Origin of the sequence: Exiguobacterium sp. s157 (assembly GCF_018618205.1) — a bacterium.
Lineage (GTDB): Bacteria > Bacillota > Bacilli > Exiguobacteriales > Exiguobacteriaceae > Exiguobacterium > Exiguobacterium chiriqhucha.
The window spans coordinates 337513-394947 of record NZ_JACSLQ010000002.1 but is presented as its reverse complement, the minus strand read 5'-3'; the positions used below and the strand labels follow the sequence as shown (position 1 = coordinate 394947).

The 57435-nt window shown below is 47.5% G+C and carries 58 protein-coding genes (2 of these 58 cut by a window edge); 20 read left to right on the top strand and 38 right to left on the bottom strand.

All coding sequences use genetic code 11. The features are described from left to right. The 16 genes from murJ to KNP67_RS05795 form a co-directional block, all read right to left on the bottom strand. Positions 1 to 1132: the 5' portion of a murein biosynthesis integral membrane protein MurJ gene (gene murJ / locus KNP67_RS05870; protein ID WP_214756200.1), read on the bottom strand. Its footprint begins 392 nt before the window's first position; the window shows 1132 of its 1524 coding nt (coding positions 1–1132); the start codon lies at positions 1130 to 1132; its stop codon lies beyond the left edge, outside the window. An 85-nt stretch (positions 1133 to 1217) separates the two neighbouring features. Beyond that, positions 1218 to 2426, bottom strand: coding sequence for a glycosyltransferase family 4 protein (locus tag KNP67_RS05865; protein ID WP_214756199.1), 1209 nt, complete (start codon positions 2424 to 2426; stop codon positions 1218 to 1220). Between the two features lie 56 nt (positions 2427 to 2482). Beyond that, positions 2483 to 3385 (bottom strand): beta-1,6-N-acetylglucosaminyltransferase, encoded by a 903-nt coding sequence (locus KNP67_RS05860; protein WP_251130820.1) that lies wholly within the window; start codon positions 3383 to 3385, stop codon positions 2483 to 2485. 3 nt (positions 3386 to 3388) lie between these two features. Next, positions 3389 to 4570 carry a hypothetical protein gene (locus KNP67_RS05855; RefSeq protein WP_214756196.1) on the bottom strand — a complete coding sequence of 394 codons (1182 nt, stop codon included), beginning with the start codon at positions 4568 to 4570 and terminating at the stop codon, positions 3389 to 3391. Between the two features lie 32 nt (positions 4571 to 4602). Next, positions 4603 to 5817: a glycosyltransferase family 4 protein gene (locus KNP67_RS05850; protein WP_214756194.1), complete on the bottom strand. Its 1215-nt coding sequence runs from the start codon at positions 5815 to 5817 to the stop codon at positions 4603 to 4605. A gap of 21 nt (positions 5818 to 5838) precedes the next feature. Further along, complete coding sequence (locus KNP67_RS05845) at positions 5839 to 7056, bottom strand: glycosyltransferase (protein WP_214756193.1); 1218 nt, start codon at positions 7054 to 7056, stop codon at positions 5839 to 5841. After that, positions 7053 to 8183: a non-hydrolyzing UDP-N-acetylglucosamine 2-epimerase gene (gene wecB / locus KNP67_RS05840; protein WP_214756192.1), complete on the bottom strand. Its 1131-nt coding sequence runs from the start codon at positions 8181 to 8183 to the stop codon at positions 7053 to 7055. Before wecB ends, KNP67_RS05845 begins: the two co-directional genes overlap by 4 nt. Before the next feature lie 4 nt (positions 8184 to 8187). Next, the gene (locus KNP67_RS05835; protein WP_214756191.1) at positions 8188 to 9300 is read right to left on the bottom strand and encodes a capsular polysaccharide biosynthesis protein CapF; all 1113 of its coding nucleotides are present in this window, start codon (positions 9298 to 9300) and stop codon (positions 8188 to 8190) included. Further along, entirely contained in the window at positions 9297 to 10316 is a 1020-nt protein-coding gene (locus tag KNP67_RS05830) for a nucleoside-diphosphate sugar epimerase/dehydratase (RefSeq protein WP_214756190.1), read from the bottom strand. The genes KNP67_RS05835 and KNP67_RS05830 overlap by 4 nt, the downstream gene beginning before the upstream one ends. After that, positions 10317 to 11507: a glycosyltransferase family 4 protein gene (locus tag KNP67_RS05825; protein WP_214756189.1), complete on the bottom strand. Its 1191-nt coding sequence runs from the start codon at positions 11505 to 11507 to the stop codon at positions 10317 to 10319. 42 nt (positions 11508 to 11549) lie between these two features. Continuing rightward, entirely contained in the window at positions 11550 to 12185 is a 636-nt protein-coding gene (locus KNP67_RS05820) for a sugar transferase (RefSeq protein WP_214756188.1), read from the bottom strand. A gap of 196 nt (positions 12186 to 12381) precedes the next feature. After that, entirely contained in the window at positions 12382 to 14274 is a 1893-nt protein-coding gene (locus tag KNP67_RS05815; protein WP_251130795.1) for a polysaccharide biosynthesis protein, read from the bottom strand. Positions 14275 to 14289: 15 nt separating this feature from the next. Then, the gene (galU, locus tag KNP67_RS05810; protein ID WP_214756187.1) at positions 14290 to 15189 is read right to left on the bottom strand and encodes a UTP--glucose-1-phosphate uridylyltransferase GalU; all 900 of its coding nucleotides are present in this window, start codon (positions 15187 to 15189) and stop codon (positions 14290 to 14292) included. A gap of 221 nt (positions 15190 to 15410) precedes the next feature. After that, entirely contained in the window at positions 15411 to 16178 is a 768-nt protein-coding gene (locus KNP67_RS05805) for a tyrosine-protein phosphatase (RefSeq protein ID WP_214756186.1), read from the bottom strand. A gap of 14 nt (positions 16179 to 16192) precedes the next feature. After that, positions 16193 to 16909: a CpsD/CapB family tyrosine-protein kinase gene (locus KNP67_RS05800; RefSeq protein ID WP_214756185.1), complete on the bottom strand. Its 717-nt coding sequence runs from the start codon at positions 16907 to 16909 to the stop codon at positions 16193 to 16195. After that, entirely contained in the window at positions 16902 to 17624 is a 723-nt protein-coding gene (locus KNP67_RS05795; protein WP_214756184.1) for a YveK family protein, read from the bottom strand. The genes KNP67_RS05800 and KNP67_RS05795 overlap by 8 nt, the downstream gene beginning before the upstream one ends. Positions 17625 to 17819: 195 nt before the next feature. Here KNP67_RS05795 and KNP67_RS05790 point away from each other — a divergent pair, with 195 nt between their 5' ends. Beyond that, positions 17820 to 19052 carry a hypothetical protein gene (locus KNP67_RS05790; RefSeq protein WP_214756183.1) on the top strand — a complete coding sequence of 411 codons (1233 nt, stop codon included), beginning with the start codon at positions 17820 to 17822 and terminating at the stop codon, positions 19050 to 19052. 32 nt (positions 19053 to 19084) lie between these two features. Continuing rightward, complete coding sequence (gene galE / locus KNP67_RS05785) at positions 19085 to 20101, top strand: UDP-glucose 4-epimerase GalE (RefSeq protein ID WP_214756181.1); 1017 nt, start codon at positions 19085 to 19087, stop codon at positions 20099 to 20101. A 24-nt stretch (positions 20102 to 20125) separates the two neighbouring features. Here the strand turns inward: galE and KNP67_RS05780 are convergent, their stop codons facing one another. The 5 genes from KNP67_RS05780 to KNP67_RS05760 form a co-directional block, all read right to left on the bottom strand. After that, complete coding sequence (locus KNP67_RS05780) at positions 20126 to 20476, bottom strand: hypothetical protein (protein ID WP_214756180.1); 351 nt, start codon at positions 20474 to 20476, stop codon at positions 20126 to 20128. Positions 20477 to 20601: 125 nt separating this feature from the next. Next, on the bottom strand, positions 20602 to 21801 hold the full coding sequence (locus KNP67_RS05775) for an alpha-amylase family glycosyl hydrolase (protein WP_214756179.1): 1200 nt from the start codon (positions 21799 to 21801) through the stop codon (positions 20602 to 20604). An 81-nt stretch (positions 21802 to 21882) separates the two neighbouring features. Next, positions 21883 to 22806, bottom strand: coding sequence for an LCP family glycopolymer transferase (locus tag KNP67_RS05770; RefSeq protein ID WP_214756178.1), 924 nt, complete (start codon positions 22804 to 22806; stop codon positions 21883 to 21885). A 103-nt stretch (positions 22807 to 22909) separates the two neighbouring features. Beyond that, positions 22910 to 23764 carry a YihY/virulence factor BrkB family protein gene (locus KNP67_RS05765; protein ID WP_353048248.1) on the bottom strand — a complete coding sequence of 285 codons (855 nt, stop codon included), beginning with the start codon at positions 23762 to 23764 and terminating at the stop codon, positions 22910 to 22912. Between the two features lie 63 nt (positions 23765 to 23827). Beyond that, the gene (locus KNP67_RS05760) at positions 23828 to 24781 is read right to left on the bottom strand and encodes an LCP family glycopolymer transferase (protein ID WP_214756177.1); all 954 of its coding nucleotides are present in this window, start codon (positions 24779 to 24781) and stop codon (positions 23828 to 23830) included. Between the two features lie 437 nt (positions 24782 to 25218). On the opposite strand from KNP67_RS05760, the gene KNP67_RS05755 reads away from it, so the two are divergent. The 3 genes from KNP67_RS05755 to KNP67_RS05745 all read left to right on the top strand — a co-directional run bounded on the left by KNP67_RS05755 (position 25219) and on the right by KNP67_RS05745 (position 27070). Then, entirely contained in the window at positions 25219 to 25431 is a 213-nt protein-coding gene (locus tag KNP67_RS05755) for a hypothetical protein (RefSeq protein ID WP_214756176.1), read from the top strand. A 61-nt stretch (positions 25432 to 25492) separates the two neighbouring features. Continuing rightward, positions 25493 to 26374 carry a phosphogluconate dehydrogenase (NAD(+)-dependent, decarboxylating) gene (gnd, locus tag KNP67_RS05750; protein WP_214756175.1) on the top strand — a complete coding sequence of 294 codons (882 nt, stop codon included), beginning with the start codon at positions 25493 to 25495 and terminating at the stop codon, positions 26372 to 26374. Positions 26375 to 26584: 210 nt separating this feature from the next. Beyond that, positions 26585 to 27070: a hypothetical protein gene (locus KNP67_RS05745; RefSeq protein WP_214756173.1), complete on the top strand. Its 486-nt coding sequence runs from the start codon at positions 26585 to 26587 to the stop codon at positions 27068 to 27070. Between the two features lie 42 nt (positions 27071 to 27112). Here KNP67_RS05745 and KNP67_RS05740 read toward each other — a convergent pair whose 3' ends face one another. Then, complete coding sequence (locus KNP67_RS05740; RefSeq protein WP_029594790.1) at positions 27113 to 27727, bottom strand: flavodoxin family protein; 615 nt, start codon at positions 27725 to 27727, stop codon at positions 27113 to 27115. Positions 27728 to 27998: 271 nt separating this feature from the next. Between KNP67_RS05740 and KNP67_RS05735 the strand changes: the two genes are divergently transcribed. Then, positions 27999 to 29198, top strand: a complete 1200-nt coding sequence (locus tag KNP67_RS05735; protein ID WP_214756170.1) for an MDR family MFS transporter — start codon at positions 27999 to 28001, stop codon at positions 29196 to 29198. A gap of 6 nt (positions 29199 to 29204) precedes the next feature. Here the strand turns inward: KNP67_RS05735 and KNP67_RS05730 are convergent, their stop codons facing one another. From KNP67_RS05730 to KNP67_RS05720, 3 genes are all read right to left on the bottom strand, one after another. Next, a complete protein-coding gene (locus KNP67_RS05730) occupies positions 29205 to 30797 on the bottom strand; it encodes an FMN-binding glutamate synthase family protein (protein WP_214756168.1) in 1593 nt (530 codons plus the stop codon). A 59-nt stretch (positions 30798 to 30856) separates the two neighbouring features. Further along, positions 30857 to 31240 (bottom strand): hypothetical protein, encoded by a 384-nt coding sequence (locus KNP67_RS05725; protein ID WP_021066256.1) that lies wholly within the window; start codon positions 31238 to 31240, stop codon positions 30857 to 30859. 110 nt (positions 31241 to 31350) lie between these two features. Next, positions 31351 to 32199, bottom strand: coding sequence for a MurR/RpiR family transcriptional regulator (locus KNP67_RS05720; RefSeq protein ID WP_021066255.1), 849 nt, complete (start codon positions 32197 to 32199; stop codon positions 31351 to 31353). Between the two features lie 175 nt (positions 32200 to 32374). On the opposite strand from KNP67_RS05720, the gene KNP67_RS05715 reads away from it, so the two are divergent. The 6 genes from KNP67_RS05715 to gntK all read left to right on the top strand — a co-directional run bounded on the left by KNP67_RS05715 (position 32375) and on the right by gntK (position 40357). After that, a complete protein-coding gene (locus KNP67_RS05715) occupies positions 32375 to 33148 on the top strand; it encodes a hypothetical protein (RefSeq protein WP_051627678.1) in 774 nt (257 codons plus the stop codon). Beyond that, positions 33135 to 33728, top strand: coding sequence for a hypothetical protein (locus KNP67_RS05710; RefSeq protein WP_029594778.1), 594 nt, complete (start codon positions 33135 to 33137; stop codon positions 33726 to 33728). The genes KNP67_RS05715 and KNP67_RS05710 overlap by 14 nt, the downstream gene beginning before the upstream one ends. Before the next feature lie 235 nt (positions 33729 to 33963). Then, positions 33964 to 36390, top strand: coding sequence for a bifunctional diguanylate cyclase/phosphodiesterase (locus KNP67_RS05705; protein WP_285800918.1), 2427 nt, complete (start codon positions 33964 to 33966; stop codon positions 36388 to 36390). Positions 36391 to 36529: 139 nt separating this feature from the next. Continuing rightward, positions 36530 to 37414, top strand: a complete 885-nt coding sequence (gnd, locus tag KNP67_RS05700; RefSeq protein ID WP_214756167.1) for a phosphogluconate dehydrogenase (NAD(+)-dependent, decarboxylating) — start codon at positions 36530 to 36532, stop codon at positions 37412 to 37414. 82 nt (positions 37415 to 37496) lie between these two features. Further along, positions 37497 to 38840, top strand: coding sequence for a GntT/GntP/DsdX family permease (locus tag KNP67_RS05695; protein WP_214720306.1), 1344 nt, complete (start codon positions 37497 to 37499; stop codon positions 38838 to 38840). Positions 38841 to 38857: 17 nt separating this feature from the next. Next, positions 38858 to 40357, top strand: a complete 1500-nt coding sequence (gntK, locus tag KNP67_RS05690) for a gluconokinase (protein WP_483298426.1) — start codon at positions 38858 to 38860, stop codon at positions 40355 to 40357. A gap of 36 nt (positions 40358 to 40393) precedes the next feature. Here the strand turns inward: gntK and KNP67_RS05685 are convergent, their stop codons facing one another. Further along, a complete protein-coding gene (locus KNP67_RS05685; RefSeq protein WP_214756165.1) occupies positions 40394 to 40912 on the bottom strand; it encodes a dihydrofolate reductase family protein in 519 nt (172 codons plus the stop codon). A 75-nt stretch (positions 40913 to 40987) separates the two neighbouring features. On the opposite strand from KNP67_RS05685, the gene KNP67_RS05680 reads away from it, so the two are divergent. Together KNP67_RS05680 and KNP67_RS05675 are read left to right on the top strand one after the other, a co-directional pair. Further along, the gene (locus KNP67_RS05680) at positions 40988 to 41878 is read left to right on the top strand and encodes a helix-turn-helix transcriptional regulator (protein ID WP_251130794.1); all 891 of its coding nucleotides are present in this window, start codon (positions 40988 to 40990) and stop codon (positions 41876 to 41878) included. Between the two features lie 84 nt (positions 41879 to 41962). Continuing rightward, a complete protein-coding gene (locus KNP67_RS05675) occupies positions 41963 to 42232 on the top strand; it encodes a hypothetical protein (RefSeq protein WP_214756163.1) in 270 nt (89 codons plus the stop codon). Between the two features lie 51 nt (positions 42233 to 42283). Here KNP67_RS05675 and KNP67_RS05670 read toward each other — a convergent pair whose 3' ends face one another. Together KNP67_RS05670 and KNP67_RS05665 are read right to left on the bottom strand one after the other, a co-directional pair. Beyond that, entirely contained in the window at positions 42284 to 43846 is a 1563-nt protein-coding gene (locus tag KNP67_RS05670; protein ID WP_214756161.1) for a PTS transporter subunit EIIC, read from the bottom strand. Between the two features lie 62 nt (positions 43847 to 43908). After that, complete coding sequence (locus tag KNP67_RS05665; protein WP_029594766.1) at positions 43909 to 45258, bottom strand: 6-phospho-alpha-glucosidase; 1350 nt, start codon at positions 45256 to 45258, stop codon at positions 43909 to 43911. Between the two features lie 146 nt (positions 45259 to 45404). Between KNP67_RS05665 and KNP67_RS05660 the strand changes: the two genes are divergently transcribed. Continuing rightward, positions 45405 to 46124, top strand: coding sequence for a GntR family transcriptional regulator (locus KNP67_RS05660; RefSeq protein WP_029594765.1), 720 nt, complete (start codon positions 45405 to 45407; stop codon positions 46122 to 46124). A 37-nt stretch (positions 46125 to 46161) separates the two neighbouring features. On the opposite strand, the gene KNP67_RS05655 is transcribed toward KNP67_RS05660, so the two are convergent. After that, positions 46162 to 46569 (bottom strand): Lrp/AsnC family transcriptional regulator, encoded by a 408-nt coding sequence (locus tag KNP67_RS05655; protein WP_029594764.1) that lies wholly within the window; start codon positions 46567 to 46569, stop codon positions 46162 to 46164. A 118-nt stretch (positions 46570 to 46687) separates the two neighbouring features. Between KNP67_RS05655 and KNP67_RS05650 the strand changes: the two genes are divergently transcribed. From KNP67_RS05650 to KNP67_RS05640, 3 genes are all read left to right on the top strand, one after another. Continuing rightward, positions 46688 to 47446, top strand: a complete 759-nt coding sequence (locus KNP67_RS05650) for an MBL fold metallo-hydrolase (protein WP_021066240.1) — start codon at positions 46688 to 46690, stop codon at positions 47444 to 47446. A 129-nt stretch (positions 47447 to 47575) separates the two neighbouring features. Next, positions 47576 to 48292 (top strand): polysaccharide deacetylase family protein, encoded by a 717-nt coding sequence (locus tag KNP67_RS05645; protein WP_214756160.1) that lies wholly within the window; start codon positions 47576 to 47578, stop codon positions 48290 to 48292. Between the two features lie 99 nt (positions 48293 to 48391). Beyond that, positions 48392 to 49330 carry a M23 family metallopeptidase gene (locus KNP67_RS05640; protein WP_214756159.1) on the top strand — a complete coding sequence of 313 codons (939 nt, stop codon included), beginning with the start codon at positions 48392 to 48394 and terminating at the stop codon, positions 49328 to 49330. 51 nt (positions 49331 to 49381) lie between these two features. Here KNP67_RS05640 and KNP67_RS05635 read toward each other — a convergent pair whose 3' ends face one another. The 4 genes from KNP67_RS05635 to KNP67_RS05620 all read right to left on the bottom strand — a co-directional run bounded on the left by KNP67_RS05635 (position 49382) and on the right by KNP67_RS05620 (position 51633). Further along, a complete protein-coding gene (locus KNP67_RS05635) occupies positions 49382 to 49780 on the bottom strand; it encodes a cytidine deaminase (RefSeq protein WP_021066236.1) in 399 nt (132 codons plus the stop codon). A gap of 133 nt (positions 49781 to 49913) precedes the next feature. Continuing rightward, the gene (locus tag KNP67_RS05630; protein ID WP_029594760.1) at positions 49914 to 50345 is read right to left on the bottom strand and encodes a cyclophilin-like fold protein; all 432 of its coding nucleotides are present in this window, start codon (positions 50343 to 50345) and stop codon (positions 49914 to 49916) included. Then, complete coding sequence (locus tag KNP67_RS05625) at positions 50342 to 50902, bottom strand: sugar O-acetyltransferase (RefSeq protein ID WP_207391689.1); 561 nt, start codon at positions 50900 to 50902, stop codon at positions 50342 to 50344. The genes KNP67_RS05630 and KNP67_RS05625 overlap by 4 nt, the downstream gene beginning before the upstream one ends. Continuing rightward, positions 50902 to 51633 (bottom strand): SDR family oxidoreductase, encoded by a 732-nt coding sequence (locus KNP67_RS05620; protein WP_131471375.1) that lies wholly within the window; start codon positions 51631 to 51633, stop codon positions 50902 to 50904. Before KNP67_RS05620 ends, KNP67_RS05625 begins: the two co-directional genes overlap by 1 nt. Positions 51634 to 51737: 104 nt before the next feature. Between KNP67_RS05620 and KNP67_RS05615 the strand changes: the two genes are divergently transcribed. Beyond that, positions 51738 to 52616, top strand: a complete 879-nt coding sequence (locus KNP67_RS05615) for a LysR family transcriptional regulator (RefSeq protein ID WP_214714381.1) — start codon at positions 51738 to 51740, stop codon at positions 52614 to 52616. Here KNP67_RS05615 and KNP67_RS05610 read toward each other — a convergent pair. Further along, positions 52613 to 53182: a TetR/AcrR family transcriptional regulator gene (locus KNP67_RS05610; RefSeq protein WP_021066231.1), complete on the bottom strand. Its 570-nt coding sequence runs from the start codon at positions 53180 to 53182 to the stop codon at positions 52613 to 52615. The two genes, KNP67_RS05615 and KNP67_RS05610, sit on opposite strands and share 4 nt — an antisense overlap. Positions 53183 to 53323: 141 nt before the next feature. Between KNP67_RS05610 and KNP67_RS05605 the strand changes: the two genes are divergently transcribed. Then, positions 53324 to 54073, top strand: a complete 750-nt coding sequence (locus tag KNP67_RS05605; protein WP_214756158.1) for an SDR family oxidoreductase — start codon at positions 53324 to 53326, stop codon at positions 54071 to 54073. A gap of 46 nt (positions 54074 to 54119) precedes the next feature. On the opposite strand, the gene KNP67_RS05600 is transcribed toward KNP67_RS05605, so the two are convergent. From KNP67_RS05600 to KNP67_RS05585, 4 genes are all read right to left on the bottom strand, one after another. After that, positions 54120 to 55151: a FecCD family ABC transporter permease gene (locus tag KNP67_RS05600; protein WP_029594756.1), complete on the bottom strand. Its 1032-nt coding sequence runs from the start codon at positions 55149 to 55151 to the stop codon at positions 54120 to 54122. Beyond that, positions 55148 to 56161 (bottom strand): FecCD family ABC transporter permease, encoded by a 1014-nt coding sequence (locus KNP67_RS05595; RefSeq protein ID WP_034797063.1) that lies wholly within the window; start codon positions 56159 to 56161, stop codon positions 55148 to 55150. Before KNP67_RS05595 ends, KNP67_RS05600 begins: the two co-directional genes overlap by 4 nt. Before the next feature lie 10 nt (positions 56162 to 56171). Further along, positions 56172 to 57209, bottom strand: coding sequence for an iron-siderophore ABC transporter substrate-binding protein (locus KNP67_RS05590; protein ID WP_058764683.1), 1038 nt, complete (start codon positions 57207 to 57209; stop codon positions 56172 to 56174). Positions 57210 to 57376: 167 nt separating this feature from the next. After that, a protein-coding gene (locus tag KNP67_RS05585; protein ID WP_214756157.1) for a hypothetical protein crosses the window boundary here: on the bottom strand, positions 57377 to 57435 show its 3' end. It continues 421 nt past the right edge of the window; 59 of the gene's 480 nt are visible here — the last part of the coding sequence; the start codon falls outside the window, past its right edge; the stop codon is at positions 57377 to 57379.

Here is a 57435-nt window from a genome sequence, read left to right as displayed (position 1 = left end):
ACATAGGAGTTTTACTATCTTGAATTGCATAAAATACTTCTGAAAGTATTTGCTTTAATCCAAATCCAATCATTCCTATTGAATAATAAAATAATGCATCCGATGTTATTTCTAGAGCTGAATTGTCAAATTCTCCTCTTCCAAACATAAATTTTACAATAGATTGAGAAAAGAAAATAACCCCAACACTTGCGGGGATTACTAATAGAGCAATTGTATTAACAGCTTTTAAAGTATAAATTTTCAAAGAATTATATTTTTTTTCAGCAGCTAGCTTTGATATTTGTGGGAAAAGTACAGTTGAGATAGAAGTTACAACAAGCATTTGAATAAAAACATCTATTTTATGTGCATAATTCAGTGCTGAAATTCCACCTTCTACAATCTGAGAGGCCAAAGTTTTATCAATCAATTTATTAATTTGATCTACAGATATTCCAATTATCAAAGGAACAGTAATAATAGCTAATCTTTTTGTATACTTTTCATTTATATTAAAAAAGAAACTATACCTATATCCCTTTTTATACATAAGAGGTATTAAAAAAATAAGTTGTAATGCCGCTGCAATTACCCCTCCCAACGCTAAAATTATAATAGAATCCATTTTCGCGCTCAAAAAAGTTGATATCATTGTTACAACACTAAGGGGTAAGGCAATAAGTGCAGGAGCCGTATAACTTCCATGAAGCTGTAAATAAGGTTTTGCAATATACAATAGTGCCACAAAATATAAACTAAACAAATTGATTTTTGTAAAATCTACCGCTAATGCTAAGGTTTTTCCGCTGAATCCAGAAGCGAATACCTTTACAATTTGATCAGTAAATACTAATCCAAAGACGATAATAATACTGCATATAATTAGTGTTATATTTATTAAATTATTCGTAAATAATAAAGCTCTTTTACTATCATATTCACTGATTACTCTGTTGTACATCGGTATATATCCTGTTGAAATTCCCGCTCCCACAATAATAAATAATACTCCGGGTATAGTCATCGAAATTAAATACGCATCAGTGATACTTGAAGCTCCATAGTAATAAGCAAGGACAACATCTCTCAAAAAACCAAATATTTGAGATAGAAAAGTTAGTACCATTATTAATATTGCTGTTCTTTTCATATAATACTCCATTTAAGTCTCAAATCATTTTTTTATAAAAATTAAGTTATTAAATCATTTTATTAAAAACATCAAAATAAAATTCTTAGTTATTTTTCTCCAAAGAGGATAATGCATTTAAAAATTGAGAGTAGTAAAAATTAGAATCAAATTCCTTAATAGAATTCACCCTGTTATACCCATTAAGGCCCATTTCATTTCTTAATTCTTTATTTTTAACAAAAGTAATCATTGATTTTTTTAGAGCTTCAATTAAATTTTTCTCTTTTTCAACTATAATTGCACAGTTTGTATCAACTACTTCCATTAAACCGCCAGAGTTTGTTGTAATTAGCGGAATTTGCATAGCCATGCTTTCTAGTGCCACTACACAAAATGCTTCTTCACACAAAGAAGGTATCACTACAACATCTGCTAAACCGTATATTTCGGGCATTCTACCTGCATCTATATATCCGGTAAAAAAAACTTTGTCATTAAGTGGAGCACATAGACTTATTAGCTCTTCAAAGTATGGATCTCTTTTTTTAACACTTGACCAAGGAGTTCCAACTATCATTAATTTTACGTTTTTATGATTTTGAATTTCTTTAAAAGCTATTATCAGTTCTTTAATGCCTTTTTCTTTGACAATTCTTCCGGAGTACATAAATATAATGTCATTATCGTTAATACTATATTTTTTTTTCAATTGACTAGTATTCTTTAGACCTTTTCGATTAAACTTTTGAATATTCACGCAGTTATAAAAAGTAGAAACATTATCACTTTTCGAAGTTTCTTTAAAACGTTTTTTTAAATATTCACTGACTGTTAGAGTATGAAAAGCTGTATCTCCAATAAATTCTGCTAAATACTCTGGCTTCGAATTACTTCCAATATCATTATGCAAATGAAAAATCAAATTATCTTTATAATTAGTTTTTTGAAATATATCTTTATATAACGTCATATTATTTTCTATCAATAAATAATCATAATCATCTTTTAAGTAATCTTTAATTAGGATATCTCCAAACACAATATGATATTCTTGCGTTTTTTTTACAACTTTAAGATAGTGGTGTTTTATTCTTCTAACCATTTTATGAAACCTTGATACAGGTATTTGAATAATTGAAGTATGTTTAAAATTGCAATTATTTAATTCTGGGCTGGAAATAGTATAAACGTCAATTTTATTAATTCCACTTTTTTCATTTTGTTCAATCATATTTGTAATCAGCATCTCTATTGCTCCACCCTTTACGGCTGGAACCGGTAAAAATCCTGGCGTGATAATACCTATCTTCATATTATACCTACCCTCCATTATAAAATGATGCATTACATTAAAATCATAAAAGTTTTTTAACATTTATTAATATGCTCTTTATCTATTAAGTTTAACAAGTCTAAAGAATATTTTGTGTTCACTTTTCTACAAAACAATTCTGTTCTATCTTTCAGAAAATTATAATCGTTGAGTGTAAATACCTTTATATCATCAGGGTATTCAAAATAATGCAAGTTTCTCCAATTAACTAATCCTTTTTTCTCTTCCTCTGGTCCTTCCATACTCGTTTTACTAAAATATTCAGAGTTAAATACAATTGTCTGAAAATATAATTCATCAACAGGGAACATGGATTTAAAGTAATTGTTAAACTTTTCTTGATTACTATAAACATCAAAAATATAATTTATACAATTTCCCGTCAAAGCCCATTGAGCACTACCCCAATAAACTTCATATTTCTTTTGATCATACAAATAACCACTTTTCATTTTTAAATCTAACCAAAACGAGGCTTTGTTAAATATTTTTTTGAAAGTATTAATTTGGTCGTAATATAAATAATATTTTGCTCTGCTATAGAAATACCTATCTTTTGAGTTAGTAACATTGCATCCTCTAATAAATTCAACGTCACTATTCTTTTTAAAAAAATCATAAATATAATCATTACTTTTTAGAGGATAATCTAATCCTTGCAATAAAACATATCTATCGTAATTTTCATTTTTAATCGCCTCTTTAATTAATGACATAGTGGCTTTAATAGCTGAGAATCCTCCCCAACTTACGTCGTATCGCTCATCTACAAAATAAACAGATTTATGATTAAGTAGTTGACACCTAAATTTTTCAATATCTACTTTAGCGTCGAGATGAATATAAATATCAAAATTTTCGTGTTCTGACAATTTTTTTGCTAGTCTCGCAATATGATTTTCGTCTGTATGGCATAAAATTAAGAAAGATACTCGCATCACTTAAGATTCCCTTCTAATATACTGTCCTATTAAAAACCACAGCATAATTTGACTTACACCCGGACCAAATGGATAGGTGAATTCAAAGATACTTACAATTAAAGAAAAAAGTAAAATCCAAATAGCTAGAGAGTTAGTCTTTATTCTTTTAATTTTTAAAATACCGTCTACAACAAAATACCATAAATATAAATATAAAATAACAAAAGGAATTGATCCTATAATCCCGTAAGAAACCCATTTAAACAGTATAAAATTATGCGGTGTGTAATAACCAAATTCAATTCCAGCCAATTTTCCTAATATGGGATTCTGTAAAGCAAAATCAAGAGCATAAAAGTATACATCTGTCCTTTGGGCACTTAATGAATTAAGGTCTGTAACATCATAATTTAGAGTTAAAGACTTCCATATAACATCTATAAAATAGTCAAGGTGGCCCAAGAAATACATGACAAGGATTGATATTGACAAAATTTGTATTATAAATAGGTTTTTATACGTTTTTTTGATTTTCAAATCAAATATAAAATACATAAAAAATACTATTAAAATAGCAACTATGCTTGCTCTGTTTCTAATTACTAGCAATGAAGAAATTAGCATCAATAGCATAGTGATTTTAAGGAACAAAGGAGAATATAAATTAAATTTCTTTTTATCAAATATCCATACACCTACTATTATTATTGAGATTCCAATTATAGGACCAATTTGATTTTTACTCGGAATAGAATAAATTTCAGAAATTTCAAAACCTCCACTATAATAAAGTACTGAACTAAACCCTAATATAGCTGCTAGAATTACATACATTCTAATTATTTTACTTAGCTCAATCTGTGTAAAATTTGTATTTAATGAACAGATCAAAATACCAAACGGAATCAATAATTCCATTATATTCACAGAGAATCCAAAAGAACCAAAAACTAAGAACAGAATAACATTGTAGAGAATAACAAATAAAAATATTCTAACCGTTTTATATTTGAAACTCTTGCTTAAATTTAATAAAGGGATGATACACAATAAAGCAAAAACAATATACAAAACCACTCGGATCTCAAAGTAAAAACTCTCATTTATGATTGGCATTTGTTGAACCACAGTAATTGCAATAAGAAAAGCTAATGTTCTTTTATATAAAAGTTCAATTTTGTTAATGTCTTTTATTTTCATTTTAAACCTTTCCCGTTTTTATATACTAAATGTTAATCCCGATTAAAAACTCTAAAATACTTATATAATTTGTCAGAAAATTTATCTGTCATAAATTTTCTGTGGGTATGCTTAAATTTTAAATCTTGACTATACGCTATACTTTCTTTAGCAATCATATCGTAAGAGAGTTCTTCTTTAAGATATACTGCATTCTTTTTAAACTCTTTCAATATATTTCTATTATTTATGAGGAATAATAATTTATCATATATTTCTCGAACCGAACCCTCATACAAGAAAATACCTGTTCTATCTATTAAATGGCAAGTACTTCCGTAATATCTAAGGATTAAAGGCAATTCCACTGCAATACAATCTTCTAGCAGAGTTGTATGTTGAGTGTTCCAAATTCCAATATCACTATATTTTAAAACTGATAAAGTATCCGTCCTATCTAACCAACCAAGATAAATAATTCTATTATCACTTTTGATTAATTCTTCAACTTTCACATCAAGAATATCGCCAAAAAGTACCAGTCGAACATCAGGATTAGTAAGTTGTTTAAATGCAATAATAAGTCTATCTACTTGCTTCTCTGGTGTAATTTTACCACCATGGGTTATAATTAAATTACCATCTCCAATTTTATATTTTAAAAGAAAACTTTCTTTTGATATGTTAACCTTTGAATTATCAACATCTGCCCCTATAGGAAGTAAACGGATTTTACTGTTATCAATTCCTAACTCTTCATTCAAAAATAAACACCTAGAAGGAGTCACTCCAAAATATACATCGATAAAGGGATCACATATCTTTAAAAAATTGTTCCAATAAATATTGTAGTAAACTTTCTTCCAAATTTTATTTTTACCTGATATATTCAAATCCGCGTGATTGTCTGTTGCAATAAAAACATGTGGATTATTTTTTTTATATTTCACTATAGTCCATAAGGACGGAGAGGTCACAGAATGATGAAAAATGTAGTCTGGTTTCTCTTTCTCAATATAACTGTATAAGTCATTAAAAATTACAAACCTACCTTTAAATTCACCTTTTATTCCAATTCTATTAACTTTGAATTCGTTTTCTATAAACTCCTTTTCTTCTTGTATGCGGCTTTGTCCTGCAAATCCATTAGATCTATTTGATGTCACTAAAACTACATCATGACCTAGCTTTTGCTGATAATAAGGTAATATATTTTCTTGATATCCCATACCTTCATTAAAATATTGCTGTATATGAAGTACTCTCATTATTTTCATTTCTCCTAAATATTAAGAAATATCATGCGATAATCTGTTAAAATACAAATTAATATAATCTAAATAGCGCTTATCCTTGTTGTAAAGAAGTTCTGCCCTTCGTCTACAAGAGTCACTGTCAAATTCAATTTCTTTATTCTTTATCTTATTCAGCGTTCTAATTAATTCATGAATGTCCCCTTTTCTCACAACGCGACCCGTAGAATCATCAACACTCTCAATACTGCCTCCAGTGTCAAAAGTTACAACAGGAGTACCGCATGCCAAAGCCTCTAAGTTAGTTGTTGGAAAATTATCTTCAAGAGTTGGATTTACAAAAACATTAGCAATTGAATAAATCTCACTTAGTTCTTTAGCATCATTAGTTTTGTTAATCCCAATAATATTTTTAGGTAATTTTTTAATTTGCTCATTCGTAAGTCCAACTAAAATTATTACTTCATCCTCATTTAGATGCTTGGACATTTCTAAAAAATATTTGTAACCTTTTCTTCTATCCCAAGTGCTGGCTACGCCTAATAAAATAAATTTATCTTTTAAATTGTGCTCTTCTATAAATTCACTTTTTCTCGGCATAAAAGTAATTAAATCTATTCCATTATTAATCACTTTTACTGGATAGTTTCGCAAAAAAGACTCTTTTAATAAATCAGCTAACCAAATAGAAGGTGTTACTATAGTAAGATTCTTCACACCGTTAAAGATTTGATTTTTTTTATGGAAATTTAATGTTGAATTGTCAAAAAACAAACTTGCAGGATAAGATTTTGTTTCAGGACACTGTGAACATTCAGTTTTCCATTTATCACAATTTGCAAAATCAAAATAAGCACAATGTCCAGTAAAAGCCCAACAATCATGTAATGTCCAGATAACAGGCTTATCTATTTCTTTAAGGAAATTAAATAGGGACTCTACATTTAAATAGTACCCATGGATGTTATGTAAATGTATAACGTCTGGATCAATCTTTTTCACTTTTTGAATAAAATTATTGGTAGCTCTCTCCGATCCAAAACCATGTAAATCGAACACTCTTGTTTTTATTAAATGTCTTAAGTTATTCGATTTATCTCCAATTTTGACTGTAAAATCGCTTTTTTTAGCTTCGCCTCTTCCAAAAGCTATATAACTTTCATGACCTTTTACATTTAAAGTCTCATGAATGTCCGTTGCTATTCTCCCTGTACTCCCTGTTCCACAAACTGAGTTAATCTGTAATACTTTCATTGATAGTCACTCCACACTACTCGTTTAACATAGTCTGTATAAGACAATATGATTCTTAACATTTTGTCAGAAACGTTAGGCATAGAGTAATCACTAACTTTTTTAATTGTACTTTCATTTTGAGATTCTAAAATCTGTAATCCTTGGAGAATTCTATCTTTCTTCAAACCTACCATCATTACTGCAGCTTCTTCCATTGCCTCCGGTCTTTCATGAGCTTGCCTTATATTTAAGGCTTTAAAACCTAAGATTGATGCCTCTTCACTAATTGTCCCACTATCACTTAAAACAGCCTTAGATTCAATTTGTAATTTTATATAATCATTGAACCCTAAAGGTTTTAAAACTTTAATTAAAGCATTAAATTTGATGTTTTTAGAATCAATCATATTTTTTGTTCGTGGATGAGTACTCAAAATTACAGGTAATTTATACTTTTCAGCAATTTCATTTATACTATGAATTAAATCCACAAAATTAGTTTCAGAATTAATGTTCTCATCTCTATGGGCTGAAACCACAAAATAATTCCCTTTACTTAAGTTTAATCTTTCTAATATTTCTGAATTTCTAAAGTCATCTCTTTTTGAATGGAGAACTTCAAACATCGGGCTCCCCGTTTTAATAATTCTATCTGCAGGAAAACCTTCTTTTAATAGATATTCTCGGGCAATATCACTGTACGTTAAATTTATGTCTGCAGTGTGATCTACAATTTTTCTATTAGTTTCTTCTGGAACTCGTTGATCAAAACATCTGTTTCCTGCCTCCATATGAAATATAGGAATTTGCTTTCTCTTAGCTGCAATAGCACATAAACAACTATTTGTATCACCTAATACTAAGAAGGCATCTGGTTTTACCTTTTCCAAAATCGGATCTATTTTTATTAAAATATTTCCGATTGTTTCAATTGAAGTACCCATGGCAGCATCCAAAAAATAATCGGGTCTTTTTAAATTAAAATCCTTAAAAAAAACTTCATTTAATTCATAATCATAATTTTGTCCAGTATGAACGAGGACATGATCAATAGCTGGCGAGTCTTCTAACTTATTTATTACTGAGGACAGTCTAATAATTTCTGGTCTCGTACCTACAACAGTCATAACCTTAATTTTTTTCATATAATTAAACCTCCAGATAATATGTATCAGGTTTTTCAGCATCTAATAATTCATTTGCCCACATTACTGTAACTAATTCTGATGTACCTACATTTTCTATACTATGAGTATAACCAACTGGTATATCAATAACTTCCATTTTATCCCCGCTTACAAAATATTCAATGACTTCATCAGAATATAATCTTCTAAATCGCACAACACCCTGTCCGCTGACTACTAAAAATTTTTCGTTTTTTGTATGATGCCAGTGATTCCCTTTTGTAATACCAGGATTTGATATATTAATTGATACTTGCCCTCGATCTGGAGTTTTAATGAACTCTGTAAATGATCCTCTAACATCTTCATGCATTTTTAAATCGTAGCTAAATTTATCGTTTGGTAAATAACTCAAATAAGTACTGTATAGTTTTTTGGAGAAAGCGTTAGACATATCTGGTATCATTCGATTCTCTCTACTATCTTTGAAAGAATAAAGTAATTCCACGATTTCACCTAATGTAACTGTATAACTCATTGGAACTTCACAAAAGTCACCTATTCGATTCTCTTTCCCATCTATTGATCTAATAAGCTCCTCAATCAAGTCATCTATATAAACTAAATTCATTTCGACATTATGATCGTTAATACTAATTGGGAAATCTCGCGCGATGTTATGACAAAAAGTAGCAATAGCGCTATTGTAGTTTGGTTTACACCATTTACCAAACACATTAGGGAATCGATACACCAAAACTTTAGCACCTGTATGGATATTATGTTCAAAAAACAAATTTTCTCCTGCTTTTTTACTCACACCATAAGGATTGTCTAGTGTAGCTTGAATTGAAGAAGAAATCATTACAGGACAATTATTCTTATGTTTTTTTAAAGTATCCAATAAAACAGATGTAAGTTCATAATTACCTTTTAAGAATTCGGAATTTTCTTTTGGCCTATTAACACCAGCAAGATGGAAAACAAAATCTGCATCTTTACAATATTGATTAAGCATTACTAAATCAGTTTCTCTTGTAAACTCATAAATATTTGTATAATTGCGATTCTTAAGCTCTGCTACAAGGTTTTTTCCAATAAAACCTTCTGAACCTGTTATTAATATTTTTTTCATTTAACCCAGTCCTTTAGTTGCTCTTTAACATAATCTAAAGTTAGTAATTTCCTTTTTATAGCTTCTACATTCAGCCGCTCAGTGTTGTGAGAATTGTATTCATCTTCTGAAGACAATTCTTGATCTCCTTCTTCAAAATACTTCTCATAGTTTAAATCTCTATTATCTACTGGAACTTTATAAAAATCGCCCAAGTCTTGCGCAACTATGTTTTCCTCTCTAGTCAGCAATGTTTCATAGATCTTTTCCCCATGACGAGTCCCAATTATTTTAATTTCATTTTTCACTTCAAACAACTCTACCAGGGCTTGTGCTAGGTCTTTAATTGTAGAAGCGGGGGATTTTTGAACCATGATGTCACCTGCATTTGCGTTTTCAAAAGCAAATATGACGAGTTCTACTGCTTCTTCTAAACTCATAAGAAATCTAGTCATATTAGGATCAGTAACTGTTAGAGGCTGCCCACTCTTTATTTGATCTATAAATAATGGAATAACAGATCCACGAGATGCCATTACATTCCCATAGCGCGTTCCACATATTAGTGTTTTTTCTGAGTCTACTGCCTTGGCTTTAGCAACAAAAACTTTTTCCATCATCGCTTTAGAAATTCCCATCGCATTTATTGGATAAGCAGCTTTATCTGTAGATAGACATATAACTTTTTTCACATTATTCTCAATAGCTACATTTAGGACATTTTCTGTGCCAATAACGTTTGTTTTTACTGCTTCCAAAGGGAAAAACTCACAAGAAGGAACTTGCTTTAAAGCAGCAGCATGGAAAATATAATCTACACCATACATTGCGTTTTTTAAACTATCTCTATCTCTTACATCCCCAATGTAAAATTTTAGTTTGTCATTTTTATATATTTTCCTCATGTCATCTTGCTTTTTCTCATCACGAGAAAATATCCTGATTTCTTTTATATCTGTGTCCAAAAACCTTTTCATAACTGCATTACCAAATGAGCCTGTACCACCTGTTATTAATAGCGTCTTATTTTTAAACATTTATTTATCCCCCAAATTAAGTAATATATCTTCTAATCTTTTTATAAACTGATCTTTGCTGTAGTTATCAGTATAATATCGATATGAATTTATTGCTAATTGTTCTCGATCGGCTTTATCACAAAAATCAGCAATTAAATCAGCCAATGATTTATAATCTTCAGCCTGACACACTAGCCCACACTCTGCATCAGTAATCACTTTTTTGGCTTCGCCATTAATGGCACATAAAATGGGTTTACCAGCGGCCATATAAGACTGAACTTTTCCTGGTAACGTGTATGATAAATTTTGATTATCCTTAAGTGTTAACAACATTGCATCAGCTAATGCATACAGTTTTGGCATTTCACTTACAGGACGTCTACCATAGAATTTAATATTATTTAGCTTTAAATCAGAAGTTATTCTTTTACACTCTTCAAGCCTCGAACCATCACCTACTATATGAAAAAATATATCTTTTCTGTTTTTTAAGTGGTTTGCAGCTTTAATAATAGTTTCAACGCTTTGTATTTCACCAATATTACCTGCAAAAACAAAATTATTGTTACCGTTATTCTCGTGTTTAAGCTTCTGAGAAAATAGTTCCTCAGCGTATTGAGGTAAATGATGTATATGTTTTGTTCTAATATTCAATGTATGCTCAAAGTAATCTTTAAACATATTAGAAGTTACTGTAATATAATCTGATGATTCATAAATCCATTTAGAGATTTTTTTGAAAATAGCATAAATTGTAGAACCTTCTTTTACGCCTCCTGCAACCAAACTGGCGGGCCACAAATCAAGACAATACAAAAGTATTTTCTTTTTATATCTTTTTTTATAAACTAGAGCCGGTATCGCCATAGTTACTGGTGATAATTGATTGACAAATACGACATCAAATTCATCTTTCATTAGTAAGGCTTTTAATGAAGCAGATATTGAAAAACTTAAATAATTTAGAAATAAATTTATTTTGTGTTTTCCACGTCCTATTTCAAAAGATCTAATTACATTTACCCCTCTAATTATTTCCTTTCTATTTCGGCCAAAACGATAGTCATTGAGGACTTTTCCTTCTGGGTAGTTAGGAAGCCCTGTCAGTACTGTAACCTTATGCCCTTTAGATACGAGCGCTTCACATATATCTGATATTCTAAATGGTTCAGGGTAATAATATTGACAAACAACTAATATTTTCATATAAAAACCCCTATTTTCTAAAAAATAATTATACTTTTCATATTAAATTTCATTATGTTTATTTTCTTTTGTGCTTGCAATTTCATTTTTGGTTACTATAGAACCCTCAACAATTCCTTCACTTTTGATAACACTAACAACAGTCCGTAATAAGCACTGAATATCCATCTTCGCATTAGCTTTTTCTACGTATTCTGCGTCTAGCCTTACTTTTAAGTATATTGGTAACTCATCTCTTCCATTAACTTGAGCCCATCCAGTTAATCCCGGTAAAATATTATTAACCCCATACTTATCTCGCTCTTCTATTAAATCGTATTGATTCCATAAAGCTGGTCTAGGTCCTACAAAACTCATCTCACCTACTAAAATATTCCAAATTTGCGGAAGCTCATCAAGAGATGTTTTGCGCAAAAAGTTCCCTACTTTAGTGATATATTGACCTGGATTATTTAGTTGATGAGTTGGAGTGTCTCGAGGCGTAGTGATTTTCATTGTTCTAAATTTTAAAATATCAAACTCTTCTTTATTTATACCAATTCGTTTTTGCTTAAATAATACTGGGCCTCTAGATTCAAGTTTTATTAGTATTACTATAATTATAAAAACGGGTGAAAGAATAATTAATCCTATAAATGAAAAAATACAATCTAAAAATCTTTTGAACTTAAAATACATGGAATGGAGCTCCTCACTTTATTGATTTTGCTAAAATAATTATTCTTCATTTTTAATTAAATTTGTAATTTAATTAATTAAAAAAAGTAAAGATAAGATAAAAATGCTATTACCGTTTTAAGGGAATAGCGAGAGTGGGTTTTAATTTTTTAAAATGTATTTTTAAAAATCAGTTAACTATTTTTTGATTTTAGACTTATACAGTGCTCTTCATATTTTTATTTTGCTTATAATCTTCTAGGGTTAGACAATCATTTGCCCAATTTACAAGATATAGACTCAAAGCCTCGGTAGTTTTAATTTTTTCCATTCGATTTAATTTTTCATCCAATTGTTTTTCCTCAGTCACAATACCAGTAAAAATTTTAGGGTAAACAGCTTCTGAATGTACTTCGCCTTCTTTCAGGAGTTCTTCGAACATCTTTTCACCAGGACGAATCCCACTAAAAGCAATTGATATTTGATCCTCAGTAAATCCACTTAATCTAATCATATTTCGAGCGAGGTCAACAATTTTCACTGGATCCCCCATATCGAGAACAAAAATTTCCCCACCTTCAGCAAGTGTCCCCGCTTGGATAACGAGACGACTAGCTTCAGGAATCGTCATGAAATATCTTGTCATATCAGGATGAGTCACCGTCACCGGACCTCCTTTTTCAATCTGCATTTTAAATAGTGGAATGACCGACCCGCGACTTCCTAGTACGTTTCCAAAACGGACGACAGCATATTTTGTTCGGCTTTTTTTTGCTAGGTTTTGGACAATCATCTCAGCTACTCGTTTTGTCGATCCCATAACATTTGTAGGATTAACTGCTTTATCCGTAGAAATCATGACAAATCGTGCCGCACCATACTCATCAGCCATTTCAGCAACATTTTTTGTACCGTAAATATTGTTCTTTACAGCTTCGTGCGGATTCGCTTCCATTAATGGAACATGTTTGTGTGCTGCTGCATGAAAAACTAGATGAGGCAAATGCGTCTTAAAGACATCCCGTAACCTTTTAATATCTTGTACATCGGCAATAACTGGAATGAGTTCTACACTTAAGTTTAACTCACGTAACTCACGCTCAATTAAGTAGATACTATTCTCACCATGCCCTAGCAACAGTAATCTATCTGGGTTAAATTTTAATATTTGACGACAAATTTCTGATCCGATAGATCCTCCTGCTCCTGTAACAAGAACCGTCTTGCCTTCAACTTCTGATTGAATTCCAGAGATATCGAGCTCCACAGGCTCACGCCCTAATAGGTCGTCAATTGACACTTGACGCATTTGATTAACAGCTACTTTTCCAGCTGCAACTTCCTCAATCATCGGTAGCGTATGGACATTTGTACAAATAGCTTTCGCTCGTTTTATAAGTGTAAGACGTTCTTGATAATTCATTGAAGGAATAGCGAACACAATTTTATCAATCGCATGATTCTCAACAACATTTTCTAATTGTTCGAGGGTTCCCAACACTCTAACACCGTTAACAGTCAGATTTTGAAGGTGAATATTATCATCAATAAACCCGACTGGATTCATCCGATGATTCTCTGATTGGTTAATTTGACGGACAAGCATTCGACCAGCCTGACCGGCACCAACAATCAAAGTTCGCTTTTCAGATTTACGACGCTTCATGTTTCTTCCGCCTAGGACTAAGCGGCGATCCTGTTTCCACGTCACATAAATTCTTGATCCTAGGCGGATACCTCCTAACAATAAAAGCGATAAACAAAAACTAAGGAATAACATTCTTTCCATTGCTTCTCCGTAAATAACAAACTGGATGACATATAAAGTCACTGTACTCATCATAAGAGTCACTGCAAGACGGATGGCTTCTGACATACTTGCAAAACGCCATGCGACTCGATAAAGGCGACTTATCCCTGCCATTACAATGAATAATGCACTGTAGAGTAAAGCAGACTCTACAAAATGATTACGATTTACATTTCCAACAAATTCAATTGGGTATAAAAAGAAATATGTTACAAACATTGAAGATAAAATCGCAATAATGTCAAGAATCACCAAAACGCCTGTCCGAAATGATTTTCGACCTAGTTCAGGAATCGACAATTACTTTCCCTCCCTTTAATTGATTGCGCCCATAGAAGTATATTCTTCTACTAATTGTGTAATCATCTTTAATACGTCATCATGCAAGTCTTCTCTAGCCAATGCGAATTCTAATGTAGTTTGGATAAAGCCAAGTTTCTCTCCAACATCATAGCGCTTACCCGAAAACTCATACGCAAAGACACGTTGAACTTCGTTCAAGCGCGTGATTGCATCTGTCAATTGTATTTCACCACCCGCACCAGGCACTTGAGTCTCTAAAAACTTAAAAATTTGGGGTGTGAACAAGTAACGACCTAGAATTGCTAAATTTGATGGTTCTGTTCCTGAAGCTGGTTTTTCAACGAAGGACTCAACTTTATGCAGTCCACCTTCAAGCGATGCTTGAGGATCTACGATTCCATAACGGTGTGTTACATCTCTCGAAACCGGCTGCACTCCAATGATTGAACTTTCTGTTTTGTTGTATTGTTCAATCAACTGCTTCGTACATGGTGTCTCTGCTTGAACAATATCGTCACCAAGCATAACAATAAATGGTTCGTCCCCTACGAATGCCTTAGCTTGAAGTACAGCATGACCGAGACCCATTGGTTTTGACTGACGGATAAAATGAATATTAATATTCGTCGTCTCTTCTACAAGCTTTAAAAACTCTGATTTCCCCTTCTCAATCAATTGTTGTTCAAGCTCTGGTACAGAATCAAAGTGATCTTCAATCGCTCGTTTGCCTTTACCCGTAACAATCAAGATATCTTCTATACCTGATTCAACCGCTTCTTCGATAATGTATTGTATCGTCGGTTTGTCGACAATTGGCAACATTTCTTTTGGCATTGCTTTTGTGGCTGGTAAAAAACGTGTACCTAAACCGGCAGCCGGAATTACGGCTTTCTTTACTCGTTTTGTTGTCATCTACTACACTCCTCTATGGATAAATATATATTATATGTCTGATTCATAGAAAAAAGGATGTAACTTACATCCTTTCAAAATTATAAATTAAGGGTATCACTTTCGACCTAATATAAAAACATACGAGGAGTAAAATAAACCTAAAATCGTTCGACAGTTGTCGACAAAAGAATCATATTTTAAGTTGAATTGTCAATAATTAGTCTTTAATAATATGCTAATTATTTTTTCCATCTTCCTCGCCAATTTTTAGTCGGTAGCGTAGGTGGATCAATGAATACAAAGTCGTCTTTCATGATAGATTCCGCATTGGCTACATAATTCTCCCACTTGTCATGTCCAAGTTCTTCTCGAACAACCTTTTCGACTTCCGTCCAATAAAATGTTCGACGGCCTGTGCTATGGGCATCTGATGCGATTAAATGACTCAATCCATTACGGAGGAAAGCGAAGGCGAGTTCCTTCACGTTCTGACCGAACTCTCCTGTCAAACTACTGGTCGTAATCTGCGAAAGCGCACCAGACGAGACGAAGTCCATTAATCGCTTTGGATTGATAGCAAATTCTTTATTGCGTTCAGGGTGGGCGATAACTGGCATGTATCCTTCCGTCTGAAGTCCGAAGAATAATTGTTCAGCATAAGCAGGGACAGAGTCACTCGGAAACTCCACGAGAACATAACGTGACCCAGCAAGAGATAACGCTTTACCTTTCTCTAATGACTCCACAAGGTCTCCAAAGATGCGAATCTCTTGTCCAGCATATAAGTCTAATTTAATTCCTTCTTGACGTAGAACATCCTGTAACTTCGTGACAGCACTCGATACATCGAGCTGGCTTGTATCAAACTGCGGATGAAACGCGTGGGGGGTGACTACGATTGCAGTCACCCCTTCACTTACCGCGCGCTTCGCCATCTCGACCGCTTGTTCGACTGTTTCCGGACCATCATCGACGGCCGGCAATAAGTGACAATGGATATCAATCATGGCACGTTCTCCTTTTATTCGTATGCATAGTAGTAATAGTAATCGTCGCTGCCCTGTGGCTCACGTTTGTTCAACACTACACCCAAAATATGAGCCTCGGCGAGCGTCAATTGTTCTTTCGCTTTGACGACCATTTGGCGGTCTGACTTATCACAGCCTACCACGAGAACGACACCGTCAACCTTGCGGGCTAAGAGGCGTGTATCCGCTACTTGCATCATCGGAGGTGCGTCTAAAATGATGATGTCATAATTCGATTGTAATTCTTCTAAAACTCGATCCATCATTTTTGATGATAATAACTCTGATGGGTTTGGCGGAATTGGACCTGCAGCAATTAAATCTAGGTTTTCAATTTGAGTGGAGTGTGTTGCCTTTTCTACTGTCGTTTTCTTAGCCAACACCGTTGAAAGGCCAATCCCATTCGAAAGGCGGAACGTGAAGTGAGCCGTCGGGCGACGCATATCACAGTCGACAAGCAACACTCGTTTTCCTTGTTGGGCATATACAACAGCGAGATTTGACGATGTTGTCGATTTTCCTTCACCGGATGATGCTGAAGTGATGACCATCGTTTGTAAATCATCATCAACAGCGGTGAATTCCAAGTTCGTCCGGATGGTACGATATTGTTCTGAAATTGGCGATTTTGGTTTGTGGACAGTAATCAAATCGCGTCCTGTTTTGTCGTATTTGATATGCTTGCTTTTCTTTTTTCCAAACTTAAACATGGACTTGTTCACCCCTCACTTTTGCTTGGTGTTGTTTTTGCATCTCGACTTTATCAATTACTGGGATTGATCCAAGAACCGGTAGTTCCAGAATATTTTCAACATCTTGCTCTGTTTTGATCCTACGATCAAGCATCACTCTAAGGAAAGCGATGGCTACTCCAATCATTAGACCAAGTAATGTTGCTATTGCCGTATTCAATAAAATGTTTGGACTAATCGGAAACATAGGGACTGAGGCATTTGACAATACTTTTACGTTATCGACACTCATTAGCTCCGGTACTTCTTTCGAAAAGACATCGCTAATTTCGTTGGCAATGTCAGTTGCTAGAACAGGGTTCGTATGTTGAACTTTAATATTAATGACTTGTGAATTTTGTTCACTGTTGACTGAAATCAAGTTCGCAATTGTATCGGGTGCGCCAACCACATTTTCTTGAACTTGCTCTAAGATAGCAGGACTTTGAATGATAACGCGGTAAGTATTAACAAGTGTCACTGATGACTGAATTTGACCACTATCAATCGTGTTGTTTTGAGACTCTTTAGGGGCAACTAATACTTGTGTAGAAGCTTCATAGGTAGGTTGAATCACATACGAACTAACTAAAAAAGCGAGAATTGCTGCGAGAATTGCTAAACTCACGATGAGCCATTTGCTTCGTTTTAAGATGGAGAATAATTCTCCAATAGAAATTGTTTCTTCTTTCATGTTCGTATTTTCTCTCCTCTGTTCTTTAAAGTCACTCCTGGAAAAATTCCGCAGATAATATTTAACAACGCCAATACCAAAACATTATAGCAAAAATCCTCACAGTTGATGACCCATTTTTTAAAATTTGGTTTTTTTGGTATGTAAATCTGATAAACTTTGTTAGGAAGAACTTAACAAAAGGAGGAGACAATAGTGCACGTTAGTGAGCGCCTACTCCAGTTGTACGCAGACACGAATGCGGCAACACGTACAAAACTGCAAGATACCATCAAACAAAATTTAGGGGACGGAAAATCATTGAGTAAGTCCTTTGAAGAATTGACCTGTTCAACGTCAGAATCGCTCCCAACGGAAGAAAAATCGGCCGTCGATTTCGCTGCTTGGATCAAAGACGGTAAAAAAGATGCCACATTTCTTCCATACTATGTGTCTTTACTCGAGATGCATAACGATGTGTTGAACAAAGAAGCGACGAGTACGCAATCGAATCCTATTGACAAGACAACGGTCAATGAGACTTCAGTTATTGAAAAAACGGTCGTAACTGCTCCTGAACCAGCCGTAGTCGAAGCTCCAAAAGTGGAAGAAAAAACATCCACTCCAAAGCAACGTTATATGCCAGAGGCGCCAGTCCCATCACGAGCCGAACGAGCGAAGTATCAACGCACGATCGAGCCGGCAAAACCACGCCGAAGATCCGGCAAGTGGATCGGTGTGCTTTTCCTCCTCGCTTTACTCATAGGAGGCGGCTATATCGGGTATCCATATGTACTGGACTTGTTGGAACCAAAACAAGAAGCCAAGGTCGTCGAGGAAGCACCGAAGCCGGATCCTGAACCGGTCGTTCAAGAGCCGGAGACAAACTACGTCTGGCTCGCCTCGAAAAACGTCAACCTCGTCTCAGAGCCAAACGGCACGACGGTCACCTATATAGGAGATATCGGCGATCGCTACGAGATTTTGAAGGAACAAGACGACCATATCGAAGTGAATTTGGATGGGACGACAGCATGGGTTCCGCTCGATTCGGTCACGACCGACTGGCCGACACGCGACTTGACCGATAGCGCCCTACTCGACTGGGTGAACACGAATTTGAACAACGATTGGCTCGGCGAAGCGATTCCTGATTTCTTCGCCATGAATGAAGCGGCACTCACGGAGACGATCGGCGCGCCGTATGGCCGTGAGACGGATGCGTTGAACGCCTATGCGTTCTATAACGGTGGGTTCTTCGTCATTCAACAAGACAAAGTACACGCCATCGATTGGACAAACACACAAACGACGCGCGAGGTATTCAGCCCGCTCGGCGAACCAGTCCTCGAAACTGACGATGCAGTGGTTTACGAGAGTGAGACGTATTCACTCCGCTTATTTGAAGGCACAAACGGTCAGACCCGGGTGCGCTTGACAGAGAAATAATCAATAGAGGATTTTTGGAAGGGGTCATTCATATGAACACTATTTTAGTCACAGGCGGTGCCGGTTATATCGGCACCCATACCGTCTTACAGTTGCTTGAAACAGGTCACGACGTCATCGTTCTGGACAACTTATCGAATAGCCGCCGCGAGGCGCTCGAACGCGTCGAGGCGTTAACGGGAAAATCGGTCACGTTTTATCTCGGCGATATCCTCGACCGCGAATTGCTTGAACAAATCTTTTTGACGCACACAATCGATGCCGTCATTCACTTCGCTGGATTAAAGGCTGTCGGCGAATCGGTATCCGAGCCACTCCGCTACTACGAGAACAACGTCGTCGGCACGACCGTCCTCCTCGAAGTGATGAACGCGTTCGACGTGAAACGAATTGTCTTCAGCTCATCGGCGACCGTGTATGGTATGCCGGAACGGACACCGATTGACGAGTCGTTCCCGCTCAGCGCGACAAATCCATACGGACGGACGAAACTGATGATTGAAGACATCATGCGCGACCTTGCTGTCGCCGACCCATCGTGGAGCATCGCCCTATTGCGTTACTTCAATCCGATCGGCGCCCACAAATCGGGTCAAATCGGCGAAGACCCGTTCGATATCCCGAACAATTTGATGCCGTACATCACGCAAGTCGCCGTCGGCCGCTTGAACGAACTGAGTGTGTTCGGTGACGATTACGACACACCGGACGGGACCGGCGTCCGTGACTATATTCACGTCGTCGACTTGGCCGAAGGTCACTTGAAAGCACTCGACTACGTCATGGACCATACCGGTGCCGAAGCGTTCAACTTAGGGACCGGGACCGGCTATAGCGTCCTCGACCTCGTCCATGCGTTCGAGGCCGAGAGTGGTAAAGCTGTTCCATACAAAGTAACGCCACGCCGACCGGGCGATATCGCCATGTGCTTCGCCGATCCATCGAAGTCAAAACGTGTACTCGGTTGGGAAGCGAAACATGACGTCCGCGCCATGTGCCGCGACGCTTGGAACTGGCAATCGAACAACCCGAACGGTTACCGGGCATAAGAAAAACGGCTGACACGAGAACCCTTAAGGTTCTTCTGTCAGCCGTTTTGTCATGTCGACTTCAATGATTTCTGGTTCTTTGCCTGGTGTGACGAGCACTCCAAAGTCAAGGACGGCAATCACGATGGCGATGCCCGCGAGTGCCCACGCGGCGTCGAACGTGAACTCGCCGACGATTAATCCGAACAAGACGAACGCTGCGAACATCAAGTAGTAAAACTTGCGCCAAATCGTCCGGTACTCGATTGCAAACTCACGGTCCCACAGGTAGAAAAATACGAAGCCCGCTAATGCGATGAACAACGTCGCGAACATCCAATACGAAAATGAATGGAACGTAAGACTCAAGACATGCATAAATAGTGACTGATTCATCGGAATTCGCTCCTTAGGTGTATGTAGGATTTTGTCATGGAAATTCCTTCTATATCCATTCTCCTACCAAATGAATCATGAGTCAATACACCTAAATCACACAATTCAATTTTGAATCAAAAGTCCTATTCAGATTCCACCCAAACAAACCCATACGCATCGAGGTCAATCGTCTCGACCGGCTCACCTGTGAACAAGTTCGTCCCGCTCGTCCGCACGGTCACTGGCTCACTGCTGATGTTCGTATACAGCATGAGCGTCTCCCCTTCACCCTTCCGTTCAACCGTGAAGACGCGCTTGTCGGACGTATCGATTCGCTGCTCGGCATAAGGCGAGAACGCCGGATGCGTCCGTTTGACGTTCAACTGGCTGATGATGCCGGAGAACACTTGCAGGCGATACGGGTCCTTCTTCAGCTCTTGGATGAGCGTGTCACGGTCGACCGGCGTCTGGACACCGAGTAGCGTCCGGTAATCAACAGCCGGTATGCCTTGGAGCGAGAACAAGATGCTGTGGGCCGCGAGAATCATGTCGACGCTCGGCTCAATCAAGTTCTTCTCGAACGGGTCACGTTCATGAATCGACAAGAAGTTGAAGTACGTCTTCCCTTCTTCCGGCGCCTCGATCCGGTTCGCCCAGTCGGACAACTTTTTGGCATCCCCTTGCGCGAAGGCGAGCATCGTGTGTGAGGCGAGGTCGAAGTGACAAATCGCATCGGCGACGCTGATGTACGAACCGAGCTCCGACACGTCCCCTTCATAGGCGAGAATCAACTGGCCATGCGGTTTGTAATGATGGATCACCGCGTGCCAAAGTTCGATAACGCGTTGGATGCTTTCTTCCGGCATGCCCCGGAACGACTGGACGTGGACACGCAGCTTCGTCGCGCCTTGGGCGAGCCGCTCGATGAAGGCGTCCGTCTCCTCGAGTAGATTGAACTGTAGCTCGTTGTAGACGTCGGGCTCCGTGTCATACATGAGCTCGAACTCGTGCTTGAAGCGTCCGAGGTCCTCATACAACCGGATACGCGGATTGATGGCCGTATCGGTCGGCTTGGCTGGGTACGGGAACAGCGAGACGAGATATAAGTCGCTGATGGACGCCTGGACGTGTTCCTTCAACAAGTCATGGAGCGCATCCAAGTCCGGACTCCCGTCCGTCGTGACGGCGTTGGCGTCGATCATGAGCACGCTCGTCTTCTCGCTCACACCTTCCCCGTCATGCCAATGATGCCCGTCCCACTTGGTGAACAGTTCTTGCCAGTCTTCCGATGTATGGTCGTCCTCTAATCGATTGATGATCGGTTCAACAGTTTCCCAAAGCATGTGATCCCTCCTCAGTGTTTCTTTATCACTCCCACCGATACACGATTTTCAAACGCAAAAAAAGCCGTCCCTAAGGACGACTCAGTTCATCAAGCGCTGTAGCTCCGCTTGGACATCGGCGAGCGAGGCTTCATTCGGATGCCAGTAATAGATGCCGTCCGACTCCAGACCGCCCGCTCCTTCGATGCGGAGCGTGCTGGCGTTGCGGAACGCCTTCATATAGTCCGTCGACAACGCCACGAGCTCATTGAACTCGATGTTCGTCTTGGCCCGGTTGCCGGCGACGTCTAACAGCTTCGTCACTTTGTCGACCGAGAAGTCAGAACGTCCCTTCTCGACGATGGCCGCGACGACGGCGCGTTGCCGCTCCTGCCGACCGAAGTCCCCGTTCGGGTCGTCGTAACGCATCCGGGCGTATGACAACGCCGAGGCCCCGTTCAAATCAACTTGTCCGACCGGATATGAGTAGCCGTCCGACGAGAACGCGAAGTTGTTCGTCACCGTTATGCCGCCGAGCGCATCGACGACCTCGGTGAACGCCTCCATGTCCGCCTCGACGACGTAGTCGATCGGGATATCGAGTAACCCTTCGACCGTATTCATCGCCATCTCAGCCCCACCGAACGCGTAGGCGTGGTTGATTTTATCGTTCATACCTTTGCCAACGATTTCTGTCTTCGTATCGCGTGGGATGCTGAGCATCGCCCCTTCGTCCGTCGTCGGGTTGAGCGTCATGACGATGATCGAGTCACTCCGTCCCTGCTCCCCGTCACGGCGGTCAATCCCGAGCAGTAACACCGATACCGATTCTTTCTGTTCAATCGTCTCGACTTGTTTCCGTTCTTCGCTGATTTCCAAATTGTCGTTCACTTTCGTCACCGTCTCATTGACGTCCCGGTACATCGACCAGACGAACAGACCCCCGGCGACGAGGAAAATCGTCAGAACGCCGAGCGTGATTGCCAACACCTTTTTCCAGCGTGATTTCTTCTTATGTCTCGCCATGCGTGCACCTGCTTTCAAAATCGTTAGATATGGATATAATTCCCGCTTCACGTGTTGTATTATAGCACGTTGTCAAAAAATGCTAACCATATCTTTTCAATTTTTATGGGAAATGCGTCTTATAACGGGTGCGCCGCATATGGTCGGGCCAAGCCGCGTTGATTTCAGCACCGAGCAACATCGTCGCCGCCGTCAAGTAGAGCCAGATTTGCAGCAAGATGACGATGCCAATCGTCCCGTACGTATCGCCAAACATCGAGAACTGGTCGACGTAGACGCTATAGCCCGTCGACAGCATCTGCCAGGAGATGACGGCGAAGATGGCACCTGGGAGCGTCTCTTTGAATTTGACTTGTTGTTGCGGGGCGATCTTATAGAACATGGAGAACGCGAAGATGAGGATGATCGTCGACAACGTATAGCGCGCTAAAGTCGCTAATCTGTCGAAGTCCTCGAGCATTGGGAACCACGTGTACATGAGCTCGACGAACTCACGGCCAAAGATATGGAACACAATCAAGATGACGGCACCAACGCTGAAGGCGATGAGCGTGAGCAAACCAATCAACCGGCGGACGACGTAGCTCCGGGCCTCCGTCTCCCCGTAGGCGAATACGGTCAGCTTGACGAGACGGGCCGTCCCGTTCGATGCCGACCAGACGGCGATGATGGCCCCGATTGAGACGAGGCCGGCGTTGATGTTGCCGCTGACGTCATAGACAATCGACAGCATGTCGCGCACGCTCGAACCCGGAATGAGGATCTCGATCTGTTCGATCAACAAGGCGTCATCGATGCCGAACCACGCCATGACGGCGAACAAGAGGACGAACGTCGGGAAGATGGCGAGAAACCAAAAGAACGCGAGCGTCGCGCTATAGTCATTGATATGGTGGTCCTTGAACCGATGGCGGACGTCGATGACGAGGCGGATCAGGCGGTCGAGCACTCGGGTCACTCCTTTTCTTCTTATTATCGCACATATTAAAACGCCCCATCCGAATTTGGATGAGGCGATGCGTCACTGTTCCATCAATTGTCCGAGATACGACTTCACGTCTTCGAGTGAAGCGGCGTCTGGATTCCAGTAATAGATGCCGTCGCTTTCTTTCCCGCCCGTTCCTTCGAGGCGAAGGACGTCCTGGTTTTTGAAAGCAGCCATATAGTCGCTCGAGAGCGTCCGGATGTCTTTGAACGTCATGTTCGTCTTGGCGTTGTTGCCGAGCACGTCGAGCATGTTGTTGAATTTCGAGATCGAGAAATCATCTTTGCCTTTATTGACGAGCGCCGTGATGACATCACGTTGGCGCTCCTGGCGACCGAAGTCTCCGCTTGGGTCGTCGTAGCGCATGCGCGTGTACGCGAGCGCCTCTGAACCGTTTAGCGTGAGTGCGCCCGGTTCGAACGTATGCTCACCTGACGTGAACGCCAAGTTGTTCGTCACGTTGACGCCACCAAGCAGATCGACCGTGTCTTGGAAGCCCTTCATGTCGACTTCGGCCACGTAATCGATCGGGATGTCGAGTAGGTTCTCGACCGTGTCGAGTGCCATCTCGGTTCCACCGAACGCGTAGGCGTGGTTGATCTTATCAGAAGTCTCTTTGCCGACGATTTCCGCCTTCGTGTCACGCGGGATGCTGAGCATCGCGCTTTGATCTGTGTTCGGGTTGAGCGTCATGACGATAATCGAGTCGCTACGACCTTGTTCATCGGCACGACGGTCGACGCCGAGAAGAAGCACCGAGATCGGCTTCTTATCGTTGATGGCTTCCGTCGTCATCCGTTCCGGGCTGAGGCCCGTCGACTCGTTCAACCGTTCGACGGTCGAATCGACTTGATTATATAGATATGTAGCTACCCCGACTCCGATGAGCAGGAACAACCCTACTACGATTCCCGCGATGATCGCGATGCGTTTAGCGGGCGAACTCTTTCTACGGCGTTTCTTGACTCTCTTTTTCTTTTGCTCTTCCATGACATAACACCTTTCCTCGAACCCTTGAATGAAATAGACCAGGTTTTAGTTTAGCACGCAAAACATTGCGACTTTTTAAATTATTTGTAAAAAAGGTAAATGATTGCCGAATGATGTCGAAATATTCGTTCGTTTTTAAGTATCGGATTTACCGATTCAATTGTTTAGCTTCGCGCGCACAATCTTTGGTAAGGTTACCACTCTTTTAAAATGCTGAAACCGTCATCAGATTTCATTTATACGTATAAGGTCCCATTTTCGAAGTAGGACCTATGCGAAATCATGTCAATATTTAGTCGAATGTGCTGTTTTATAGGTATGTTTCCTTATATTCAAAAACCTTCATGGGACAAATGGATGATTTTTTGTAATAATTGTCTTGTTCACATTAAAAATGTAAATATAAAACCAATTTGATGGTCGGAGGAGATCGGCAGATGCGTTACGTCGTCACGTGTTTTTTAGAGAAAGAGGAGCCTTGCACGTTTATCGTTTATGGAGCATCAATCCATGAGGCCGCATTCACGTTCGAGAAGACGTTGAAAGAAGCGAGTCCCTTAAATGACTATGTCGAGTTGAGTGACGGCAAGAAAGTGAAAGTCGGTTCGATTCTCGCCTACCGCATCGATGAAGTAAAGCCCCTCTTTTGAAGTCTATCCATTTCGGGTAACCCTTATAAAGAAACCAAATCAACGAACGGGGTGAACCGATATGGAATTAGGGATGATCGGACTTGGGAAGATGGGGATGAACTTGGCGCTCAATTTGACGGACGGCGGGCACCGTGTGCTCGGCTACGACCCGGGCAACGTGTCGACGAGCCAGTTCGAGACGACGGCAACACTGCAAGAAGTCGTCGAGAACTTGAAGGCGCCGCGCGTCGTCTGGGTGATGGTACCTGCGGGAGACGTGACCGAGCACGTCTTGAACGACCTACACGCGCTTTTATCACCGGGGGATATCGTCATCGACGGCGGCAACTCGAACTATAAGGAATCGATGCGGCGGGCCGAGCACTTCAAAGACAAGCTCATCTACTTCTTTGATGTCGGGACAAGTGGCGGCATGGAAGGGGCGCGTCACGGCGCCTGCACGATGATCGGTGGAGATTTAGAGGCGTTCGGCAAAATCGAGGAGTTGTTCCACGACGTGTCGACGGACAACGGCTATTTGTACGCCGGTCCGAGTGGCAGTGGCCACTTCTTGAAGATGATTCATAACGGGATTGAATACGGCATGATGCAAGCAATCGCCGAAGGGTTCGAGATTCTCGAGAAGAGCCCGTTCGAGTACGACCACGAGCAAGTCGCCCGCGTCTGGAACCACGGCTCGGTCGTCCGCTCGTGGCTGATGGAGCTGACCGAGAGCGCGTTCCATAAGGATGCGAAACTCGACGAGATTAAAGGGGTCATGCATGCGTCGGGTGAAGGCAAGTGGACGGTCGAGACGGCGCTCGAGTATGGGGTACCGGCACCGGTCATCGCGATGTCGCTCATGATGCGGCAACGTTCGCTCGAAGAGGACACGTTTTCCGGGAAAGTTGTCGCTGCCCTCCGGAACGAGTTTGGTGGACATGCGGTGGAGAAAAAATAAGCGGGGTAAGCGTCGGTCGAGTCGAACTCGGGCGACGTTTTTTTGTACTGTGACAGTTATCCGCTCGTCTCGTTGCGAACAAACGTTGATATGAATGGGATTTCTATACATTTGGCGATTAAATGTACTAATTTCTGTAAAACTCTTTTCGTTTCAGCAGGCGTATGATGAAAGAGCAGCATATCTTGTGACACAGAAGGAGCCGGCATGATGCGTAAACTTCACGACTATAACGTCTACATCCCGAAAGAGCTGTATGAGCCAGGAGACAGGCCCGTGTTCCGGAGACGGAATCATAACTGGCAGGACATGGAGGCATGCTTTGACAAACTCGTCGCCCAAGCGTTCCATGCGTTCGAGCATGGCGGGTACTTCTTATGTCAGGCGTACGCTCTGGTCCACACCCGTATTCACATGCTCAAGCTGAAACGAACGTGTGAGGATGGCCGCGGCGTCGAGATGCACGTGACTTATTTGCATGAAATGAAAGATATCTACGTCATGTTTTATATTGACGGTGTAGCGACCCGGGCGCGAACGGCCTGGCTGTCGAACGGGATTCTGATTCTCCAGCCGGACTCGTATGAGAATTGGCTCCACTTTGAACCATGCTGGGTCGGGGATCATTTCATCGACGAAATCTCGATTTTATTGCTGAAAGAGTTCCGCAAGATCGAGCTCCGATCAAGGTTCTAATGTGAACAGCCCCTAGATGTCTAGGGGCTGTCGCGCTGTCCGTCACTCCATGACGTTGCCTTCCGCCGGGATTGGAGTCTGCTTCAATAGGTTCGCGAAATGGTAGAGGTTGTACGCCATGACACGACCGTTCTTTTTCGTGAAGGCGTTATCGCGGCCGGCCTCGATGTATGAGTCGCCCGGACCGGCCTCACCGACCCAATACGTGTCGACGTTCGGCGGGACAGTGAAGCCGATATGGGATAGCCCGTACAAGATGGACGCACAGGCATGTTTCGCCCCGTCCTCGTTCCCTGTCACGACGACACCGCCGACTTTGTTGTAATAGATGGCCTGGCCTTTATCGTTCGTTAAGGCGCTTCCTCCGTATAGCCGCTCGATGACTTGCGTCGCGACGCTGCTCTTCTCACCGAGCCAAAGCGGTGTCCCGATGATGAGGATATCGGCCGCCTTCACTTTCTCGAAAATTTGCGGCCACTCGTCACCGCCCCCTTCATCTTCTGTTACTCCGAACGCGACGTTGTAGTCGACGACACGGACGATCTCCGAGTCGACCCCGAGTTTGTCGAAGTGTGGAATGATATCTTTCATGAGCCCTTCCGTGTGCGAGGTCGTGCCCTCGCCTTTCAACGAACAGTTCAAGAATAAGGCTTTCATCGAATCCCTCCTTAGATGATCAACAGTTAGGTGTTCCCGGTCTAACGAAGGGATAATCGTTATGGTATGTCAAAAACGACCCGGCATCTATGTGATGACGGGTCGTCTTAAGAAAGTTAAACGAACATATGTTCGTTTTATAGTACAGCGCAAACAAGCGCCTATATATTCGCTTTTTCTATTTTTAGCTTAGCAAATCCCGCAACATAAGTCTATTCTTTCTCGGTCCAACTCCCTACAGTAAAGATAGACTCTTGAAAGGAGCACAACGATGGAATCATACCGCTGGGACCTCAATCTGAAGGTTCGCTTGTTCGGTGAAGGGCTGTTCAATCTGTTGTTTTGGATGTACTTCCCGTTCATCACCGTCTATTTCGCCCAAACGCTCGGCGTCGAGCTGGCCGGTCTGCTCATGGCCGTGCCACCGCTGTTTCTTTTGATCGGCAGTTTAATCGGCGGTTCGCTCGCGGACGAAATCGGACGCCGTCCCGTCATGCTCGTCGGGACGTTCGCGCAAGGTGTCTTATTCCTCGCCTTCGCAGTGTCAACAAACGCCTACGTCGATTATGTCACCTATATCGGCATCGGTTTCATGGGCGCCATCTATAAACCAGCCAGCTCGGCCATGGTCGCCGACCTCGTGCCAACCGAACATTTACGCGACGTGTTCGCGACGTTCATGGCGTCGAACAATATCGGCGCCGTGCTCGGTCCGATCCTTGGGGCGGTCCTCTTCTTCGAGCATCGCCAAGCGCTCCTATTAGGCTGTGCCTTCGTCCTGTTCGGATACGGAGTGCTGCTCGCGGCGCTCACCCGTGAGACACGGCCGGGCTCACCTGAGAAGACGGTCGCCAAAACATTCCGCACCCAAGGGCGTTCGTATGCGACGATTTTGCGCGATCCGTTGTTCCGCCTCTATTTGATTGCCGGCGTATTCGCCTTGATCCCCATCATGCAACTCGACGTGTATGTACCGGTCTATTTGATTGAACAGGCCCCGGCCACGTTCGACGTCTCGAACACCGTCCTGTTCGGCTGGCTCGTCGCCTATAACGGGCTCTTGTTCGTCGTCTTCATCATTCCTGTCACGCGCGTGTTCCGAGCGTGGGACGAACGACGTGTCTTCCTGTTGTCGACGTTTCTCGCCGGCTTCGGGACGTTCCTCGTCGCCTTCTCGTCGAACATCTGGTATTTGCTCGTCGTCACGACCGTGTTCACATTCGGCGAGTTGATCCGCTCCCCGGTCAGCCAGAGCTTCGTCAGTCGCTACGCCCCGACCGAATCACGCGGACAATACCTCGCGGCCGACACGCTCCAAAACACGATCGGCAAGTTCCTTGCGCCGGTGACGGTGCTCGCCTCGGGCTTCATGTCCCCGATTGCCGTCTTTACACTCATCTTGCTGTCGGCGCTCATCGGGATGGGGCTCTATGCCAAACTGTTCCACCAGCTTACACAACAAGACGGATGACCGCGGTCATCCGTCTTTCGCCTGTCCATCGAATAATTGCTCGCCCCGCTTCACTCGGCCATCGGGATACTTGTAGGCGACATGCTCGAGCGACAGTTTCGTCGGCGTGTCGAGACCGGCCGCGGCCGTCATGTTATAGAGCCCTTCGCGGAGCGAGATGATGTAGTTCGTCACGCGGTAACTCTTCTCGTCGACGACGAGGGCGTGCTGCAGTTTCGGGTCGGTCGTCGCGACGCCGACCGGGCACCGGTTCGTATGGCACACTTGCGCCTGGATGCAGCCGACGTTGAACATGAGGCCCCGAGCGATATTGACGCAGTCGGCCCCGAGCGCGAGCGCGACGGCGATTTTGTCTGCCGTGACGAGTTTGCCGGAAGCGAACAACGTGATACGGTCACGGAGTCCATATTCGACGAGCAATTGATGCACATACGGGAGCGCCGCCTTCAACGGCAGACCGACCGAATCCGCGAGCTCTTGGTATGTCGCCCCGGTCCCGCCTTCCCCGCCGTCGACCGTGATGAAATCGGGATGCTGTCCGGAAGAAGCCATCTCTTGAACGAGCGCCTCGACGTCTGCGAGGCGTCCGATGACGAGCTTGATGCCGACGGGTTTGCCGCCGATGTCTCGCAGCCGTTCGATGAAGCTGAGCAGTTCTCGGTCCGTCTTGAACTCAGAGAACCGGTTCGGGCTGTCGATTGTGACGCCAACTTTGACGTTCCGGATACGGGCGATCTCTTCGGTCACTTTCGCGCCATCGATATGGCCACCCCTCGTCTTCGCACCTTGGGCGAGCTTCAACTCAAAGGCACGCACTTGCGGAATCTCACTCTTCGCTTTGAACGCCGCGTCCGAGAACGAACCGTCCTCGGTCCGGACGCCGAACAGCGCCGGTCCGATTTGACAGATGAGGTCGACCCCGCCTTTCAAATGATGGTCCGACAGTCCACCCTCGCCGGTATTCATCCACGTCCCTTTGGCCCGACCGAGTCCAATCGACAGCGCCGTGATGGCGTTCTCGCCGAGCGAACCAAAACTCATCGCCGACTGACCGACGAGACCGCGGACATAGAACGGCTCCCGACACGTCTGTTTCCCGATGACGATGCTGTCCTCTTCCGTCAATAAGTACGGTCCGACCTCACGTTCGACGATTCGTTCCTTGCGGGTGAACAAGTTGTCCTCTTCGACTTGATAGAGGTGCGTCGTCACGGTCTCGCTGTTATCGATGCGGAGCTCGTTTCGGTTCGTCGGATAGAGCACGTTCTGCAGATAGAACCCGCCCCGCTCGAAGTCTCGCTCCGAGCCGAACCCGATAATGCGCGACTTATATTTCCCGGAAATAACGGCCGCCTCATAGTCGTTTCGCGAGAACGGTTTCGCCTCGTTGTCGTTCAAGAACAAGTATTGGCGCATCTCGGGCCCGACCTTCTCCAAGATGTAGCGTACCTTGCCGAGAATCGGGAAGTTGCGGAGGACGGAGTGCTCACGCTGATGGCGGTCCTTGCGCCATAAATAGAAGACGAACAGGAACGGGGCGGCAATCATCGACACCATCAGGACGAGCACGATGGCGAGCATCGTCGTATTCACAGACATGGCGTGTCCTCCTTCAGTTAGACGAATAACCTGTCCCGACAGCTGCGGGACAGGTCCATTCATTTGGGTATGGTGACGTCGTCGAACTGTTCGTCGCGGCAGAGCGTGATCGCCTGCATGGCCAATTGATAGTCGTCTTGTGGCAGACTGATCAACTCGGTCGGGAGCACCCATTCTTTATTGTTGTACAAATGGATGACGAGTTTGACGAGGATGAAGTCCTGCTTCTCGAACGTATTGTCGTCGATGATTGTCGCCGTGCTGATTTTCCCTTGCTCGAGGTCCATGTACGGCAAGAGGAGGTTACGCACCCGCTCATTCCCGGCAATCACGTATAAGGCGGAGAAATACTCTTTCTTGACGTCACCAGGATTGTTCAGACGCTGGGCCAACTGTTTGAACACGTCATAGTGTTCGGTCGTCAAGAATTCAAGGTTGTTCATATCGGTGGTTCCTCTCTGTATAGACAAAAATCAATCTGTCTATAGTAATTCCACGATTTGCCTATTTATAATCCTTGCATGAAAAAAAGCTGACCGAATGGCCAGCCAGTTCACATGCGTCGAAGCGAGATGGCTTCACGCATTTTTTGGAGCGATTCTCTGCCCTCTTCCCCGCGCCGCATCATGACGACGGTGAACAAGGCGTCAATCAGGCTGAGCTCAGCGATGCGCGAGGCGAGCGCCTCAGAGCGGAACTCCGTCTCTTGCGACACGGTATAGAGGGCGACGTCACAAAGTTTTGAGAGCGGTGACTTCGCATAGTTTGTGATGGCGATTGTCGGCACCCCGCGCTCGTTCAACACCTTTGCCACATCGAGCGTGTCTTTCGAGGCGCCCGAGTGCGAGATGAGAACGGCGACGTCGTCGATCGTCAGCTGTGACGCCGACATGAGCTGCATATGCGACTCCAAGTTCGCCGTGACGAACAATCCGCTCCGGACGAACTTATGATACGCGTCGAGCGCGATAACGGCCGAACCCCCGCTCCCAAAGAATTCGATGCGACGGGCCGACAAGAGAAGCGCGACAGCCTCGTCGAGTGAGGCCCCATCCAAGATTTGTCGTGTCGCCTCGAGTGTCTTCACGTTCGACGTGAAGATCTTCTCCGCGATTTCAAGCGGCGTGTCTTCTTGCGAGATGTCCTCATGAATGTCTTGGAGCGGTGCGACAACGTCGGTGGCGAGCGCGATTTTCAGCGCCTGATAGCCTTTGAAGCCGACGCGCTGACAGAAACGGAACACGGTCGACTCGGCGACGTCGAGGTCGTCGGCGACTTGATTGATTGTATGGTGGATGATGCGTTCAGGCTGCTTCAAGATATAATCGGCGATGCGTTGCTCTTTCTTGCCGAGTGTCGTATAGGCGCCACGGATGCGGGCCAGGCCGTTCATCGATTCCATATGTCTCACCCTTTTTCTTTTTACGATACCGTTTCGAAAAAAATTCCGCAATCAAAGACTGACCTTCAATTTTATTTTCAACGAAGTGTTGATGTTGATTTGAAAAGGAAAAAAATTACTTCTAACGAATAACTGTATGTATTCTTACATAATTCAATAATCAGGAGGTCGGTTTGTGTTAGCTGAGATTAAAGGAAAAGTCAGTCGTACCGGTTCAAACTTATCAGAACGCTTAGAAGACAATTTAACAGGCAATGTCTTCGGTGCTCTACGCTATCTTCCCTTTTCAGACGGACTTGGAAAAGTATTAGCGAATTCAGTTCAATCATCGAATGTCGAATCAATCATCAAAGGAGTCACTGACGACTTTTGGGCAAATAAGATTGAATTTTGGCCATATGACCAAGAAGGTGAGCTAGATGCTCTACTCACTTTTGATGACACCATTATCGGAATTGAGGTGAAATTTATTAGCGGCCTCTCTTCAGTGGATGATGCTGACGATGGCTCGTATACATTAAGTAAACACCAACTCGCAAGGGAATCTCGGATTGTTGCACGTAAAGGCACTAACAAGGAGAAGGTGCTTCTCTTCATTGCGGATCGACAAATGTGTAAGGCTGTAAAAGATGATATTGGAGATTCCAAAGAGTCCAATAGAAAGTTAATTGAAAACGGCGTCGAATTAGGGTTCATTTCTTGGCAAGATTTTTTTCATGAATTAAAACAATTAAATGGATTAGATCAGTTTCAACAGATTATCATCCAAGATTTAATCGAGTTGTTGACGAGAAAAGGGTTTGAGGACTTTATCAATATGGACATCAACGGAGCACCATTCATCCATACAGACCAATTATTCAACTTCAACATTTCAACCAATAAAGTAACAATCGATTTTATAAACGATACCCCAATCAACAAGGAGCTATATTATGAATTCAACTGAGAACGTGAGAAACGCCTTCCATGTCGTCTATAACACATACGAGAACATCCATAAGTTAATGGACTACACGAAAACCATCGCCCCGGAGAAAAGTCATTACGTCAGTGTCGTCGATAAGTTTCTACGCTACAAATCAGACAATGATTTTGCTGGTTGGTTCATCGGTGATTTCATTCTTATCTTTCAAAACAAAGACCACAATGAGTTCGAAAATGAATGGCGGGACGGACCGTTATATGTCATGGAGATTGAGTTGTATGATGAGGAATTAGAGTTGAAAGAAAGTCAGCTTCCTTGTATTCGATTGTCCAAATTTGTATATGACAATGAAACGATGCAGGGCTGGGGGAAAGGGTGCTCTCCGTCAAACCATTGGAGATTCTATTATCCATTACGCAATGCTGATTTGATGAACATTGAGTTGGACAATGGTTATTCTCGTATCACTCCCATTAATCAAGAAAGTAGCGATCGTCATTACTGGGGCGTGCAACATATCGTCAGTAAACAAATCCCTTTGATGGATGTCACGGCTGACAATGTCGTGGACAAAATATTCAAGACGTTCGATTCCCTTTAACCCCCCCGTTTTTCATATGTTTGACCGTCCCTCTCAATCATGAAGCGGGACGGTTTTTCGTTTATATGATTTCAATGTCTGCTGATAATAGGTTTATCCTTCTAATGTGCCAAACTATTGACCCACCGTGGAAAATATTCCCTTCACGTCAAGATAAATATGCTACGCTAGGAAAGCTCATTTTTGAAAAACTGTCCGTTTTCGTCCATTTGTCCCGATATTATTAAAGAAAGGTTTGGTCCCCATCGAACACCATCTCCATAGTACATACAGTCTTCCCCTCGTCTTGTTATCCATCGCCGTCGCCGTCTTCTCGGCCTTCGTCTCGCTCGATATTAGCAGTCGGCTCAAGTATGCCGAACGGGTCTCGCGCCTCCGTTGGGTGAGCGCCGGTGCCCTCAGTCTCGGGCTCGGCATTTGGGCGATGCATTTCATCGGGATGTTGGCATTCCATTTAGAGGCCGACGTATCCTACCATATCGGTATCGTCATCGCCTCGATCATTCCAGCCATCGTCTCGTCCGGGTTCGCCTTCTATATCGTCAGCCTGCAGACGGCACGACCGCGCGACCTCGTCGTCAGCGCCGTCTTCATCAGCATCGGCATCGTCTCGATGCATTACGTCGGCATGGAAGCGATGCAGATGAACGCCGTGTTGACGTACGACCCGGTCATGTGGCTGTTATCGGCCGTCGTCGCGTTCGTCGCCTCGCTCGTCGGGCTGTATCTCTTGTTCTCGCTCCCAGACGTGTCGCGTTTCCATTGGCGCAAGCTCGTCTGTTCGCTGTTGATCGGGCTCGCCGTATCCGGGATGCACTATATCGGCATGGGTGCGGCCGAATTCACCCCGTTCGCGACGTCTCAAGCATTGACCGGCTTCTCGATGGACAGCACGCTCCTCGCCTTCTGGATCGGCGGCAGTGTCACGACGCTGTTCGTGCTGATGCTGATCTCGCTTCGCAATGAGAAGCAACTCGAGCGTCAGTCCATCGAACTCGAAACGAAGTTCCAGTCCGTCATCGAGTCGGCGAACGATGCCATCATCGTCGCGGATGCCGAACGTCGCATCGTGCAATGGAACCACGGGGCCGAGCGCCTATTCGGATATACGGCAAGCGAGGTGCTCGGGGAATCGATCACGCTCATCATGCCCGAGCGCTTCAAAGTCGCACACGAACAAGGCATGAAACGCTATCGCGAGACGCGTGAAGCAAACGTCATCGGCCGTACGGTCGAGCTCGTCGGCTTGCGCAAAGACGGGACCGAGTTCCCGTTCGAAATGTCGCTCGGGACGTGGGAGACGGAGGCGGGTCTCTTCTTTAGCAGCATCATCCGCGATATTAGTGAACGGAAACAAATCGAAGAACAAATTAACGACCTCGTCTATTTGGACACGTTGACCGGCCTGCCGAACCGACGTCTGTTCAATGACCGGCTCGACGCCTTGCTTTCCCAAGGCAGCGAGTCGACGTTCTCGTTGTTTTATATCGATCTCGACAACTTCAAGGTCATCAACGACCGATTCGGCCACTCATCAGGCGACGTCTTCTTGCGCCAAGTGACGGACCGGCTGTTGACGACGATCAATAAGAGCGACACGCTCGCCCGTCTCGGCGGGGACGAGTTCGTCATCCTGTCGCCGAACACCGGCAGCAACTTAGCCGCCCACCGCGCCCAACAGATTACGAACGCGTTGAACCAACCGTTCTTGCTCGAAAGTGAGGACGTGTTCACGAGCCTATCGATTGGCATCAGCCTCTATCCGTCCGACGGGCGGACGGCCGATGACTTGTTGAAGAACGCCGACATCGCCATGTATCGGGCGAAAGAGGACGGCAAGAACGGCTTCCAGTTCTTCACGAAAGACATGAACGAGTCTGTCGCGCGCAAGTCACAGCTCGCGATGGCGCTCCGGAAAGGCATCGGCCGCGGCGAGTTCTCGATTCATTATCAGCCGCAAGTGCACCTCGAGACCGAGGTGCTCATCGGTGTCGAGGCACTCGTGCGTTGGACACACCCCGAGCTCGGCATGATTTCCCCGGCCGAGTTCATCCCGATCGCCGAGGAGACCGGCAGCATTCATCGTCTCGGCGAGTACGTCTTGAATGAGGCGTGCCGGCAGAACAAGGCGTGGCAGGATGCGGGCGTCGAACCGTTCCGCGTCGCCGTCAACATCTCGGCGCTCCAGTTCGCGCAAAAAGATTTGCCGGACATTGTCAGCCAGGCGCTCGAGGCGAGCGGGCTCGCACCGGAATACCTCGAGCTCGAGTTGACCGAGACCGTCATCCAGAGCGCGCAAAGTGCCATCGAGACGATGGAGGAACTCGTCGCCCTTGGCGTCCACTTGTCGATTGACGACTTTGGCACCGGCTACTCGTCGCTCAGTTATTTGAAGCTGTTCCCGATCGACACGCTGAAAATCGACCAACACTTCACGAAAAACATCGAGACGGATTCGAAGGACGCCGCCCTCGTCAAGACGATCATCCGAATGGCGCACGAGCTCGGTCTGAACGTCATCGCCGAAGGTGTCGAGACGAAAGCACAAGTCGCCTTCCTCAAGGCCGAGGATTGCAACCAGGCGCAAGGCTACTATTACAACAAGCCGATGCCGGCCGAAGAGCTCGACTCGTTCCTGTATCCATATAAGAAAAGTGTCTGACCCTCGTCCCGCCTACTCGTTAGGTCGGGACGCTTTTTTTTTGTTATTCGAAAAAAATTCCGTCATTCGACTTGTAAATCGAATTTAATTTGATATTATAGTGGAGAGATGGAAAAAAATTCGATTTAGAGGTGACGATATGCAAATCGGTTTGATTGGATTAGGCAAGATGGGATACAACTTGGCGCTCAACTTGAGCGACCACGGTCACAACGTCGTCGGGACGGACGCCGGGAACGTCGAGGCTACATCGAAGTTTGAGATCGTGCCGACGCTTGAGGACGTCGTCAACTCGCTCGAGACGCCACGCGTCGTCTGGGCGATGGTGCCGGCCGGTGACATCACTGAGGCCGTACTGGCAGAACTGCTTGAAAAACTCGAACCGGGTGACATCGTCATCGATGGCGGCAACTCGAACTACAAGCTGTCGGTCGTACGCGCCGAACAGTTCAGTGCCAAAGGCATCGCCTTCTTCGACTGCGGGACGAGCGGCGGCACGGAAGGTGCCCGCAACGGCGCCTGCACGATGGTCGGTGGTGACGCCGACGCCTGGCCGACGATCGAGCCGATCTTCAAGGACCTCTCGGTCGAGAATGGCTACTTGTACACAGGACCGGCTGGCAGCGGCCACTTCTTGAAGATGATTCATAACGGTATCGAGTACGGAATGATGCAGGCGATCGCCGAAGGGTTCGACATCTTGGAGAAGAGCCCGTTCGATTACGACTACGAGCAAGTCGCCCGCGTCTGGAACCACGGTTCAGTCGTCCGCTCATGGCTCATGGAGTTGACGGAAAACGCGTTCTCGAAAGACGCGAAGCTCGACGACATCCGCGGCGTCATGCATTCCTCAGGGGAAGGAAAATGGACGGTCGAGACGGCGCTCGAGTTACAGGCGGCGGCCCCGGTCATCGCCATGTCGCTCATGATGCGCTATCGCTCGCTCGAGGACGACACGTTCTCAGGGAAAGTCGTCGCCGCGCTCCGCAACGAGTTCGGGGGCCACGCGGTCGTCAAGAAATAACCGCAAGGAAAAGGTCAGGGGTGGCCTTTTCCTTTGTAAATATTTGTAAACGGTTACACATACGGTAAAGGGGGAAATACATATGTCGGGTTCGACACTCATTTTAATCGCAGTCGCAGGAATTTTCTTGCTCTTATTCTTAGTCATGCGGACGAAGCTTCACGCCTTCGTCTCACTTCTCCTCGTCAGTCTACTCGTCGGGGTCGCGGCCGGTATGCCGCTCGGGGACGTCATCGCCTCGATCCAGAACGGGATGGGCGGAACGCTCGGCTTCGTCGCCGTCGTCGTCGGTCTCGGTGCTATGTTCGGTAAGATGTTAGAAGTCTCGGGTGGTGCGGAACGCCTCGCCCAGACGCTCGTCAATAAGTTTGGAGAAGACAAGGCGCAATGGGCACTTGCCCTCACCGGCTTTATCGTCGCCGTCCCGGTCTTCTTCGACGTCGGCTTTATCATTCTCGTTCCAATCGTTTACGGCCTCGCCAAAAAGACGGGCCGCTCGCTCTTGTACTACGGGATTCCGCTCCTCGCGGGTCTCGCCGTCACGCACAGTTTCATCCCGCCGACGCCGGGTCCGATTGCCGTTGCCAACTTGATTGGGGCCGAGCTCGGATGGGTCATCTTGTTCGGGGTCATCGCAGGGATTCCGGCAACGATTCTCGCTGGGCCAATCTTTGCGAAGTATATCGCCAAGAAAATTCACGTCACTATCCCAGACTATATGGAGTTCGAAGAGATTGATACGTCGAAAGAACTGCCGAGCTTCAAGATGATCGTCTCGCTCATCTCGATTCCGCTCGTGTTGATTCTCGCCAACACGTTGTCCGCCGTCTTACTAGAAGAAGGCAACGGCATCCGCACGTTCTTCACGTTCATGGGTCACCCGTTCGTCGCCTTGACGCTCGCGACGCTGCTCACGTTCATCTTCCTCGGCACACGCCGTGGCTATACGCGTGACGAGGTCCAAGAGATTGCGACGAAAGCGCTCGAACCGGCCGGGATTATCATCCTTGTCACGGGTGCCGGTGGCGTGTTCAAACAAGTGTTGATCGACTCGGGTGTCGGTGACGTGCTCGGGGAAATGATGGCCGGGTCAGCACTCCCGGCGATCGTGCTCGCCTTCTTGATCGCGGCCGTCGTCCGTGTCGCCCAAGGTTCGGCGACCGTCTCGATGGTCACGGCGGCAGGACTCATCACGCCGCTTCTCGAACTTCAAAATATCACCGGTGCCGCGCTCGGCCTCATCGTTATCTCAATCGCCTCGGGTGCGACGGTACTCTCGCACGTCAACGACTCAGGTTTCTGGCTCGTCAACCGCTACTTCGGGTTGGACGTGAAAGACACGCTCAAGTCGTGGACCGTCATGGAAACGATTATCGGATTGACCGGCTTCGCGGTCGTCTTCTTGATCAGCTTGTTTATCATTTAAGTTAGGAAGTGATGTGTGTGTACACGATTGGCGTCGATATCGGGACGACGAGCACGAAAGCCGTCCTGTTCCATAACCAGCAACAACTCGCGGTACATAACGTGTTGTACCCGCTTCTCACCCCGGACACGGAGACGGCCGAGCAAGACCCGGTCGTCATCTACGGGGCCGTGCTCGAGGCGATTTCCGCCGTCCGCGCCAAAGCCGACGGTCCGGTCTGCTTCGCCTCGTTCAGTTCGGCGATGCACAGCCTGATTGCGCTCGATGCTTCAGGTCGCCCGCTCACCCACAGCATCACGTGGGCCGACAGCCGGGCCAACCCGTATACGCAAGAAATTAAACGCGACTTCGATGCGAGTGCGCTCCATATGCGTACCGGCACACCGGTCCATCCGATGGCACCGTTATCGAAGCTGCGTTGGTTAAAAGCCGAGCATCCGGACGTGTTCAACCACGCGGCCAAGTTCGTCTCCATTAAAGAGTACGTCTTCTATCGCCTGACCGGGCGCTTCGTCATCGACCACTCGATTGCCTCGGCGACAGGGCTGTTCAATTTGAAAAACTGTGACTGGGATGCGGAGGCGCTCGACGTCGCGGGGGTCACGCCCGAGCAACTATCCGAGCTCGTGCCGACGACGGAGATTTTAACGCTTAAATCGGATGTTGTTGAGACACTTGGCTGGGACTTCCCGCTCGTCATCGGGGCGAGTGATGGTGTGTTGTCCAACCTCGGGGTCGGGGCGTTCGAGCAAGGCGTCGTCGCCGTCACGATCGGGACGAGCGGTGCCATCCGCACAGTCGTCCGCGAACCGGTCGAGGACCCGAAAGGCCGCATCTTCTGTTACGCCTTGACCGACAAGCATTGGGTCATCGGCGGGCCGGTCAATAACGGCGGCATCATCTTGCGCTGGCTCCGCGACGAGTTCGCGGCGAGCGAGGTCGAGACGGCGAAACGGCTCGGGATGGACGCGTATGATGTGTTGACGCGTATCGCCGAGACGGTCAAGCCTGGATCGGACGGGCTGTTGTTCCACCCGTACTTGATGGGGGAACGGGCCCCGCTCTGGGACTCGAACGCACGCGGTTCGTTCTTCGGCTTGAGTATCCACCATAAGCGCGAGCACTTCATCCGCTCGGTGTTAGAAGGTGTCATCTTCAACTTGTATACGGTCATGCTGGCGCTCGACGAATTGACGGGCGCGCCGAACCGGATTCACGCGACGGGTGGGTTCGCCCAGTCGAGCCTATGGCGTCAGATGATGGCCGACATTTTCGATACGCCTGTCGTCGTACCGGAGAGCCATGAGAGCTCGTGTCTCGGTGCGGTCATGCTCGGAGAGTATGCGTTCGGGGACATCGACGACTTCACGACCGTGCCGCAAGTGACGCATGAGCATACGCCAAACCATGAAGCGACAACGATTTACCGGGAGTTGCTGCCGATTTATATCCGGCTCTCTCGTCATCTCGCGGAAGAGTATGAAGCGATTGCCGCGTTCCAACGGAAGCATGTATGAGAAAAGACCAAGTTCATTGCGAACTTGGTCTTTCGTTTATCGTTCGTACGTCACCATGACGAACTGTCCGGACGCGCGTTGGCTCGTCAGTCTCAACTTCGTCTCTTTCGTGCCTTCCGGGAAGAGCGGAATCCCTTCGCCTAATACGACCGGCGCGATCGCAATCTCATAGCTGTCAATCAAGTCGTGCGCCATCGCGGCCTTGATGACCTCTCCTCCCCCGACGAGCCAGATGTCTCCGTCGATGTCTTGCTTCAACCGTTCGATGAGCTGCTCAATCGGCTCGTCGGTGAATGTAACGTGTTCGGCCTCTCGGTCCGGGCTCCGTGTTAAAATATAGTTCGGGATGTTCTCGTACGGGTAATGATCGTCCTCGAGCCGGAGCACTTCCTCGTACGTTTTCCGTCCCATGATGACGGCGCCGACCGTTTGGAAGAAGTCGGCGTAACCGTTGTCCCCTTCCCCTTCGACCGCGAACAACCAATCGAGTTGGTCGTTCGTGCGGGCAATCTTTCCATCTAAACTCGTCGCGATATATAAGACGATGTTTGCCATGATGAATTCCTCCTTGATTCGTGATACATTCAGCTTAACTGATAAACACGACAAAACTTGACGGGAATGAACAAGATGAAAAAACGACATTTACAGTTGATCCGATTGTTGAATCGGGGGAGACGGTTCACAGCGGACGAACTATCCGCTGAGACAGGTGCCTCGGTCCGGACGATTCAGCGCGACATGCTGACGCTCGAGGAACTCGGCTATCCGATTTGGAGCGTCTCCGGCACGGGCGGCGGTTATGAGATGTTGCCGAACCGCCTGCTTCCCCCGCTCCAGCTCCGGGAACAGGAAGCGGTCGCGCTCTACCTCACCCTCAAATGGATGAAACAGATTCCAGACGTGCCGTTCGGGGACATGAGGGACACGCTGTCAGACTGGTACGTGAATGAATTGCCGCACGACCTCGAGACGAAAATCGCACAGCTCGAAAAGAACATCCTTTGGCTCGGGAATAAGACCGTCCCACCGGCACCGTTCACGAAAGACGTGTTTCAAGCGGTCGAGCAACGACGCAACATTGAGGTGACGTACGCGACGACGAAAGGCAGCCGCACGTTCACCGTCGCCCCGGTCGGGATGGCGCTCCTCGATTCGAAATGGTATGTGTATGGTCTCTCGGAATACGGGCTACGCCAATATCGGATTGACCGGATTGAAGCGCTGCGTCTCCTTGATGACACGTTCGAAGCGGACGATTTGGCGACGCTGCTCGAGGCGAGTGACGACCGAAGCGGCGGGACCGTCCGGCTCAACATCACCCCGCTCGGCCGCCGTCTGCTTGAAGACGTATTACCCGATATCGCTGAAAAGAATGAGTGGGACGTACCGGAAGCCGAGTTGCCTTTCTTGTCGCGGCAATTGCTCGCGGCCGGGGCGGAAGTCGAGGTCGTCGAGCCGACTGAACTGCGGGAGATGATGCGAGAGCAGGCGGAGCGGTTATGGAACCGGTATCGTTAATCAAATCGATGCTTTGTCCTCATGTAAGAATTGTCTTTATATAGTAATATGAGTCCATATTGCTACATGTAAAGGAGCGTTCGCATGACCAAGCTATCGTTTTCAAAATTATTTGTCTCAATCAGTGTCATCTCATTGTTCGCTATCATGGTGTACCTTAACGTCTCGACGCTCGAACTGAACGAGACGATCGGTTCAGGGCTGTTCTACTTGAAAGGCTATTATGAGGAAGGCAACATGATCGTCATTGAGCAAGGGATTGGCGTCATCACGCTGCCGCTCGCTATCGGTCTCGTCGCTTCGACACTCATCAAAGGCGCTCAATTTTATCGTGCCTCGTCGGTTACGAACTAACCTTCTCATCTCGGACAAAGAGCCCAACCGTAAATCGGTTGAGCTCTTTTTTCAATTCGCTTGGTCCATCTCTTTATGCAGTTTGAGCAACTCATTCTTGTACAAATCCGAGCGTCCTCCAAAGATGGCCTGGATGTTATTTTTCACTTTCACGACCCCGGCTGCCCCGAGTGCCTTCAACTCGTCCTCATCGATTTGGGACACATCTTTCAATTCGACACGAAGACGTGTGAAACAGGCATCGATATCGATGATGTTGTCACGGCCACCGAGCGCCTCTTGAATGGCAAGTGCCGTCGTTTGGATTGATGTCTTTCCTGATTTCTTTTCATTGTAGTCTTTGCGGGTAAACAATTTCGTCTCTTGTCCCCCTCGGCCCGGCGTCGCCAAGTTCCATTTTTTAATCGCGAACGTGAAGATGCCGTAATAGACGAAGAAGAATCCGGCCCCAACGACGAGGTTCATCCACCAGCGCGGCGTCCCTGGCAACACATTCACCAAGACATAGTCAATCAATCCCGAGCCACCGGCCCAGCCGATATGGGCGTCAAGAGCGTACATGAGCGCAAACGACACCCCTGTCAACACACTATGCACGACGTAAAGAAGTGGTGCAATGAATAAGAACGTGAACTCGATCGGTTCGGTGATCCCGGTCAAGAACGCCGTCCCTGCCGCTGCGAGCAAGAGGCCACGCACGACGGGACGCTTGTCCGGGTCGGCCTGACGGTACATGGCGAACGCCGCTCCAAGAAGACCGAACATGACGATCGGGAACTTGCCGGCCATAAAGCGTCCGGCCGTCACGTCGACACCTTCTGCGATTTGAGCGAGGAAAATATATTGGTCCCCGCTCACAATCGAACCGTCAACCGTCGCCGTGCCGCCAAGTGACGTCCATAAGAACGGTGCGTACCAGATGTGATGTAATCCGGTCGGAATCAATAACCGTTCGAGCATTCCGTATAACCCGACGTAAGCCGGATTCGTCGCATCACTCGCGATGACATTCGCCATCGCTGTGAGGCCGGTCTGAATCGGCGGCCAAATGAGCATCATAAAGAAACCGAGCAAGATGGAGAAGAATACCATGACGATACCGACCGAACGATCTCCAGCGAAAAAGCCGAGCATCTCTGGTGGGTTGAACGTGTGGAATTTTTTATACACCCAGACCGCAAGCAAGCCGACCGCGATTCCACCGAGCACACCCGTCTCAAGTGACGGGATACCGAGCAACATGCCGTACTCCCCGCTCTCAGCCGCCATTTCCGGTGTGATCCCAAGGGCAATCGAAATCGTCGTGTTCATGATGACGTAGCCGACGAGTGCGGCAAGTGCCGCAATTCCCGACCCGCCGGACAGACCAACCGCGACGCCAATCGCAAAGATGATTGGCAAGTTGGCGAAGATACTCAACCCGATTTGAAGCATCCCGGCACTGATCGCTTCGACCGTCCCGTTCTGTAAAAACGTCCAACTTTCTGCAAGCGGACCTGTTAGCGCCGCGCCGAGACCAAGTAAAATACCGGCCGCCGGCAAGAGCGCGACTGGTACCATGAGCGCCTTCCCGAATTTTTGAAATACCCCGAACCATTGACTAATTTGATTCATTCCTCGTGTGTAAGCGTTATCAATTCTCAAAACGAACAAAGGGGAGTGACTCCCCTTCGTCTTTAGCGTGCGACCGTCTCCCGTTGTTTGAGGGCCGGCCAATAGTTTTCGTTCTCGTTAATCAAATCGTCAAGGATTTGACGGGCGACCGGCGCATCGACGACGGTCCGGTTGAGCGTGAGTGCCTGGAGTGCCTTTTCATAGCTGTTCTCGAAATAGGCGTCGACGACGAGCTGTTCGTAGGCGAGCTGCCCTTCAATCATCCCTTTGTAGAAGCGAGGAATGTGTCCGACAGCGAACGGTTTCGGTCCACGGTTCGTGAGCATCGCCGGCACTTCGACCATCGCATCATCCGGCAAGTTAGCGATGATGCCGTCGTTCTTCACCATGACGATGAAGATGTCGCCATTGTTGTAGGCGAGTGACGCTGCGACGCGAATCATGTAGCAACCGTGGATGTCGACTTCAAGATGCACGTTCTCTAGCGAGTCGTCAGCGATGATTTGATCGCACATCGAGAAGACACGTTGTTGGCGGCCGTTGATGACTTGACGGGCCCGCGTGTTCTCTACGTCTTCCTTCTCCGCCATGTCGGACGGATACAAATAATACTGAAGGTACGTGTTCGGCAAGTATTCCGGGAAGTCGGTGAGCATCTTCTCGACTTGCTTGAACGTCTTGATCCAAGATGGGTCGTTTGCGATCTCTGAGTCTTCTGGGATAAACCCGTCCTCTAAGATGGCGCGCTTGATGTCTTCCGTCAATTCGTTGCCTTCTTTGTCATAGATGCCTGTGAACCAACCGAAGTGGTTGAGGCCGAAGTATTCCGGCACGAGATCCCAAATTTCTTTGCCGAGAATCTTCGCGTAGCTCACCATGATTGCGGCTGGCATGTCACAGATATTCAAAATCTTTTTGTCATTCGGGTAGGCACGCTTCAACGCCTCGGCGACGATTGCGGCCGGGTTCGTATAATTTAAGATCCAACCGTCCGGTGAGCCTTGGCGGATGTCTGCGACGAGATCAATCATGTCCCCAATCGACCGCATCCCGTACGACATCCCACCCGGTCCACACGTCTCTTGTCCAACCACGCCGTGACGGAGCGGAATCTGTTCATCTTTCTCGCGCATCTCCAGGCCGCCCGTTCGAATTTGAACGAAGAAGAAGTCCTTGTCGCGGAAGGCGTATTCTTTGTCCGTCGTATACTCGAACAGCTCGAGCTCTGGGTAATCCTCACGCAAGATGATTTCAGTCGCTTTGGCGACACGCTCCTGGCGCTCACCATCCGTATCGTAAAACGTGATTGAACGTAGTGGGAAGTGAGCCTTCTCTTCGATCAAGCTCATAATCATACCGATTGTGTACGTGCTGCCGCCACCGACGACGACGAGGCGTTGTCCTTGTTTCATGTGTGCGTTCCCCTTTCGAATACATATCTTATTGATTACAATACAAATTTAATACATATTTTTTTAAACGTCAACAATATTTTTGAAAACATTTTACTTTGTGTATACTAGAAGTATGAATTCAGGTCGAAATCGGAGGGTCAGTCATGAAAGCAAAATCACCGCTCTACCAACAAGTCGCCCACAAAATGCGCACGTTTATCGAGTCCGGCACGTGGGCGCCCGGTGAGGCGATTCCGACCGAGGCTCAACTCGTCGAAGAGTTCAGCGTCAGTCGAGTGACTGTCCGGCAGGCGGTCAAATTGCTCCAAGAGGAAGGTCTCTTATGGAAACGACAGGGCAGCGGCACATACGTCCAGTCCGAAAAGATTGAACACAACATGTACGAATTAAAAAGCTTCACGGAAGACATGAAACGAGAAGGGAAAGAAGTGACGAACAAAGTACTCACCTTCACGTTGCAGCCACCGAGTGAGAAAGTGCGAGAGGCACTCGAACTCGAAGATGGCGAGCTCGTCTTCTACGTGAGGCGCCAACGATTCGCAGACGGCGAACCGCTCATCGTCGAGGACACATACTTGCCGCTAAAGCTGTTCCCCGACTTGACGTACGAAGTGATGTCGCAATCGAAGTACGCCTATATCGAAGAAGTCAAACAGTTCAAGATTGCGGACAGCGTCCAAGAGTTCATCCCGGTGCTCCCGACAAAAGAGATTGCCGAGATGCTCGGAGTGAGTGAACGAACGCCCGTACTCAAAGTCGAACTCTATTCGTTTCTTATGGATGGCAGTCGGTTTGAGTTCACAGAAACGTATTTCAAGAGTGAAGAATACCGCTTCATCATCCGCGCCGGACGAAGACATTAAAAAGGACCTGTGAATCAAACGATTCACAGGTCCTTCGTCAGTTAATGACAATCGACAACTTATAATTGACGTACTTGCTGAGCCCGTCCAAAAAGGCGTTCAGTTCTTGGTTCGACGGGAATCGGCACTCTAAGACGTAACAGCCGTCCCCGCTCACCTTGTAGTTATTGCGGACGTACGGCCGGTGCTCCTCGAGGAACATGAGATACGGGTCGTGGAACGTGCTCGACGTAAAGATGGTGATCATCGCGTGGACCGGTAACCCGAGCTTGTCCTCATTCACGCGAATCGTATACCCTTCGATGATGCCGAGGTCTTCGAGCTTCTTGACGCGCGTCGCTGTCGCCTGCCCGGTCAAGTGCACGTGTGCCCCGAGTTCTTTCATCGTTATCCGGCTGTTCGCCTGTAGCGCCTCGATGATGAGGCGGTCTGTTGGATCGAGCATAGGTGACTCCTTTCACGATTCAAGCCAATCCGTCCAAACACTTGATTCGTGTTATGTATGAAACGACGGCTGCTTGTTAGACTGTACATACATTATAGCTAAAAGGAGAGATTTTTCTATGCACGTGCAACTAATCCGTAATGCCACACTCCGCGTTGAATACGCCGGAAAGACGTTCCTCATCGACCCGTTCCTCGGGGAGAAGGGCGCCTATCCCCCGTTCCCGAACTCGGAACGGCAAGACGCTAATCCATTGGCCGACCTGCCAATCGCGATTGACGACATTCTGACAGGCATCGATGCCGTCATCTTGACCCACCTGCATCTCGACCACTACGACGAGGTCGCGAAACAAGTTCTGCCGAAAGCGATCCCGCTGTTCGTTCAAAACGAGGATGATTTGACTGTCATCGAAGGCGACGGCTTCACGAACGTGACCGTGTTGAGCGACACGACAGCATTCGAAGGAATCAACCTCACGAAGACAGCTGGGGAGCACGGTCGCGGTCCGATTTTAGAAATGGCCGGTCTCGTGTGCGGTGTCGTCTTCACCCACCCTACGGAACAGACGCTCTATGTCGCCGGGGACACGGTCTGGTATGACGAAGTCGCCAAGACGATTCAAGCGCATCAACCAGCAGTCATCGTCGTCAACGCCGGGGACAACCAATTCGTCGAAGGCGGGTCGCTCGTCATGAACGAAGAGGACGTCCGCCATGTTCACGAGGCTGCCCCGTCGGCGACGATTATCGCGGTCCATATGGAAGCGGTCAACCATTGGAAACTATCGCGTCCTGACTTACGTGCCTATGCGGCATCACACGGCTTCGCCGATCGCCTCATCGTTCCTGAAGACGGCGAGACGATTTCACGCTAACGAAACGACGGCCCTGACCTTTCACGTCAGGGCCGTTTTTAGCTTCATTTTTGCCTTCTTGTTATGGTATTCTAAGCTTCATACCGATACCACGTCACCCGTTTTTTGCCTAGAGGGAGTTTTGTTTGGATGATGAAACGTGTCATTTTGCTCATGTCGATTTTTTTGTTGATCAGCTCCCTGTCACAGGCAGCGATTCCGAAACCGAAAGCTTATAACGACCGCAGCCTCATCTATTTGACGCTCGATGACGGGCCGAATCGGAAGACGGGAGCGCTGCTTGACGTCTTGAAGAAACATCGGGTCAAAGCGACATTTTTCATCCTTGGGAAAAATATCAAGGGAAATGAGCACCTCATCCGACGCATCGTCGCCGAAGGCCATCTCATCGCCTTGCACGGGATGACCCACGTGCGCGAGGAGTTTTATGCGTCTCCGATGACGGCCGTGCGTCAAATGAAGGACGTGCAACGTCTCATATATGAAGTGACAGGCATCCATACGAACATGGCCCGCACGATTTACGGGAGTGACGCAGGCATGACGCCTGCGCACTGGCAAGCGATGGACGAGGCCGGTTTTGAGATTTGGGATTGGAACGTCGGCAGTCTCGATCATATTTATAAGAAAGACAACGCTCCGATCGAGCAACGTGTGTTCAATCGGCTTGAGGCGAATTACGAGATGAATATCGCCTCCATCATCTTGGCACACGATCACTCGATGACACCGCAAGCGCTCGATACGATTATCCGTTATGCGAAAGAACGCGACTATGAGTTCCGGACGTTAGAAGGGGTACATCCCCCGTACAACTTTTTCAATCCGTGGGAACCGAACGAATGACACATGCTGAGTCCATCTGGGCTCAGCTTTTTGTTTGCTCGAAACTTTACTTTCTTGAGGCCGTATACAATAGGAACAACCAGCAAAGGTGGAACCTACATGCAACCCAACGTCCGAACGTTTCCTAAATCATTTCTCGATGGTCAATTCGATTCAATCTATAACCAGACGACCGACTCATTCAAACAACAGACCTCGCTCGACACGTTCTACCGGCTCGCCACTTCATTCAATGAAGGTGTTCGCCGCTATCGGGTCGTGAATGACATGAAATTGAATGGAGGCCGTCATCTCGTCTGGATAGATGACCGGAAGGAACGCGTGCTTAGTGTCACGTTCAATCAGGACGACCTCATCGAGGAACTACTCATGACGCCACATCAACCCAATTCGAGGGGCGACCGTCGCTTCACGAAACATACATACCACCTCCCGTTCACGGATGACTGGCTCGTCGTATCAGGCGGCACACACCCTGGTGAGAATCGGCATTATCCGGAACGTGCGCAACGATACGCCTACGACTTCATTAAAGTGAACAACAACTGGTCATACAACAAGACAAAGTCCGGGAACCACTCGTTTTATGCGTTCGGGGAACGCGTCATCACACCGTTGGATGGGACGGTTGTGGTGGTTGTCGATGATGTACCGGACATCCCAGATTCGAGTCGCCCTTTCGGTAATCACGTCATCCTCGAGCATGCTAACGGCGAGTACAGTCTCCTCGCCCACCTCGAAGACGGTTCGATCGCCGTCAACGTCGGAGACCGTGTCAAGACACGTCAATTGATCGGTCGTTGTGGCAACTCGGGTGATTCGTCTGAACCACACCTTCACTTTCAAGTGATGGACAGTCCCGACTTGGCATCCGCCACCTCGATTCGGATTCGTCTAAAAGGAAGAAAGAATCCGGTTCGTGGTCAAATCGTCAGACCGAAACAGTCCAACTCGTTGGATCGCACGAACTTAGCCGCTGACTTTTTATTCGAACTCGCGCTCGCCGTTCCGCGACTCTTGTTTAATTTTTGGCGGTAATCGTTCACTACAAAAAATGTCCCCGCATCGATGGATGTGGGGACATTGCTGTTACATCTCGAGTTCTGTGAACGCAAGCGGGACGAGCTCTTCAAGCGTCACTTCTTTCACGTCGGCGTTGCCGTTCGTGAGCAGCACTTTGAAGTCCGGGTCGCCGAACTCGACGAGCACTTGGCGGCAGATACTGCATGGCGGCAAGAAGTCGACCGTGTCGCCTGACACCGCGACGGCTTCGAAGTCACCTTTTTTATAGCCTTGCGCGACCGCTGTGAAGATGGCCGTGCGCTCGGCACAGTTCGTCGCACCGAATGAGACGTTCTCGACGTTGACACCGTCGATGACCGTACCGTCCTTCATGAGAAGCGCTGCTCCGACGCGGAAGTTCGAATACGGCGAGTAGGCGTTCTCTTTCACTTGGCGGGCACGCTCGACTAATTGTTGTTGGTTCATGGGATCATTGTCCTCTCTGACTCGAAATGAACTGATGCCAGTTCCCGGCCTCTCTTTTTTGGGCAGGATTTTTAGCATACACCTCATGCGATAGAGAAGTCAATGAAATTTTGAAAGCGGTCACAATCTTTTATCATTTTTGAAACGTCAGCTCGACCGTCCCGCTCCCAAGCAGCGGTTCAAGCGTCGCAAAATCCTCGACCCGACCGATGCGCGTATATGCATAGCTTGTCTCGACGTCTTTATAAAACAAGACGAGACAGTCATCTCCATACAGCATGACATCCCCGGCCCGAATCGAACCGACACGTTCCGGGTTCGTCGGGAACGGTTCGTCGAAATAGAAATACTTCTCGTTCTGATGCAAGTCCTGCATCGACAACGTGAGTGGCAGACGGGCTTGGAGCGCTTCGGCTGTCGGGTTGGTTTCGAAACGTATTGAGACGTTTAGTTCTTCCACTTGTGACGTCACTCCTTCCTGATTCTCCGGCTTCCTCACCGTGTCGTCCCCACACCCAGCGAGAAACACCATGGAAGCGACCAATCCGAGGCGGATGACGTTCATGACGTCTGAACGATACGGGCCGGTGTCCCGGCGACCGTCACGTTGTCCGGGACGTCTTTTGTCACCGTCGCGTCAGCTGCGACGATGGCGTTCTCGCCGATGGTGACACCCGGCAAAATCGTCGCCCCGGCCCCAATCCAGGCGTTCCGTTTCACACGAATCGGCTTCGTGATCAAGCCGCGCCGTTCGGTCGGGTCGGTCGGATGATTGACCGTCAGCAACTTGGCGAACGGGCCGATCAAGACGTGGTCCTCGATGTCGATGCCGCCGAGATCGGTGAACATGACGCCACGGTTGATGAAGATGTCTGTCCCGAGCGTGATGTGTTTCCCGAAATCGGTATAGAACGGCGGTAGCACCGTGACCGAGTCCGCGACGTCTTGCCCGAGCAACTCCGAGAGCGTCCGCTGGAACTCGTCTTTCGGCAAATACTGATAATTCAGGCGCATGAGCGTCGGCTCGATGGCTCGTTGAATGTGATGAATCTCTTCAAAGACGGCTTCGCCCGCAGCGATCGTTTGACCGGACACGCGTTCTCTCAATCCGCTACCCATCATCACACCTGTTGTTTCGTCGGACGGATGATGAGGTTGCTGACAGAGACCCGGTCCGGTGTGTCGATGGCGTAGACGACCGCTTCAGCCACGTCCTCGCTCGTCAATCCCCACTCGGTTTGCGCCTCATGGAGCGCCTGGGCGGCTTGTTTGTCACTGATCGTGTTGTACAGCTCGGTCTGGACGGCTCCCGGTGAGATGATCGTCGATTTGACGTTGTTCTCCCGCTGTTCTTGGCGCAAGCCTTCCATGATGGCGCGGACCGCGAACTTCGTCCCGCAATAGACGGCCGACTCCGGATAGACAACGTGGCCGGCCACCGAATCCGTCGCGATGATATGACCCGACTGTTGACGTTCCATGATTGGAAGCACGGCGGCAATCCCGTTCAACACCCCGGTCACGTTCACATCGAGCATGGCCTGCCACTCGTCACGGCGCCCGTCGACAAGTGGCGCGGTCGGCATGATCCCGGCGTTATTGAACAAGACATCGATGGTCCCGAACGTGTCGAGTGCCGTCTTCACCACCGCCTCGACAGCTGCGTAGTCCGTGACATCGGCTTGCTGGATGACGATGTCAGCCTCGGGATGCTTCGCTTGGATGGCTTCCAACCGGTCGAGACGACGGGCGGCGAGCACGAGTTTCGCGCCCCGTTCGGCCAATAGATGGGCCGTCGCTTCGCCGATCCCGCTCGACGCCCCCATGATGATGACAACTTTGTTGATGGTCATAATCCATTCCTCCTTTGAATGACTCTAGTATAGGAACGGACAAGCGTCATGTCTAATGCTACTATTTGATTAAGAACCATAACGAAAACGCATGGAGGGATGACATGGAGCTACAACAACTACGGTACTTCCTCGCCGTCGCGAGCGAAAAGAACATCACGCGCGCGGCCGAACATTTACGGCTGTCGCAACCGGCGCTGTCCCGGCAAATCCATCAACTCGAGGACAGTCTCGGTGGACCGTTGTTCGAGCGGAGCCAAGGCGGCGTCACGCTGACGGAACGAGGCTACTATTTGGCCGAACACGCCAAAGAGATGGTCCGTCTGGCCGATAAGATCTCGATCAACTTGAACACGGCGACACCCGTCAGCGGAGAACTGTACATCGGCGGTGGTGAGACGGAGACGCTCACCTCGGTCATCGAGACGTTCCGACAGATGAAACAGCTTCATCCCGACGTCAAGTTGCGCCTGTATAGCGGCAACGGAGACGACGTGATCGACAAGCTGGACCGAGGCATCCTCGATTTCGGGGTCGTCATCGAACCGATCAACCTGGCCACGTACGCCTCGCGCGAGCTCCCTCATGTCGATCGTTGGGGCATCATGACGCGCCGCGACAGCCCAATCGGACAAAAGCATGCCATCGAGACCGAGGATTTGCTCGACTTGCCGCTCATCTTGTCAGAGCAGTCGCTCGTCGACCGGCATTTGTCGGCCCGGCTCGGCGTCGATTTGAGTGAAGCCGACGTCGTCGCGACGTACAACCTGCTCTATAACGCCTCGCTCCTCGTCCGGGAAGGCATCGGCCACGCGCTCTGTCTTGACGGGATCATCAACACGCAAGGGACCGAGTTGGTGTTCGTCCCGCTCCATCCCCCCCTCACGTCTTCCGTCCATTTGATTTGGAAGAACGGGAGTCTCCTGTCGAACGTCGCCTCGACATTTTTAGAGCTGTTCGATGAACGGGAAACGGCCACCTAAACACGGCGGCCGGAATCGAGGCGCAATATGTGCGCCAACTGCTCGTTCATCTCGTCCGGGGTGGCCGCAAAGTCGTGTTCGGCCCAATGGATAATCATCCCGACGATGGCGTTTGCTTGATACGAACAGAACAACTCATGGTCAATCTCATCTTGCTTGTGCGCCGCCGTATCGCGAAGGAGCAACTTGCGCACTTCGTCGAACAACATGTAATAGTACGCGAGCGGCACGTTTTTCGAAAAGACGATGCGATAGAAGTCGACGTACGTCTGGACATGGTGAAAGATGCGGATCGTCGACGGTTCGAGTTCACGCGGATTGAGCAGCTTCACATGTCGATACGGCTCCTCATACGACTTGGCGAGGTCGGCCGTGATTTCTTGGAAGTACTCCTCGAATACGTCCTCGACCCGTGCGTAATGCAAATAAAACGTGCCCCGATTGACATTTGCCACACGACAAAGTGCTGAAATCGTCACTTGTTCGAGCGAATGATTCTTCAATAATTCGACGAGCGCCTCATGGAGCGCTCGCTTTGTTTTGACGACACGCAAGTCCGGCTTCATAGTTTGCACATTCCTCTCAACAGTTATGGCTGGAAGTGTTGATTATTCAACAGAACGTCTCTTTTTTGATGATTGTAAGCGCTTTCCAACATTCATTATAATAGTTATTGAACACATGTTCAATTAAAGGAGGAGACAGTCATGCGGTTATCGGGGAAAGTGGCGATTGTCACAGGTGCAGCATCAGGAATGGGGAAAGCGATCGCGGAGCTTTACGCGAAAGAAGGAGCTCGCGTCGTCGTCTCGGATATGAATCTTGACGGAGCGAAGCACGTCGCCGAGAATATCTCAGGCGAGGCGTTCGCCATCCAGACGGACGTCACGTCTGAAGAGGCGTTGCAGCAGTTGTTCGATGAGACGGTGAAGACGTTCGGTCAGGTCGACATCCTCGTCAACAACGCCGGCATCATGGACGGGATGGAACCGGTCGGTGAGATCTCGAACGAGCGCTGGGAGAAAATCTTTGCCGTCAACACGGTGTCGGTCATGAAATCGATGCGGATTGCCGTCGACTTGTTCACGAAGCAAGGTCACGGCGTCATCGTCAACAATATCTCGGCCGGCGGCTTGTACGGCGCTCGCGCCGGCGCGGCCTATACGGCGTCGAAACACGCCGTCGTCGGATTGACGAAGAACACGGCGTTCATGTATGCCGACCAAAACATCCGTTGTAACGGAATCGCACCGGGCGCGGTCGCGACGAACATCGGCTCGACGATGACGAACATGAGCCAGGCAGGGTTCGGTCGCCAGCAACTTGGGATGGCCATCAACCCACGCATCGGACAACCGGAAGAGATCGCTCAACTCGCCCTCTTCCTCGGCTCGGACGAATCGAGTTTCATCAATGGTCAAGTCGTCGCCATCGACGGCGGTTGGACCGCCTATTAAACCAAAAAATGAGCCATATCCTACGCGGGATGTGGCTCATTTCTCGTTATAGCTCCCCTCTCCGGTTCATCCGGATCAAGAGATAAATCAAATACGGCGCCCCGACCATGCCGGTGATGACACCGACCGGGTAACGGGCCGTGAAGGCGAACTGACCGATGAGATCGGCTGCGAGTACCAGGATGACCCCGACGAGTGCCGCCGGAATGATCGTCGAACGCCCGTCCCCGACGAGCCGCTTCGCGATCGGTCCCGCCAGGAACGCGACGAACGCGATCGGGCCGGTCGTCGCCGTCGCGAGCGCCAGCATGAGCACCGAGGCGACAATGAGCAGGACGCGCGTCTGGTTCGTCTTGACACCGAGCGACGTCGCCGTCATCTCCCCGAGCTCTAAAATCTGGAGCTGTCGGCTGAGTCGGAGGATGACCGGGAGGCAGAGCGCGACCGCAATCATGAGCGGCGGGAGCGTCTCCATCTTCACCCCGTTCAAGCTACCGCTCAACCAGCGCATCGCCGTCCCGACATCGTTTTGGCGGCTGATGAGCAACAGATAGTTGATGACCGCTGTCAGCATCGCCTGAATCCCGATGCCGACTAAGACGAGCCGGCCAATCGAGAAGGCGGCGCCTTTCGACAAGAAGTAGATGGCGAGGACGGTCAACAGCCCGCCGATAATCGAGATGATGGAGACGAACGTATCGCTCGCCTGTAAGACGACGATGCCGAACACGGCCGCCGCACTCGACCCGGTCGTGATGCCGATGACGTTCGGGTTGGCGAGCGGGTTACGGAGCATCGTCTGGAACACCGTCCCGGCGATCCCGAACGCAAGTCCGGCGAAGACGCCGGCGAGCATGCGCGGCAGACGAATTGTGCCGACGGCGAACGAGGCGCCCGGTACTTGTTCCCCGAACAAGACACGGATGACGTCTGCGACCGGATAAATCGTGTTGCCGAGCATGAGCATCGTCGCGCTCAACGTAAGGGCCAGCGCGAACAAGACGAGCGTCACGAAGACGGTCCGTTGCCGACGCTTGCGACTGTTATGGATGATGGGTTGAATCGATTGGTTCGTCATACGCCACGCACCTTCACTTTCATCGTCAACGCGATCAAGATTGGTGCCCCAACGAACGCCGTGACAATCCCGACTTCGAGTTCCCCGGGACTGCCGAGCAAGCGCCCCGCCACGTCAGCGAACGTCAATAAAATCGCGCCCGTCAGTGCCGACATCGGGATGATATACCGTTCATCCGCTCCGATGACCAAGCGGACGAGGTGCGGCGCCAAGAGACCGATAAAGCCGATTGGTCCAGCCAGTGCCGTCGCCGCCCCGCACAAGATCACACCGGCGAACGAGGCAATCAATTTCAACGTGCCGATGCGGACACCAAGACCTGTGGCGAGCTCTTCCCCGAGCGCCAAGATGTTGAGGGACGGTGCCGCCAAGATGGCGATGACGATACCGCCGATAAAGAACGGCAGGAACGTCATGATCGAATCCATCGTCCCGGCCCCGACGCTACCGACTTGCCAGAACCGGAACTGGTCCATGACGTTCGAGCGCGGAATCATGATGGCCATGACGAGTGATGACAAGGCCGCACTCGTCGCCGCGCCGGCCAAGACGAGTTTGAGTGGCGTCGAACCGCCCCGACCGAGCGACCCGATCCCGAACACGAACGCCGCCGTCAAGAGCGCCCCGGCGAGCGCGAACCAGATATAGTCGCTCGCGGTCGAGATGTTGAAGAAGGCAATCCCGACGACGACGAACAGCGCCGCTCCCGTGTTGACTCCGAGAATGCTCGGATCGGCGATCGGGTTGCGCGTCACCGACTGCATCAATGCGCCCGAGACACCGAGTGCCGCCCCGCACATGAAACTGAACACCGTCCGAACGACCCGCTGCCGGACGATATCCGCTTCATACGACTGAACAGCCGGACGGAATAAACCGTCAAGCAGTTCATCCCATCCGACTGTCCGTGAGCCGAAAGCAAGCGAAGCGAGCATACAGACGACGAGCAGGACGAGCGACCCTACGAGGAGGAGCCCGAACCGTTTCGGCGTGTGTAACTTCTTCGGCATATTCATTTGATTACTCGACTTTCGCGAGTGCTTCTGACACGAGTTTCACATAGTCGTCAATCGTATATTCGATTGAGAGTGGTGATGGTGTCCCAGCAGCCGCGAGCGGCGTGTTATCTTCGATCATGACGACCGAACCGCGTTTGATGGCCGGCACTTTGCTGTAGAGCGGGTCAGCTTGAAGTGCTTTCAACGTCTCTTCGTTCCCGTAGGCGACGAAGATGTCGACGTCGTTCAAGATGTCAGCGTTCTCTGAGCTGAGCTCGAGGTAGAAGCTGTTCTCATCTTTGATTTGGCTTGTGATGTTCTCAGGGTACTCCATGCCGAGCTCTTCGATGAAGGCACCGCGTGGGTCACCCGTCGTGTAGATGTAGAACTTCGACAGGTCGTCTGGGCTGAGCGCGACGAATGCCGCTTTCTTCCCTTTCATCTCCGGTACTTCAGCTGCCTTGTCGGCGATGAGTTTCTCTGTGTCTTCAATCAACTGTTTGCCTTCTTCTTCCATGCCCATGGCCATTGAGTCGTAACGAACCGTGTCCTGCCATGATGACACCCAAGGCGTCTCTTGGTATGCGACGACCGGTGCGATTTCTGTCAACGTGTCGTAATCTTCTTGCGTGATGCCTGAGTAGGCGGCAAGAATGACGTCCGGCTGTGAATCAGCGATCGCTTCGAAGTCGAGACCGTCCGTATCTTGATAGATGTTCGGGTTTTCTTCACCGAGATCTTTCAACTTGTCAGCCGTCCACGGCAACATGCCGCTGCCGTCTTGGACTCCGTAGTTCGCAGCCGAGAAACCGACTGGTACGACATCAAGCGCGAGCGCGACGTCTTGGTTCGACCAACCGACCGTTGCGACGCGTTCCGGCTTCTTGTCGATGACCGTCTCGCCTAACGCGTGTTTGATGGTAATCGGATAGCCTTCTGCCGTTTCGGCAGACTCATCTGTCGTGGCTGCATCTTCATTGTTCGCGCCGCATCCTGCGAGCACGAGCACGAAGGCAGACATGATGATGAACATATGTAGCATTTTCTTGTAGCTGTTCATGTCCTAGTCCCCTTTTTCTGTATGACAACGTTTTACGCCGACATTGATAATCATTATCATTTATGAGTATAGGATGAATCCGGGCGTGCTGTCAATCTGAACTTCAAGATATCTTGTGAAAAATAGAAACAGCCTGCATCTCTCGAATGGTGAGATGCAGGCTGACGTCATAACGTTTGGTTGGCCAAGTTGATCAGTTGTTGGACCGGTAAGCGGGTCTCGTCGT

What these genes read in the sequence shown, in the direction of transcription:
- KNP67_RS05615 (WP_214714381.1), top strand. Translation starts at nt 51,738, where the DNA reads ATGGAGCTACAACAACTACGGTACTTCCTCGCCGTCGCGAGCGAAAAG.
- KNP67_RS05745 (WP_214756173.1), top strand. Translation starts at nt 26,585, where the DNA reads ATGCGTAAACTTCACGACTATAACGTCTACATCCCGAAAGAGCTGTAT.
- KNP67_RS05730 (WP_214756168.1), bottom strand. Translation starts at nt 30,797, where the DNA reads ATGTCTGTGAATACGACGATGCTCGCCATCGTGCTCGTCCTGATGGTG.
- KNP67_RS05720 (WP_021066255.1), bottom strand. Translation starts at nt 32,199, where the DNA reads ATGGAATCGATGAACGGCCTGGCCCGCATCCGTGGCGCCTATACGACA.
- gnd (WP_214756167.1), top strand. Translation starts at nt 36,530, where the DNA reads ATGCAAATCGGTTTGATTGGATTAGGCAAGATGGGATACAACTTGGCG.
- KNP67_RS05625 (WP_207391689.1), bottom strand. Translation starts at nt 50,902, where the DNA reads ATGATGGGTAGCGGATTGAGAGAACGCGTGTCCGGTCAAACGATCGCT.
- KNP67_RS05660 (WP_029594765.1), top strand. Translation starts at nt 45,405, where the DNA reads ATGAAAGCAAAATCACCGCTCTACCAACAAGTCGCCCACAAAATGCGC.
- KNP67_RS05770 (WP_214756178.1), bottom strand. Translation starts at nt 22,806, where the DNA reads ATGGCGAGACATAAGAAGAAATCACGCTGGAAAAAGGTGTTGGCAATC.
- KNP67_RS05850 (WP_214756194.1), bottom strand. Translation starts at nt 5,817, where the DNA reads ATGAGAGTACTTCATATACAGCAATATTTTAATGAAGGTATGGGATAT.
- KNP67_RS05630 (WP_029594760.1), bottom strand. Translation starts at nt 50,345, where the DNA reads ATGAACGTCATCCGCCTCGGATTGGTCGCTTCCATGGTGTTTCTCGCT.
- KNP67_RS05595 (WP_034797063.1), bottom strand. Translation starts at nt 56,161, where the DNA reads ATGCCGAAGAAGTTACACACGCCGAAACGGTTCGGGCTCCTCCTCGTA.
- KNP67_RS05800 (WP_214756185.1), bottom strand. Translation starts at nt 16,909, where the DNA reads ATGTTTAAGTTTGGAAAAAAGAAAAGCAAGCATATCAAATACGACAAA.
- KNP67_RS05655 (WP_029594764.1), bottom strand. Translation starts at nt 46,569, where the DNA reads ATGCTCGATCCAACAGACCGCCTCATCATCGAGGCGCTACAGGCGAAC.
- KNP67_RS05775 (WP_214756179.1), bottom strand. Translation starts at nt 21,801, where the DNA reads ATGCTTTGGGAAACTGTTGAACCGATCATCAATCGATTAGAGGACGAC.
- KNP67_RS05600 (WP_029594756.1), bottom strand. Translation starts at nt 55,151, where the DNA reads ATGACGAACCAATCGATTCAACCCATCATCCATAACAGTCGCAAGCGT.
- KNP67_RS05635 (WP_021066236.1), bottom strand. Translation starts at nt 49,780, where the DNA reads ATGAACCAACAACAATTAGTCGAGCGTGCCCGCCAAGTGAAAGAGAAC.
- KNP67_RS05805 (WP_214756186.1), bottom strand. Translation starts at nt 16,178, where the DNA reads ATGATTGATATCCATTGTCACTTATTGCCGGCCGTCGATGATGGTCCG.
- gnd (WP_214756175.1), top strand. Translation starts at nt 25,493, where the DNA reads ATGGAATTAGGGATGATCGGACTTGGGAAGATGGGGATGAACTTGGCG.
- KNP67_RS05590 (WP_058764683.1), bottom strand. Translation starts at nt 57,209, where the DNA reads ATGAACAGCTACAAGAAAATGCTACATATGTTCATCATCATGTCTGCC.
- KNP67_RS05670 (WP_214756161.1), bottom strand. Translation starts at nt 43,846, where the DNA reads ATGAATCAAATTAGTCAATGGTTCGGGGTATTTCAAAAATTCGGGAAG.
- KNP67_RS05605 (WP_214756158.1), top strand. Translation starts at nt 53,324, where the DNA reads ATGCGGTTATCGGGGAAAGTGGCGATTGTCACAGGTGCAGCATCAGGA.
- galE (WP_214756181.1), top strand. Translation starts at nt 19,085, where the DNA reads ATGAACACTATTTTAGTCACAGGCGGTGCCGGTTATATCGGCACCCAT.
- KNP67_RS05650 (WP_021066240.1), top strand. Translation starts at nt 46,688, where the DNA reads ATGCACGTGCAACTAATCCGTAATGCCACACTCCGCGTTGAATACGCC.
- KNP67_RS05865 (WP_214756199.1), bottom strand. Translation starts at nt 2,426, where the DNA reads ATGAAGATAGGTATTATCACGCCAGGATTTTTACCGGTTCCAGCCGTA.
- KNP67_RS05675 (WP_214756163.1), top strand. Translation starts at nt 41,963, where the DNA reads ATGACCAAGCTATCGTTTTCAAAATTATTTGTCTCAATCAGTGTCATC.
- galU (WP_214756187.1), bottom strand. Translation starts at nt 15,189, where the DNA reads ATGACAACAAAACGAGTAAAGAAAGCCGTAATTCCGGCTGCCGGTTTA.
- wecB (WP_214756192.1), bottom strand. Translation starts at nt 8,183, where the DNA reads ATGAAAAAAATTAAGGTTATGACTGTTGTAGGTACGAGACCAGAAATT.
- KNP67_RS05755 (WP_214756176.1), top strand. Translation starts at nt 25,219, where the DNA reads ATGCGTTACGTCGTCACGTGTTTTTTAGAGAAAGAGGAGCCTTGCACG.
- KNP67_RS05845 (WP_214756193.1), bottom strand. Translation starts at nt 7,056, where the DNA reads ATGAAAGTATTACAGATTAACTCAGTTTGTGGAACAGGGAGTACAGGG.
- KNP67_RS05835 (WP_214756191.1), bottom strand. Translation starts at nt 9,300, where the DNA reads ATGAAAAAAATATTAATAACAGGTTCAGAAGGTTTTATTGGAAAAAAC.
- KNP67_RS05620 (WP_131471375.1), bottom strand. Translation starts at nt 51,633, where the DNA reads ATGACCATCAACAAAGTTGTCATCATCATGGGGGCGTCGAGCGGGATC.
- KNP67_RS05820 (WP_214756188.1), bottom strand. Translation starts at nt 12,185, where the DNA reads ATGTATTTTAAGTTCAAAAGATTTTTAGATTGTATTTTTTCATTTATA.
- KNP67_RS05735 (WP_214756170.1), top strand. Translation starts at nt 27,999, where the DNA reads ATGGAATCATACCGCTGGGACCTCAATCTGAAGGTTCGCTTGTTCGGT.
- KNP67_RS05685 (WP_214756165.1), bottom strand. Translation starts at nt 40,912, where the DNA reads ATGGCAAACATCGTCTTATATATCGCGACGAGTTTAGATGGAAAGATT.
- KNP67_RS05645 (WP_214756160.1), top strand. Translation starts at nt 47,576, where the DNA reads ATGATGAAACGTGTCATTTTGCTCATGTCGATTTTTTTGTTGATCAGC.
- KNP67_RS05640 (WP_214756159.1), top strand. Translation starts at nt 48,392, where the DNA reads ATGCAACCCAACGTCCGAACGTTTCCTAAATCATTTCTCGATGGTCAA.
- KNP67_RS05680 (WP_251130794.1), top strand. Translation starts at nt 40,988, where the DNA reads ATGAAAAAACGACATTTACAGTTGATCCGATTGTTGAATCGGGGGAGA.
- KNP67_RS05695 (WP_214720306.1), top strand. Translation starts at nt 37,497, where the DNA reads ATGTCGGGTTCGACACTCATTTTAATCGCAGTCGCAGGAATTTTCTTG.
- KNP67_RS05860 (WP_251130820.1), bottom strand. Translation starts at nt 3,385, where the DNA reads ATGCGAGTATCTTTCTTAATTTTATGCCATACAGACGAAAATCATATT.
- KNP67_RS05665 (WP_029594766.1), bottom strand. Translation starts at nt 45,258, where the DNA reads ATGAAACAAGGACAACGCCTCGTCGTCGTCGGTGGCGGCAGCACGTAC.
- KNP67_RS05830 (WP_214756190.1), bottom strand. Translation starts at nt 10,316, where the DNA reads ATGTTTAAAAATAAGACGCTATTAATAACAGGTGGTACAGGCTCATTT.
- KNP67_RS05795 (WP_214756184.1), bottom strand. Translation starts at nt 17,624, where the DNA reads ATGAAAGAAGAAACAATTTCTATTGGAGAATTATTCTCCATCTTAAAA.
- KNP67_RS05710 (WP_029594778.1), top strand. Translation starts at nt 33,135, where the DNA reads ATGAATTCAACTGAGAACGTGAGAAACGCCTTCCATGTCGTCTATAAC.
- KNP67_RS05760 (WP_214756177.1), bottom strand. Translation starts at nt 24,781, where the DNA reads ATGGAAGAGCAAAAGAAAAAGAGAGTCAAGAAACGCCGTAGAAAGAGT.
- KNP67_RS05610 (WP_021066231.1), bottom strand. Translation starts at nt 53,182, where the DNA reads ATGAAGCCGGACTTGCGTGTCGTCAAAACAAAGCGAGCGCTCCATGAG.
- KNP67_RS05855 (WP_214756196.1), bottom strand. Translation starts at nt 4,570, where the DNA reads ATGAAAATAAAAGACATTAACAAAATTGAACTTTTATATAAAAGAACA.
- KNP67_RS05740 (WP_029594790.1), bottom strand. Translation starts at nt 27,727, where the DNA reads ATGAAAGCCTTATTCTTGAACTGTTCGTTGAAAGGCGAGGGCACGACC.
- KNP67_RS05825 (WP_214756189.1), bottom strand. Translation starts at nt 11,507, where the DNA reads ATGAAAATATTAGTTGTTTGTCAATATTATTACCCTGAACCATTTAGA.
- KNP67_RS05725 (WP_021066256.1), bottom strand. Translation starts at nt 31,240, where the DNA reads ATGAACAACCTTGAATTCTTGACGACCGAACACTATGACGTGTTCAAA.
- KNP67_RS05780 (WP_214756180.1), bottom strand. Translation starts at nt 20,476, where the DNA reads ATGAATCAGTCACTATTTATGCATGTCTTGAGTCTTACGTTCCATTCA.